We start from the raw sequence: 46197 nt of genomic DNA, 5'->3' as shown, positions 1-46197 counted from the left end.
GTGCAGCCGCGCCGAGATCGGCCGGCGCTTTCTCGCCGGCCAGGCGGTCAAGATGGACGAGCCACCGGAGGACTCGCTGTTCGACCGCATCATGAACGGCCTGCTCGGCAAGCTGCGCCTGTCGGGGCGCCCGGCGCTGTTCGCACAGTAGACGACCAACAAAAAAGGGGCCGAGGCTCGAATTCCTCGGACAGCATAAAGTCAGCAGGCCACCGCCAATTCGAGCCTGGCCCCTTTTTTCTCAAGCCGGTGTAGCATGTCGCATTCCGCCACAGGAGGACGGCATGACGCTTCGTTTTCGCAGCCTCACGCCCTGCATCGGCGCCGACGTCGAAGGCATCGACCTGCGCACGGCACTCACACAACAACAGGCCGAGGCGATCCACGAGGGCATGGACCGCCATGCCGTGCTCGTATTTCGCGGCCAGGCGCTCACCAACGAGCAACATCTCGCCTTCACCCGCTCGCTCGGCGACATGGAGGATGCGCGCGGCTCGAGCCTGCGCAACGCGGCCGATTTCCGCCTGCCGACCACGTTCGCCGACGTGTCGAACCTGGACGGCAATCATCAACCGTTCGGCGCGAATGACCGGCGGCGCCTGTTCGCGATCGGCAACCGGCTATGGCATTCCGATTCGTCGTTCAAGACGATTCCCGCCAAATACTCGCTGCTGCGCGCGCTGAGCATTCCGTCCAAGGGCGGCAACACCGAGTTCGCGCACATGGGCGCGGCTTATGAAGCGCTCGACGCCGAGATCAAGGTGCTGATCGAAGACCTTGTGTGCGAGCATTCGCAGCTCTACTCGCGCGAATCGATCGGCTTCACCGAATTCACGCCGGAAGAGCGCGAACGCTTCAAGCCGGTGCGGCAGCGCCTGGTGCGCACGCTGCCTCGAACCGGCCGCAAATCGATCTATCTCTCCTCGCATGCCGGCAAGATCGTCGGCTGGCAGCTGCCCGAAGCGCGCTTGCTGCTGCGCGATCTCACCGAGCATGCCACCCAGCGCGAGTTCGTCTACTCGCACCAATGGCAGGTGCACGACCTGGTGATGTGGGACAACCGCCAGACGATGCACCGCGCCCGGCCCTTTCCCGCCGATGAACCGCGCGACATGCGCCGCACGACGCTCAAGGCCGAGGCGCCCACCGTGGTGGAACCGGCGCTCGCCTGAGCCGTCCCTCAGGCGCGCAATCGCGGTGAAGGCGACGCACTTCGAGCGAACGCGGGCATGAGTCGAGGCGCGCCGATCGACGTTCGTCACGACGGCGGCATCGCGACGCTCACGCTCAACGGCGACAAGTCGGTCAACGTGATGGGGAGCGCGCTGGTGCGCACCTTGGTGCGCGAGCTGGAAGCGTTGCGCCAGGACGCGAGTCTGCGCCTGGTGGTGCTTTCCGGCCCGCACGGCGGCTCCTTCCAGGGCGGCGTCGACATCGCGGAGATGGCGCGCTTCGATGCCGATAGCGCGCGCGAGTTCATCACCTTGCTGCACCAGGCCTGTCACGGCTTGCGCACGTTGCCGGTGCCGTGCATCGCTCGCATCGAAGGCTACTGCCTCGGCGGCGGGATGGAGCTTGCTGCAGCCTGCGATCTGCGCATCGGCGCCGAAGACAGCCGCTACGGCATGCCCGAAGTGCAGGTCGGATTGCCGTCGGTGATCGAAGCGCGCCTGCTGCCGACGCTCATCGGCTGGGGCAAGACCCGCGAGCTGCTCTATCGCGGCCATCTCGTCGACGCGCAAGAAGCGTATCGCATCGGTTACCTGCAGGGGCTTGCACCGGCAAACGAGCTCGACGCGATGCTGCAACTCTGGGCCGAGGATATTCTGCGCGCCGATCCGGCCGCGATCCGCTCCCAGAAGCGACTGATCGAAACCTGGCTCGAAACGGCACCGGCCGTCGGCATCCAGGCGAGCATCGATGCCTTCAGCGCAACATTCCACGCGCGCGCTGCGAACGAACGGCTGGCCGCGTTCGTCGCGCGCCAGCGCAAACCCACTTCGACCGACCCGGACGCCTAGCTATTCAGGAACGACCGAGAAATGCCGGCCGCACCTACCACGAAAGCGCAAACCGCGGTGGAGACGGTAGGCCGACGCCGCACTGCGGCATTCCTGCAGGATCAACGTTTAATTCCCGCCTCTCGTATCACCTTCGTCCACTTGGCCACTTCGGCCGCATAGAGCTTCTTGCGATGAACTGGAAGAAGGGGAAGCCTCCGCGAGATTTCGTGGGCTTCGCCATCGAGTACAAAGAGCCGGGTGGCGACAAGTTCTACGCGCTGAAGAATCGCATCTGCTTTCCCGGCCGCGATCGCGAGGTGAATCCCAACAGATTGACGACACGGCTCTCTCCCATCCAGAAGTTCCGCTGGGTGCACTTCCCCAGGAACGCCGAGCTCGACCGGGACTTTATCTACCGGGTCACGCCGGTATTCATGGATGAAGAAGAGATCCTTAGTTATGGCGAGGCCCAGACGGTGCCCATCGAGCTCCGGCGAGAGACTTACCCCGGCAAGCTCAACGTGACCTTCACCCGAGGATTTGTCTCGTCGCAACCTTCGTCGACAAGTACGTGCGAAGGGGGCGGGGAATGAACACCTTGATCCCGGTATCGGCAAAGAAGGGATTGGACTTCTCTCCGTCGCACCCTAAAGCAGAGAGCGCCCTCGCATGGATGGGATTCGAGGCGCGCGACGCCATTCTCGAAGTGCTCGACGAGGCAATTGCGGACAAAAGCGCGGAAGTCGAGGTTGTTGCCTACGATCTGAGCGAACGCGAGGTATACACACGCCTGTCGAAGCTTGGCAGACGGCTGCGGATCATCATCGACGACAGCAAGGAACACGGCGACCCGGACTCTGGTGAGTCAGTCGCCGAGCGTCGTTTGAAGAAGGCAGGCGCTCAGGTGAAGCGCCACCACATGAGCAATCTCCAGCACAACAAGACCATCGTCGTAGATGGCAAGAAATGCAAAGCCGTGGTCTGCGGATCCACGAACTATACTTGGCGTGGCTTTTTCGTGCAAAACAACAACGCGGTCATCTTGCGTGGGCCAGGCCCGGTAAAGGTCTTTCGGGCGGCCTTCGAGAGTTATATGCAGCACGACCGCGCGCGCGATTTCGGGGTGACGACGAGCGCAAGTAAGTGGATCAGACTTGGGATCGCTGGCATCCGCGCTGAAGTGACGTTCTCGCCGCACGCCCATGACAATGCGGTTCTCGATGGCATCGCCGATGACGTTTCGAAAGGGACGAAATCCTCGCTTCTGTACTCCCTCGCCTTCATCGCTCAGACGAAGGGCTCGATCCGGGAGGCAGTCACCCAAATCGCAAAGAACAAGAAAATCTTCGTCTACGGTATGGCCGACCGCCGGGTTGGCGGCATCGAACTGCGGACCCCCGACGGCAATCTTCCTCCGGTTTTCCCCGCGGCGCTGAAGAAGGACCTGCCGGAGCCGTTCAAGAGCGAACCCGACGGCCTCTCAAACGGACGAGGCACTCGTATGCACCACAAATTCATCGGGCGGATCGCGGGAGGACTGCTTTACGGTCGCCTTGCTCGATGTGTGCACCCGGCCGAGGGCAGTCGCTGACTTGAAGCCCTGGTATCCGTGTTTGCGGGACCGATCCTCGATACCATTGAGCCGCCCGGAAATCGCAGGATTCGCAAATGCAGGCGGCTGCGACGAGCGATTCTGCGGCGCTCCACGTCTCCATTACTCTTCGAATAGTTCCCCGAAGAGCTCCTTGATCTTTCCCTGCAGTTCCTCCAGCGTGCGGCGCCCTTTGGCGGTGGCCGTGTAGTACTTGCGCACCTTGCCCGACACGACTTCGTGTTCGCACTTGAGCAGACCCGACTGCTCCATGCCGTGGAGAATCGGGTAGAGCGTGCCCGGACTGAGATCGTAGCCGTGTCGACGCAGTTCCTCGATCATCGCCAGGCCGTAGACCGCTTCCTTCGCCGCATGATGAAGGATGTGCACACGAACGAAGGACAGCATTACGTCGCGGATGATTGCGCTTTTCATTGATATCGGTTTACGATAATGCCCAACGATAACGGCACTCGGCGAGATGGCAGCATTTACTGGTCGACTTGTCGCGAAGCATCGGACGGCATAGTTAGGCCGTCCCTACGGGGGATTGTAAGTCGGTTGCTGGCTACGGTCACAAGGGAGGGCAATGAACGTGTCTGAAGCACCATCGCAATCGAGCTCGGGAACCGGATCAGCGTTCGAAGTGTTCAAGGTCTTTCTCATGCTAGGCTGCACGTCGTTCGGCGGCCCCATTGCGCATCTCGGTTACTTCCGCGAGGAGTTCGTCGCGCGCCGCAAGTGGCTAGAGGAACGCGTCTACGCAGACCTGGTGGCGCTGTGCCAGTTCACTCCTGGGCCCGCGAGCAGCAAGGTCGGCATCGGCATCGGGCTTTCACGCGCCGGGCTGCCCGGAGCACTGGCGGCGTGGATCGGTTTTACGCTTCCGTCCGCGCTTGCCTTGATCCTTTTCGCGTTCGGCGTCGAGTCCTTCGCGAAGGACTCCGATGCCGGCTGGCTGCACGGACTCAAAGTCGTCGCGGTCGCGATCGTGGCGCAGGCGGTATGGGGTATGGCGCGTAATCTCACACCGGATGCTCAGCGATTCACCCTCGCAGTGGGGGCCTCCATCATCGCAATGCTTTCTCCGACCACATGGGGGCAAGTCGGCGCCATTCTAGTCGGGGCGCTCGTCGGCGTTTTATGGCTGGGTGCCAAGGTGGACGACAGCCATGTCGCCATGCGCATATCGCTCGGTAAGACAGCTGGCGCCGTTAGTCTTGCCTTGTTCTTCGCACTGTTGATCGGGCTGCCGATATTCGCGGCCGTCTACCCGAGCCAGTCGCTCGCCTTGTTCGACAGCTTCTACCGATCGGGGTCGCTGGTGTTCGGCGGAGGCCACGTAGTCCTGCCGTTGCTGCAGTCGGAGGTCGTGCCGACGGGCTGGGTGTCAAACGACGCCTTCCTCGCTGGGTATGGTGCTGCCCAGGCCGTGCCGGGGCCGCTCTTTACGTTTGCGGCCTATCTTGGGGCGATCATGGGGCCCGAACCGAGTGGGTGGGCAGGGGCCGCACTGTGCACCGCCGCCATCTTCCTCCCAGCGCTTTTGCTGACTATCGGCGTGCTCCCCTTCTGGGACGATCTGCGTCGTTTCCGCACCGTGCGCTCAGCGCTGGTGGGCGTCAATGCGGCCGTCGTTGGGCTCCTGCTCGCCGCGTTGTATCACCCAGTGTGGACCAGTGCGATCCACTCGCCTCCCGATTTTGCTTTTGGGCTGGTGGCCTTCGCGCTGCTTGTCTTCTGGAAGACGCCGCCTTGGCTGGTTGTCATACTGAGCGCAGTCACCGGCTGGGGGCTTGAGCACGTACTGCAGTGACCGGCCACGCACCGCCACCATCGTTCTGATGTCGAAGGAGCTACGCAATGGTATTCGCCGTCGTGTGCGCAACCGCGCTGCTGGCTTCGATGCTGACCTTCTTCTCGGGCTTTGGGCTGGGCACGTTGCTGCTCCCTGCGTTCGTTCTCTTCTTTCCGGTCGAGAAGGCGATTGCGCTCACGGCGATCGTGCATTTTCTGAATGGGGGATTCAAGCTCGTACTCGTGCGGCGTCATATCGATTTTGGCATTGCGATTCGTTTCGGACTGCCTGCGATCGTAGCTGCCTATTTCGGTGCGCAGTTGCTGCTCGTGGCGGCCGAAGCCGCCCCATTGGCGAGCTATACGATGTTGGATCGAACATTCGTCGCGACGCCGTTGAAGTTTATCGTCGGCGCACTGCTTCTCGTCTTCTCCCTGCTCGAGGTCGCACCACGGCTTCGCGATTTGGCCTTCCCCGCGAACTTTCTACCCGTCGGCGGACTACTGAGCGGCTTCTTCGGTGGCTTGTCGGGCATGCAGGGCGCTTTGCGGTCTGCCCTTGATCAAAGCGGGCCTGACCAAGGAGGCCTACATCGCCACGGGGGCCGCCGTGGCATTTGTTATCGACATTGTCCGGCTGAGCGTCTACTGGCAGACGTTCGCGAGCACTCGGTCACGTTCGGAATATATCTTGCTTGCTTTAGCCGCATTCGCGGCATTCCTCGGAGCTTGGCTGGGCAGTCGACTGCTGAAGAAGGTGACGTTGGTAAGCATCCAGTACATTGTGTCGGCGCTGCTGGTCGTGGTGGCCTTGGGCATGATGTGCTGGACGAGCTCGAGGTGGGCATCGCGTGCATGGGAGTGATCGAGCGGTCGTTCGCACGTATCTCCGCTTCCATCGGCAGCGGCGTCGTGCAGCGCGGCTGGCTGAGTGCAGAAATCCTGATTCACTACAAACTGCACGCCGAGATCGACGAGCGCCATGCCGAAGAGTTCTTCGCGGTGATCGAGCCACGCTGGGACGATCCCGATCGCCGATACTACATCGAGCAAGGCCTGCAGCTCGGCGTTCATATCTTCGACAACCTGTATCGGAGCCTATTTCTCCGCTCGTCGGAGGTGCATGCGCAAGGCGCGTAGGTGGCATAATTTGCGTACTTGCGCCTCCGCGCCATTGAAGGCGAAGATGCGCGTCTTTACCAGCGATCGGGAATCCACATGAGCGACTCAGCCAAGGGGCAGCAAGGAACACTCGTGGTCATATGCACGATGTCGTGCAAAGAGGCCCTGATCGAGCTCGTGCCGGTGTTCGAGCGCGAGAACGGTTACACGGTCGACATCACCTATGGGGCAGGACCGGAGCTCGCCAAGAAGATCAGTGGTGGCATACCTGCGGACATTTTCGTCGGCCCCGAGGAATTTTCCGGACCGCTCATCGACGAAGGCCGTCTCGTCGGCAGCAGTCGCACCGCATTCGCGCATTCCAGCGCCGCAGTCGCGGTAAAGGAAGGTACAACCAAGCCGGACATCAGCTCGCCGCAGAAGCTGAAGGAAGCGCTGCTCGCGGCGAAGGCGGTCTGTTACAGCCGTGGCGCGAGCGGTATTCACTTCCTCCAGGCTTGCGAACGGCTCGGAATCGCTGACGCCGTCGCAGCGAAGCTCGTCAAACCGCGCCCCGGCGAGATGGTCGGTCCGGTGCTGGTGCGCGGTGAGGCCGATATCGGCGTGCAGCAGCCCGCCGAGCTGCTGCCGGTTGCGGGCATCACGATCATCGGTCCGCTGCCGGCCGAGCTTCGGCAGACCATCGTATATGGCGCGACCGTGTTCACCGGCTCGACGCAGCACGCAGGCAATCGGGCGTTCGTCGATTTCATGCGCTCGCATGCCGCTCGCGAAGTGTTGCACGAGACGGGACTTGATCCCGTGTAGCGTTCCTTTGTCGCCCATGCTTCGCTGCGGTCTCGCGATACTCCTGCTATGGACGGCGGCTGCGTGTGCCGACGAGCGCGCGGCCGGCGCCACTGCGCCCAGTCGCTGGGCAAACGCCATGCGCGATTTCGCGGCGATGGACCGGTTGAAGCCGCCGCGCCCGGGCGCTGTCATATTCGTCGGCAGTTCCTCGGTACGGTTATGGCAGGGCCTCGAAGGTCAATTCGGCAGTACCGTGGTGCTGAAGCGTGGCTTCGGCGGCGCCCGTCTATCCGATTGCATCGAGCACCTCGATCAATTGGTCGTCAAGTACCGGCCGCGCCTGGTATTGCTCTATGCGGGCGATAACGACCTTGCCGAAGGCACCTCGCCGCGCGAAGTGCTGCGGCGATTCGCGGCGTTCGCCGAGCGCATTCAGCAGCGCCTGCCCGCCGCCCGGCTGGCATTCATTTCGATCAAGCCGAGCCCTGCCCGGCAAGCGCTGCTGCAGCAGGCGCGCATCACGAACCGATTGATCGAATCCTACGTTCGTGGCCGGCCGCGACTGGCTTACGTGGACGTATTCGGTGCGATGCTGGGCAGCGACGGGCTACCGCGCGGAGAGCTTTTCGCCCCCGACGGCCTGCATCTGAACGCCAAGGGCTATGCCCTGTGGCGATCGGCCCTTGCGCCCGTTCTCCGACGCTACCCAGGCGACGAAACCGACGATGAACAGCGTGCCGCCTACCAGACCGAGCTCGGTCCAGATGGACAGCTGATCGGCGTTGTCGCCAATCACGCTGAGGGCTATTAGCACGACGACCAGGTGCGCACAGAACGCCGGCAGCGATTGCCTGCCCAGAAGTTGCAGGCCGGGCGCACGCGCCAGCGGAGCAAGCCGCGGGCCAAAGTGCATCAGCACGACCGCCAGCGCGAAGAAGTTCAGCATCCGCAGCGGGCCCAGGTGCCACTTGTCGAACAGGACGTCGAGCTGCGGCACGCCGGGGAAAGGCGCCTGCCCCACGGCGTGACGCCACAGCATGCACCCGAGGGCCACGAATAGCGCGACCGCCGCAATCCGGGCGGCGAAGCGCGCAGACACCCAAGGTGACCGGCCCGTCGCAAGCGCTCGTCTCGCACCGAGGCAGAGGCCCAACGTCCATACGAACTGCCAGGCCCACAGGTCGAAGGCGCCATTCTGGTCCAGAGGCACTCGATGGTGGATCGATTTCGCCACCGCAGCGTACGCGACGTCGTTCAATCCGAACTGGGCAGCAATCCACAGCGAGGCGCTCAACGCGATCACCACGGCCTTTCCACCGGGACGCATCGCCAGCGGAAGGACCAGCGGCGAGGCCGCCATGAAGAGCACGTACATGGGCAGGATGTCGAGCAACGGCGGCGTATAGATCAATGCAGCGCTGGTCCAGAGCGCGGTCCACGGCTCCTGCAGATAGAAGGAGATCAAGTTGGTGATCGCCTGGCGCTCGGACCGAATCCCGATCCAGGCGATGATGGTGAAGAGAAAGGCCAGCATGGCCACATGAGAGCGGTAGACCACTGCGGCACGCCGCCACAGCGCCTTGCGCATTTCGGCCTGCCCGAATCTCCGTGCGCGACCGGAATACACCACTCCGACGAGATAAGCGGACAGGAATACGAAGCCTTCGGCGGCGGAAACGAAGCCGAACGGCTGCCCGAGCCATTCGGCGAAGCGCGTCGGCAGATGGCTCACGCACATGAGCACCAGCATCAAGCCGCGCAATGCATCGATCTCGGGCTGCCGCGTCATCGGGAGACCTCCGGGAAGCGATAGGGGCGTCCGTCACAGCAACGCCTGCTGCGTGACGTTCTTTTTAACCCCCTTCGCTTACGCCTCGCTTACTTTGGACGCTGCTCTACCTGGCATTGGGGCTTACGTGTCAGCAGCCCGCGAGCAGCCAGCCGCACGAGCTCTCGACGGTGACCGGGGCTGAACGACCGACCCCGTTTCCGTACGGTCAGGATTAGAGGGCATGCACGTCCGGTACTCCGTATTTGCCCGCACTACCTGCTCCCAGTATTCTTCGGAACTCGACTACGGATGATGGATGAAGGAATGAAACTCAACGCATGCTCTTGGCGGCTCCGCGCGGCTGTTGCGTTCGCCGGCGCCGTTTTCTCCGCTTCGCCCGTGCTTGCGCAGGGCAAGAAGGATGTTTCCAACTATCCCACGCGGCCGGTGCGCTTCATCACCCCCGCGGCTCCAGGCGGCACGACCGACATCCTGGCGCGGCTCTTCAGTGACCGGCTCACGCGCAATCTGAAACAGCAGTTCATCGTCGACAATCGCGCCAGTGCTTCCGGCGTATTGGCTGCCGAGCTGACGACCAACGCGGCGCCCGACGGCCATACACTGTTCCTGCCTTACCACCAGCACATCATCAACGCAGCGCTGCTACCCAAGCTGCCGTACCACCCGATCGACGATTTCACGCCGATCACGCAGCTCACCGCGGCCGCACTGCTGCTGGTCGTGCATCCGGCCACGCCGGCGAAGGACTTCAAGGAGTTCCTGACCTGGGCCAAAAGCTATAAGGGCTCGCTCAACTTCGGATCGGCCGGCATCGGCAGCGGCGGTCATTTGTCCGGCGAGCTGTTCAAGCTGATGACCGGCGTGCAGGCGGTCCACATTCCCTACAAGGGCACCGGCCCGGCGCTGGCCGCGCTGCTGGGGCAGGAGTACCACTTCAACTTCATGGGCCTGGCGGCCGGGGCGCGCATGGCTGCCACCGGCAAGCTGCGTGCGCTCGGCATTACCTCGGCCAAGCGGGCGCCGGGCCTGCCCGATATCCCGACCATCGCCGAGCAGGGATTACCGGGCTTCGAGGTCGAAGGCTGGTACGGCGTGATGGGGCCCAAGAACATGCCGCCTGCATTGGTCCAACGCTTGCACGCCGAGCTGATCAAGATCATGCACACCCCCGAAATGCAGAAAACGCTCATCAACATGGGTTCGACCCCGATCGGCAGCACGCCACAGCAATTCAAGTCCTACCTCGTCGGCGACCTGGAGAAATGGAGCAAGGTCGTCAAGGCGAGCGGCGCGAAGGCCAACTAGGGCACTGTGCTCCGCGCCTTGCGGATACTCGAGCGACGGGGGTCTTCGGACCCCCGTTTCATTTGCCGCCGGCGATGCGCGCTGGACCACCCCGTCCGCGACCTCGTCGCGTCCAGCCCCTCCTCGACGAGGAGGGGAAGAACTGGATCTCCCCGCCTCTCACAAGGAGGGGTGGCGCGCAGCGCCACGGCGGTGTGGTTGACGCACTCGTACCGCCTACTTCTCGTTGCTCCTCGACGAGGAGGGGAGTGCGTTGGTTTCCCCTCCTCTCAGGAGGAGGGGTGGCGCGGAGCGCCGGGGTGGTGTGGTTGGCGCACGCGCGTGCCGCCTAGTCATTCCCGCGGCGGCGGGAATCCAGGCAGCACGTCGCTCTTCGGAATTTCCACCGCTGCGGCAGCAAGGCTGCCGGACGCGGGCAGCACTTGGTGGCGCGAGCGGCGCACGAGCCAGCGTGCGATCAGCATGCCAGGCACGAGCAACACCAGCGCCGCGGCCAGCATCTCGGTATGCCCGAAAGGCATGATGCCGCCACCCGGCGCCGCGAGGATGAGGCCGCCGATCATGAGCAGGGCGCGTAGCGGCATCTGCGCCCGTCCGGTCGCCTGCATGTTGCCCACGCCGAGCTGGTAACCCTGCAGTCCGCCGCAGATGAAGATCACGCCGATGCCTGCCGTGAGCGTGACCAGCAGCGATTCCCACCACGGCCCCTGCAGCACGAACGCGGGATTGAGCACGAAGAAAAATGGAATGAAGTAGATGATCGAGCCGATGCGCATCGACTCCCATCCGGTCTGCATCGGCGGCGAATTGGCGATGCCCGCGGCGGCGAACGACGCGATCGCCACCGGCGGGGTGATCGCGGAAAGCATCCCCCAGTAGAACACGAACATGTGCACGGCCATCTTGTTGAGTCCCGCCTGCTCCAGTGCCGGACCGATCAGGATGGCGAGGAAGATGTAGCACGCGGTCGTGGTCAGGCCGAGCCCGAGCACCAGGCTCGTCACCGCGGTCATCGCGAGCAGCAGCAATGCGTTGTTGCCAGCGATGGTCAACATGTCGTTGGCGAGACTGGAGATGACGCCGGTGAGCGAAAACGCGCCGATCAGAAGGCCGCACCCGGCCAGGATCCCGACCAGCTCGACGAAGGTCCTGCCGTTGACTTCGAGGAAGGCCACGAGCGCTCGCCACCCCCAACGTTCGCGATTGAACAGCTGATTCAACACCAGCAACAGCGCCGTGGCGTAGAACGGCGCGTGGCTCTCGCGCTTCATCACCAGCAGCATGAAAATCAGCAGCACGATCACGAAGGCGTAGTACCAGCCGTCCTTGATCGACGCCCACAGGCTCGGCAATTCCTCGCGCGGCAGCCCCTGCAAGCCGTGCCGCGCCGCATAGGCATCCACCTGCATGAAGAGCCCGAAGTAATAGAGCGCGGCCGGAATAGTCGCGGCGAGCGCCACCTGCGCGTAACTGATGTTGAGAAACTGCGCCATGACGAATGCGGTTGCGCCCATGACCGGGGGTGCGAGCACCGCACCGGTGGAGGCGCATGCTTCGATGGCGGCCGCGTAGCTCGAGCGGAATCCGGTGCGCTTCATGACCGGGATGGTCATCGTGCCCGCGGTGAGGACGTTGCTGACCACCGACCCCGACATCATGCCGAGCAGCGCGCTCGAGAAGATGCAGACCTTCGCCGCGCCGCCGCGAAACGTGCCGCACAATGCGAACGCGACGTTGATGAAGAAGCGCCCTGCCCCGGTCATCATCAGCGCCGTGCCGAACACAAGAAAGCCGATCACCGTTTCGGCGAACGCCTGGATGGGAATTCCGAGCAGGCTTTCCACCGACAGCATGTGGTAGGCGCTGGCCTGCTCGGGCGTCGATTGCGTGCCCTTGAGCGGCCCGAGCCAACCGGCGTCGGCGAACAGCGGATAGAACGTGAAGGGGGCGACCGACAGGAGCAGCCCCCAGCCTCCGGTGCGCCGCAGTCCCTCCAAGAGCAGCGCCCACAGGACGTAACCGGCCCAGATGACCGTCTCGGGCGCGCCGCCGAATTCCCAGCCCAGCTCGGCCGCCTTGCGGATGTTGAGCATGAGCAGCACGCTGACCGCGATCGTGAGCACGAACAGCACCGTGTCGTACCAGGGCACGCGCGTCAGCGATGCGCGCGGGCTGCCGGGGAAGACCACGAACACGAACGGCAGCATCACCAGCACGAGCGCGTAGTAGTACTCGGTATTGAGCGGGGTAAAGCCGACGAAGAAGCGCAGGACGAATTGCTGGTTGATGCAAAGGAAGATCGTGAACGCCGCAGCGCCGATCAGCAGCCAGCGCCACACGCCGCGAAGCGAACGGATGCGCCGCGTCTCGGCCTCGACCGGCGCGGCGTGGGGATCGTCGAACGCGGGCGCTGCGCCTGGACTGTCGGCCATCGGCAGCCTGCGTGGATCGCTATTCGAAGATCGCGTCCATGCCCGCTTTCTTCAGCGCCTGCGCCCGGGCAGCCATCCAGCCCTTGCGGAAGGCGTCGCGGTCCTCGGGCGGATTGGTCTTGAGATAGGCTGCCCATGCCGAGCCGAGAACGTCCTGGCGCTTGACCAGCATCTGCTGGTGCGACTCGTACTCGGCTTTCCACGCGCCCGCCTCCTTCACGGCGCGCACGGCCCCGGGATGCAGCGGCAGCACCCAGGCGAAGTTCTGGCGCGAGAGCTCGAAGCCGTCGGCGCCGGGCGCCCCGTCCTTGTAGGCGGCATAGTCGACGATCATCGCCTTGGTGAAGCCATGGACGAAGTCGGCCGACTGGTTCGCATACGCGACGAAGATCGGATACGGATAGTTCGGCAGCTCGATCGGCGATTGCGGGCTTGCGCCGACCCCGCAGGTTGCCTTGTGCGGCGCATAGTAGGGTCCGAACTTGTGCAGGCGGTCCCAGCCCGCCTTGTCCGCCGCGGGCGTGGGCGGGTAAACGAGGCCCCGAGGCGAGGCTTCGACTTCCTTGGCCTGGCCCGAGATGGTCGATGCGATCGCGGCATCGACCTCGTTGTTGACCATCCCCTTCCACGCCGCGCCGTAGCTCGAGAACTCCACCAGCTTCACGTCGTTGCGCGTGAGCCCGCCGAAGGCCAGCACGGCAAAGGCGTTCTGGTTGAGCGACGGTGCGCCCACCACCATGCCGACGCGCTTGCCCTTGAGATCCTTGATCTCCTTTACGCCCGTGTCCTTCGCCACGCCGAGCGAGATCGCGTTGCACGCGCTGGAGGCGAGCATCAGCCTGAGCGGCTGCGGCCCCCATTCCTTCACCGCGAACTCGAACACGCCTTCCTGGGCGAAGTAGGAGCCGATGCCCATGGCGGAGGCCTGCGCCCGCCCGCCCTTGAGCGGTTGCAGGCGCGCGACGTCGTTGCCGGCCGGCAGCACGCGCACGTCACTGCCTTGCTTGTCCTTGATGGCCTTGCCGATGGCAACCGCCATGTTGAAGCCGGACGAGCCGGTATCGTACGCGGTCAGGGTGATGGTCGGGGGAAGCTTGATGTCCGCTGCCTGCGTGGGAAATGCGGCGGGAAATGCCGCGGAAAGCACGAGCGCGGCGATGCGGGCGTGTCGTTTCACGGTTCTCCTCCTGTACCGTCGTACCGTCGAATGCTGCTTAGGCAACGTACTCTAGCACGCCCGGCTCGATCGACCCCATCCGCCACCCGGTTCAGCATCACCCGGACAGCTCCGTACGGCCTGGTGTATGATTTTCGCCCGCTGCAACACCAACAGGAGGTGGGCCATGTCAACCGCAAAGTCGCGTTCTTGCCTTGCTCTCGTCATACCGGTCGTTGCACTGTCGAGCCTGGGATTCGCGCTCGCCGCCTCGGCGCAGACACCGCCGAGCCAGAAAGAAGTCGATCGCCGCACATCGATGGGCGGCTACCATCCGGAACGGATGAAGAACCCGTCTCTCACCGGCCATCCCGGCAAGATGACGGTCACGCCCCCGGAGGAGATCCCGCTCAAGAGCATCCGGGTACCGCCCGGCTTCGAGGTCGAGGTGTGGGCGCACGGCAATCCGGGTGCACGCATGATGGCCCGGGGCGACAAGGGCACGGTATTCCAGGGCTCGCGCACGATCGGGCGCGTGTACGCCACCATGGACCAGGACGGCAAGCGCACGTCGCGCGTCATCGCGGAAAAACTCGTTCAGCCCAATGGCGTGCTGTTCCACAACGGCTCGCTCTATGTCGCGGCGATCAACAAGGTGATGCGCTACGACAAAATCGAGGAGGAATTGGCCAAGGGCAACGTACCGACCCCGGTGGATCTGACCGATGCCTTCAAGCTGCCGCCGGAGGTCCATCACAACTGGAAGTTTCTTGCCTTCGGTCCCGACAAGAAGATCTACATCCCGGTCGGCTCGCCGTGCAACTTGTGCGAGATCAATCCGGGCATCCACGGCCAGATTCGCCGCTACAACCTCGACGGTTCCGGCATGGAGATCGTGGCGCGCGGCGTGCGCAACAGCGTCGGCTTCGACTTCCATCCCAAGACCGGCGAGCTGTGGTTCACGGACAACGGTCGCGACTGGGCCGGCGAAGATGTCTTCGAGGAAGAGCTGAACCGCGTGCCGGCGAAGCTGGTCGGGGCGCATTTCGGCTTCCCGTATTGCCACGCCAATGGGCAGCCGGATCCGGACATCAAGGTGCCGAACGCCTGCAACAACGTCGTCTTGCCGGTCACGACCCTGGGCGCGCATGCGGCCGCGCTCGGCATGCGCTTCTACACCGGCGCCATGTTCCCGGCGGATTTTCGCGAATCCATCTTCGTCGCACGGCGCGGCTCGTGGAACCGCACCGAGAAGTTCGGTTACGACGTAGTCAACGTGCGCGTCGGCGCCGACGGGAAGAACGCCAAGGTGATGCCCTTCATGACCGGGTTCCTCGACAAGCAGAAGAACGAGTTCTGGGGCCGTCCGGTGGACGTACTGCAGATGCCCGACGGCTCGATCCTGGTCGCCGACGAGCAGGTGGGCGCCATTTATCGCGTCAGCTATTCGCGTTAACGAGCAAAGCCCCCCTCTCCGGTTGGGAGGTGTTTGGAGCTCGATCGAGCGTGTCAGGCATTTTTGGAAAGCTCGATAACTTGTTTCGCGTTCGAGCGTGGCGGACGAGCACTGCCCGCCACGCCTTATTCCTGCTCGGCATGGCGCTGGCGTGCGGCCCGTCGGCCGCGCAGAAGAGCGCCGATCCGGCGCGCGGAGCGGCTAAGGCCGCCGCTTGCCTCGCCTGTCATGGCTCGGCCGAAAAGCCCGCACAAGCCGGCGTGCCGCTGCTCGCCGGCCAGCATCACGAATTCCTCGTGCTGCAGATGTTCTATCTGCGCGAAGGGCTGCGCGACGTGCCGCAGATGGCGGGGATGCTCAAAGGCTATGCAGACCGCGATCTCGAAGACGTCGCCGCCTACTTTGCCCGGCAGAGTCTTCCGGGGCGGAAATCCTCGACCAACGGCGCGTTGCGGGCCCGCGGCGAAGACGTGGCGAAGTCGCGCGGATGCAACGGCTGTCACCTCGACGACTACAGCGGACAGAAGCATGTGCCCCGGATAGCCAGCCAGGGCGAAGACTACCTCGTGCTTGCTCTGCAGTCGTATCGCGACAACAAGCGCACCGGCACCGATACGAGCATGAACGAAGCGATGTACCAGGTATCCGACGCGGACATCGCGGCGCTCGCACATTTTCTCGCACACCGCTGAGACGTTCATTTGCGCGCAGCGCGGTATCCGTCTCCGCCGTCGTTCCCGTGAAAACGGGAATCCAGAGCGCCGTCGTTCCCGTGAAAACGAGAATTCGAAATCGATCACTTTTCCTGGATTCCCGCGTGCGCGGGAATGACGGATTGCTCACCCGCCGTCGCGGCTATACCGCGGCTCGTCGAACATCGAGGTGATCGATACGCGCCGGATGCCAGGGTCATCCGCGAGCACGTACAGCACGTCGGTCATGAGCGACTCGAAGATGCCGCGCAGGCTGCGCGCGCCTGCCTTGTACTCGAGCGCGAGATCGGCGATCTGCTCGAACACCACCGGATCGATGGCGAGATCCACACCGTCTTCTCGCAGGATGTCTCGGTACTGGTTGTAGATCGAATCGCGCGGCTCGAGCATGATCCGCACCAGCATGTCGCGGTTGAGATCCTGCAGGCGCGCGACGATCGGGAGCCGGCCGGCGAACTCGGGAATGAGACCATAGGCACGCAGGTCCGTCGGCTTGACCTGCATATTGAGCTTCGTCAGCACCGCCGGATTGTCCGTGCCCGAGAGCGAGATGAAGCCGTACGCCTGGGTGTCGCGCAGGATGTCGTCGAGCCCGACGAACGCGCCACCGCAGATGAACAGCACCTGCGTGGTATCGACGTAGCGACCCTCGCGCAGCCGCACCGGGGCGCCCTCCATGATCTTGAGCAGCGCGTGTTGCACGCTTTCGCCGGATGCCGCGCGCGCATGGCCCGGAACGCTCTTGAGCTTGTCGATCTCGTCGATGAAGACGACGCCGCGCCCGGCCTTCGACGCATCCCCGCTGGCCTTGTCGAGCAGACGCTGCAGAATCGCCTCGATCTCGTGGTTCACGTACTCGGACTGCGCCAGCGACCCGGCGTCGGCGGTCACGAACGGAACGTCCAGCACCCGCGACAGCGTTTCGCACAGCAGCGTCTTGCCGGTGCCGGTCGAGCCGATCAGCAGGACGTTACTCTTGATGAGGGCTGCCGACTGCAGCGCCGTGCGCGCGGACTTCCTGAAGTGCCAGTAGACGGCCACGGCGAGGATCTTCTTCGCCTCGGCCTGGCCGACGACGTGCTGATCGAGCTGGCGAACGATTTCGCTGGGCGTCATGCCGGTGCGTCCTGCAATCGCGAGAGCCGCCCCATCGCGCCTGACGAAGCCAGGCGAGCGTCCGAGGTGGTGGAGAGCCCCGCCTATCATAGCGTGTCGAGCACTTCGAGCAGCACGGCGTTGAAGCGTTCGACGTTCTCGATCTGCGGGATGTGGCACTTTTTCCCTGAGCTGCCTCCGCGGGAGCGACGTAGTCTTCGTCATTCCCGCGCAAGCGGGAATCCAGGGAGCACTTTCTCCTGGGCTTCCGCATCCGCGGGAGCGACGTCGGAGAAATGCAAGCGCTTCAGCGTCCGACGGCGATCTCCTCGACCTTCGGCGCGCGCGTGGTCAGCGCCTGCGCCAGATCGATCAGGCGCAGAAACTCGCCGCGATAGCCGAAGCGGTCCGGACCGACGTTCGCCGCCGCAAGCGCGCGCGCATCGGCCAGCGTCCAATGGCCGGTGTATTGGCCTCCACGCAGCACCTGGCCGAAGCCCGCCACCGCGGCGGCGAAACGCATTTCCGCGCTTGCTTGCGCAATCGGCCTGGCCTCGCCTGCCGCGACCGTCACGTCGATCAGCTCGCTCGTCTGAGCTTGCGGCGCCTTGTAGCGCACCTTCACGTGCGCGAGCTCGCTGCTCGTCTGGGCACTGGCCGCCGGCTGCGGCGCGTAGCGCAACGGGTCGATCAAGCCTTCGCCGCCGGCGAGCGTCAATTCGTACAGGGCGGTTACAGTATGACCCGCGCCGATGTCGCCCGCATCCACCTTGTCGTTGTTGAAGTCCTCGCGATCGAGCAAGCGGTTCTCGTAGCCGATCAGGCGATATTCCTTCACGGCCGCGGGATTGAACTCCACCTGGATCTTCACGTCGCGGGCGATGGTGGCGAGCGTGGAGGTCATTTCGTTCACCAGCACCTTGTGGCCTTCCATCAGATCGTCGATATACGAGTACGCGCCGTCGCCGGCGTCGGCCAGCTGCTCCATCAACTGCTCGTTGTAGTTGCCGGTGCCGAAGCCGAGCGTCGAGAGCGAGACGCCCGACTTGCGCCGCTCCTGAACCAGGCTCTTCAAGGCGCGGAAGTCGGTGATGCCGACGTTGAAGTCGCCGTCGGTCGCGAGCAGGATGCGGTTGATGCCGTTGGGGATGAAGCTTTGCTGCGCCATGCTGTAGGCGAGCTCGATGCCGCTCGCGCCCGCAGTGCTGCCGCCAGCATTGAGCCCCTCGATCGCGGCCAGGATGCGGCTCGTTTCGCTGCCCGAAGTCGGCTGCAGGATGACGGCGGTGCGGCCGGCATAGGTCACGAGCGTGATCCGGTCCTGCGCGCGCAGCTCGCGCACGAGAAGCTTGAGCGCGGACTTGAGCAGCGCCAGCTTGTCCGCCGAGGCCATCGATCCCGACACGTCGACCAGGAACACCAGGTTCGCCGGCGGCAGGCTTTGCTTCGCCACGTCCTGACCCTTGATGCCGATGCGAAGCAGCACGTTGTTCGGATTCCACGGTGCTGCGGCGAGCTCGGTATGCACCGCGAACGGCACGTTGCCGCTCGGCTCGCCGTAGTCGAACGGGAAGTAGTTGACCAGCTCCTCGACCCGCACGGCGTCCGCGGGCGGCAAACGCCCCTGGTTGAGGAAGCGGCGCATGTTGGCGTACGCCCCGGTGTCGACGTCGATGCTGAAGGTGGAAACCGGTGCCTCGGCCACCCGCTTGACCGGGTTGGCGTCGATCGCCTGGTAGCGCTCGCGATCGGCCGGGTAGGCATACGGGTGCGGCTGCACGCGCGCCATCGAGCCGACCGCAGGCGCCGCACTGAGCGCCGCCGGCGCGGAAGGCGCATGCTGACGCTCGAAGTCCATGCGCCGGCCTTCCTCCGCGCGCCGCTTCGGCAGCGGCATCGGCGCGGGCGCGGGCTGCGCAGGAGTGGACTTGGATTCCGGGGCAGGCCTGGATTCAGGGCCGGCCTGAGTCCGATTTTCGCCACCGGTCGCTGTCGGGCTCTGACCGCTCATGGCCGCCGCTGCCTGGTCTTGCGGCGGAACTGCCTTCGGTTGGGTGTCCGACTCCTTGCCGGCCGAGCTCTCTTCCAGCGGCTGGGCGCATCCGGCCAGCAGCGAGAGAACGACCCATACGGCGATCACGCGTTTCATGGCGACACGTCTCCTGTCATGGATGCCGAGCGCGTCGTGCGGATGCACGCGCGGACGGCAACGCCATAAACGCGGGTTGTTCGGAAACGGGTTAAGTGCGCCTCAACCCGCTCGTGAATCGATCACGATGCGCAGATACCCGTTGGGATTGCGCTCGTATTCCTCGAACGCCGCCGGTGCCTGGAGCAAGGGATAGGTGGCGCTGATGAAGCCGCTCACGTCGATCACACCTTGTGCGGCGATCGCGATCACCGCCTCGATGTCGACGGAGGTGAGCGCGCGCGAGCCGACGATGCTCACTTCCTTGTAGTAGAGCGGGAAGGCGCTCACGCCGCTCATCGGCTCGTGGCTCAACGAAAACGAGCAGAAGCGCCCGCCGGGGCGCAGCATGTCGATGCCGGCCTTGAGCGTCTGCGCTCCGCCCGCGGTGTCGATCACCACATCGGCGCCGAGCCCGTGGGTCAGTCGCGTCACTTCGGATGCGGCATCCTCGACGCTGGCCATGACGGCTTCATGCGCGCCCATCGCCATGGCGCGGTCGAGCTTCCAGCGCGAACGCGATACCGCGATCACCGGGCGGCAGCCCGTCAGCACCGCCAGGCGCGTATGCAAGAGACCTGTGGCGCCCTGCCCGAACACGATCACTGACTCGCCGGCCTGCAGATTCGCCCGCACCTGGGCGTGGCGGACGGTCGCGAGCGTCTCCAGCAGCGTCGCCTCGTCCAGTGGCATCGCTTCCGGCAAGGGATAGAGATAGCGCGTCGGGATGCGAACGTACTGGCTGAGCGAGCCCTCGACCTCACGCCCGAAAAGGCCCGCGTTGCGGCACAGATGTTCGTGCCCGCGCTGACAGCAATCGCAATGACCGCAGGTGATGACGGGGTTGATGATGACCGGCTGCCCCGGCCGCAGCCCCGGCGTCTCCGAGCCGAGCGCGGCTACGATGCCGGTCGATTCGTGCCCCAGGACGATGGGATAGCGCAGGTTCTTCGGACCGCCCGTGTACATGTCGAGGTCGGTGTGGCACACCGCGGTCGAGGCGATGCGCACCAGCGCTTCGCCCTCGCGCGGCTGCGGCAGCGGGCGGTCGATCACTTCGAACTTGCGCGGCGCGGCGAGCACCACGGTGGTGGACTGCTGCGACATCAGGAACCTCTGTCGAACCCTGGATTCCCGCCTGCGCGGGAATGACCGTGCTTCGCTGCATTCACGCCCGGAGCGGGAATGACTCGGTGCGTTGCTTCCATGAAGAGGGGAACCCAGGCGATTCGATGCGAGGGCCTGGATTTCCCGCCAGCCGCGAGAATGACGAGCTTCGATTGTACAAGCATGCGGTCCATCGGCTGCGGTGGAGCCGGGAGCCAGGATGCGATGCCTGGCTTCAATGCAGGCCAACAAGGTCGAGCTGTTGCCGCCCGGCTTGGGCCGGGAGCCAGGATGCGATGACTGGCTGCAATGGCATGGCGAGCGACGCCGATCTCCAATATGATCGATCCAGACTTTCAAGGCGCAGAGAGGTCGATCGCACCATGGAGAAGCTTCCTTTCACGCTCGCCACCAACACGCGGCTCGACCGCTGGGTGCGCATCCACGGCGACGGCACGGTGAGCGTGCTGACCGGCCGGGTCGAGATCGGCCAGGGCATCGTGTCGGCCATGGCGCAGATGGCTGCCGACGAGCTCGACGTGGCGCTGGAGCGCGTGCGCATGCCAGCCGTCGACACGACCCGAAGCCCGGACGAAGGCACGACTTCGGGCAGTCGTTCGGTGGAAGAAGGCGGCACGGCTTTGCGCTACGCGTGCGCCGAAGTGCGCGATCTGTTGCTGCAGACGGCCGCGCGCAAGCTCGGCACGACGCTGGAAAGCCTCACGGTCGAGGACGGCACCATCCGCGTGCGCGGACGCGACGATACCGTCACGTACTGGCAGCTCGCGCCGCACCTCGATCTCGCGCGCGACGCAATCGGGGATGTGCAGCCGAAAGCGGCCGGGGCCCTGAAGATCGTCGGACGCGAAGTCAAGCGCGTCGACATCCCGGACAAGCTCTTCGGCGCCGCCTACGTGCACGACCTGGAGCTTCCCGGCATGCTGCACGCGCGGGTGGTGCGCCCGCCCTCCTACCGCGCGCGCCTGCAGGCGGTCGATCTCGAAGCGGTCCGTGCGCTGGCGGGCGTGGCAGCGGTCGTGCGCGAAGGCAGTTTTCTCGGCGTGGTCGCCAGCCGCGAGGAGCAGGCGATCAAGGCCGCCCAGGCGCTGGCGAAGTCGGCGCGCTGGACCGAGCAGGCCGACCTGCCGGATGTCGATGCGCTGCCGGCTTTTCTTTCGAGCCAGCCGACCGACGATGAAGTATTGAGCGAGTCGTCGCTGCCGACCGGGTCGCCGGTGCGCGAGCTTGCTTCGGACTACAGCCGGCCGTATCTCGCGCATGCCTCGATCGGTCCTTCCTGCGCCGTCGCGCGCTGGAACGCGGACGGCACACTCGAGGTGTGGTCGCACTGTCAGGGACCGTATCCGCTGCGCGACGAGATCGGCAGAATCCTCGGCATCGATCGCGCGAGCATCGTCGTGCGGCACATGGAAGGCGCCGGCTGCTACGGTCACAACGGCGCCGACGATGCCGCTTTCGATGCAGTCATCATTGCGCGCGCACTGCCCGGCAGACCGGTGCGGCTGCAATGGACGCGCGAGGACGAGTTCGGCTGGGAGCCGTTCGGTCCCGCCATGTTCGTGCGCATGCGCGGCGGGGTCGACACGTCCGGCCGGATCGTCGGCTGGCAGCAGGATCACTACACCAACCGCCATGTCTGCCGCCCCGGGCGCCATCCCAACCCGGGGCTGCTCGCCGCCTGGCATTTCGACCAGGGCCACGAGCCGCCGCCGACCATCGATTTGCCGCTTTCTTCCGGCGGTGCCAGCCAGCGCAACGCGGTTCCGGGCTACGTCTTTGCGAACCACCGCGTCGTCAACCATACCTTGCGCACGATGCCGGTTCGCGTCTCGACGCTGCGTGCGCTCGGCGCTTACATCAACGTCTTCGCCATCGAATCGTTCATGGACGAGCTCGCTGCGGCGGCCGGCGTCGATGCGCTCGAGTTCCGCTTGCGCCATCTCGACGATGCGCGTGCGCGGGCCGTGCTGGAAGCAGTCGCCGAGCGCGCGGGCTGGCACACCCGTTCTCATGCCGATCGCGACCGGTCGACCGGGCTCGGCATCGGCTATGCCCGCTACAAGGGACTCGGCAACTATGTCGCCTGTATCGCCGAAGTCGTGGTCGAGCGCACGGTGCGCGTGGCGCGCGTGTGGACCGCGCTCGATTGCGGCCGCATCGTCAATCCCGACGGCATTCGCAACCAGGCCGAGGGCGGCATCGTGCAGGCGACCAGCTGGACGCTCAAGGAGCAAGTGCGATTCGACCGCACGCGCATCACCAGCCGTAACTGGGACGAGTATCCGATCCTCACCTTCGCCGAGGCGCCGCAGGTCGAGACCGTGCTCATCGACCGGCCGGAGGAAACTTCGCTCGGCGTGGGCGAAGGCATGGCGGGCCCGGCCGTGGCCGCGATCGGCAACGCGCTCGCCAACGCGCTCGGCGTGCGCGTGCGCGATCTGCCGTTCACGCCGGAGCGCATCGTTGCGACGATGGGAAGCGCCGGATAGCGCCGCTGAATTTCTCCGTCATTCCCGCGCAAGCGGGAATCCAGGACTGAGCCGTAGGCTCCCTGGGCTTCCGCTTGCGCGGGAACGACGCATGACCGGAGCAAGCAATGACAAACCAATCCACCTGGACCGAGCACTTCCCCGGCAACGTGCTCTGGTCGAACGCAGTGCTGATGACCAAGGCAATGGCGCCTTACGGCGGATCGGTGGCGCTGGGGGAGATCGACGAGGTCTGCCAGCGGCTGATGGACAAGCAGATCGATCACGAGGCGTGGCAGCAGGAATGGTGCGCGCTGGGCGCGCGCCTGGAGAAGGTCGCCGACCAGGCAGCCGCCGAAGGCCGCCAGCACACGGCCGGCAACTACTACCTGCGCGCGGGCATGTACTACTTCACCGGCGAACGCTTCGTGCCGCCCGGGCCGCTCAAGCGCGAGATCGGGCGCAAAGCGCTCGAGTTGCATCATGCGGGGCTCCTGCGCCGCTATCCCAACATGGAGAAGGTCGAAGTGCCGTTCGAGGGCAAGACGCTGCCCGCGCTGTTTCTGAAAGCGCCAGGGGTGTCTGGGCCGCGGCCGACAATCGTCGTGTTCGACGGCATGGACAACTGCAAGGAGATGAGCGTCCTCTTCAACGGGCTCGAATTCGCCGCGCGCGGCTGGAACACGCTCGCGATCGACGGCCCGGGCCAGGGCGAATCGCTGCGGCTGCGCGACATCTACGCGCGCCACGACTACGAGGTGGCCGGCACGGCTGCCTACGATTACGTCTCGAAGCGCGTTGAGGTGGATCCGGGCAAGGTGGTAGTCATGGGTTACAGCTTCGGCGGCTACTATGCCGGGCGGGTTGCCGCGTTCGAGCAGCGCTACCGCGCCGGCGTTGCTTTCGCCGCTTTGCACTGGGACTTGGCGGCGTGGCAGCGCGAAATCAAGCGCCGCCACGAGCAGGACCCGACCACCACCGCGCAGTCCAACTTCCATTTCCGCTGGATCATGGGCTGCGAGACCATGGACGAGGCGATCCGCAAGGCGGAGAAGTTCTCGCTCGCGCAGGTCGCATCACGCATCACGATGCCCTTCCTCATCGTGCACGCCGAGACCGACAAGACCGTGCCGGTCGATTCGGCTTACAAGCTATACGAGGCGATCGCCTCGCCGCAAAAGCACCTGAAAATTCTCAAACCCGAGGACGGCACGCGCTACCACGTGCAGGCCGACAATCGTCAAATTGCGGTCGACTACATCGCGGACTGGATCTCGGCCACGCTCGCCTGAGCGCGGATCAGTTCACCTGCGCGCCGCTTTCCTTGACGACCTGCGCCCATTTCTTCGCTTCCTGGCGCGAGAACTGGGTGGTATGGTTTTCCGAGGGGCCGGTCGCGACAAGATCGCCGGCGAATGGGTCTCATACGACCGAAACCACACCACCCCGCCCGCTGGCGCGGGCACCCCTCCTCGTGAGAGGAGGGGAAAACAAGACAAACGCCCCTCCTCGTCGAGGAGGGGCGGGACGCGACAACGTCGCGGACGGGGTGGTCCCGAGCCTACGACACCGGAAGCGGTCCGAAAGCGGGCGGCGGCACGCGCCGCCGCGAAGCCTGCTCATAGGTCGCGGCGATCCTGAGCACGCTATCTTCCTTGCCCGGCTCGGCACGAAACACCAGCGAGAACGGCAGACCCGGCTCCGCCAGCGCGGCGGGCTCCTCCGTTGCCACACCGACGTAGCGCGTCGCGTCGGCGCTCAATGCGAATACCGGGTCGTAGGCGACCTTCACGTATCCCGCCGGAACGAGCACCTCGGTAAGCCCGGCGTTGGGACCGTATTGCGATTCGTTGCGAAGCTGCCCGATCGGGCCGGGCACTTCCGGTCCGCCGATCTTCGCTGGCGGCAGCGGCGTATGCAGCCGCACCAGCACATCGAGACGATTCTCCAGGATGACCATCATGTCCGCGCGCCGCAGCAGCTCGCGCAACATGATGCGCTCGTTCACGCCCTGGCGGCCGCTCAATGGATTGCGCGGATCGGCGATCTCTTCCCAGTTACGGAACGCGGCGCGCCCGTCGTCGCCCCAGAATTTCGAGCGCGCATTGAGGTTCGGCCAGTCGACCAGTGTTTCGCTGTAGCCGAGCGCGCTCCAGTCGGCGGCGCGCCGCGAGAGGTATTGCTTGATGTGATAGCGGAACGTCGGTGCGAGCTCCTGCTGCTGCACGGTCGCGATGTCGAGATTCGCCGGCGGGTCGATGAGCCCGTCGGCGAGCGCGACGCAGTAGTCGATCGGCTGCATCGAACCGGTGCCGAACACTCGGCCCGGTGCGAACTCGGTCGGCACGATCGCTGCCGCAACCTCCGGAAACACCGGCTCGCCCGCGGCAGTCAGGCGAAACAGGATGTCGGGCATGAACACCGGCACCAGCCGTGCAAGCGCGCGCGTGAAGTCGACCGCCATCGGCTCGATATCCGGATCGGGCTGCCACAGCCGATGCGACGATTCCACCAGCGTCGCGCCCAGCTGAGCGCCGAGCACGTCCTTGATCTCGCGCGCCGCGGCGGTGATGATCGGCTCGGCTGCGTTCGTGCCGGGATTCAGCATGGACTCGCGCACGATGCCGACGCGCATGTCCTCGAGCGATGGCAGCGGCACGGCATGGGTCGCGTAGCCTTCCGCAAGCACCGACGAGCGCGGCACCGTGGTGTACGGATCGCGCGCATCGTAATAGCCGTCGACCGGGTCCTTCAGCGCGTCCAGCACCTTCGCGCAATCGGCCAGCGTGCGCGCAAGGATGCCGGTGCGGTCGCAGTAGATGTCGGCGCCGATCGCACCGCCGTCGAACCCCAGCATCGCCTTGTGCGGCAGGATCAATGCGCAGGCGCTGTGGTTGGCGGGACCCCGGCACGACGCGCGCGTTTCCTCGCCCAGGCTCACCATGACGAGATTGGCGCTGACCGACACACCCGAGCCCGAGCTCGACCCGAGCGAAGCCGCGCGTGAGGTGTCGTAGACGTTGGACGGATTGCCGCTCCAGCTGCTGCGCTGATAGCCGAGCACCGACGGCAATACCTTGCGCGGATGATGGCGTCCGCCCGGATTGCCGGCGCGTCCGTTGTACTCGGTGTTCACCGCCTTGGCATAGACGATCGCACCCTTCTTGCGCAGTTGCTCGACGAGCACGTGGTCGCGTGCGGGGAAGTCGATGTCGTAAGCCGCATCGCCGCCGCCGGTGGTGCGCATGTCGCGCGTATCGAACGGGTCCTTGAGCGACACCACGACGCCATAGAGCGGCATTTCGTCCAGCGGCGGATTGCGCCCGTAGGTTCGATCAAACTCGGCCGCCTGCTCGAGCGCATCGGGTTGGCGGCGGAATTGCTCGCACACGGGCGGCGCGCCCGGCGGCAACGGCCCCGAGTCGGGATGCCGGTCGTAATCGCCGCGGCAGGTCACCGAACGCTCGCCGCGAATGTTGAGCGTCGCCAGTGCATTCAGCTGCCCGGCGTTCGGCTTGCCGACGATCATGCCGTATTGCTGCGCGACCGACGGGTCGGACGCGGTAGGCTCCATGCGGCCGAATTCGAGCGGCGGGCCGCGATAACGATCGAGATCCGGCAACAGCGTGGAAGCCGTGACGGTGTCGCTCGGAAAGCGCACCGGCGCGCCCGCGCGCACGGCGCCCGGTGCGGGCTCGATCGGCTTGCCGTCCTCGGTGACCAGAACGCTGGCTACGCCGTTGAAGGCCCGCGCGCGCGCAAGATAGCGCTGCACGACCTCGACGCAGGTGATCTCACCGGCGCGAATGGCGCGCTGCAGATCCTCGATCGTCGCCTCTTCGAGTCGGAACGATGCTTGCGCCGCTGACGCTCGAGCCGGCACGGGTCACCCGGTCGCCAGGCCCTTGCGCGCGATGAACTCGGGGAAGGCCTCCTTCGCCTTCGCGCCTCGCAACACATGGGTGGTGTAGTCGACCTCCGCCTTGTGCTGGGCATCGAGTCCCATCGTCATCTGCTGCAGCATCAATTGCTTGATGCCCACGACCGCGCCGCGGTGGTTGGCGGCGATCGTCTTCGCCAGCGCCATCGTCTTTTCGCGCAGCTCGCTGCGCGGCACCAGGTGATTCAGCAGCCCGATGCGGTAGGCTTCCTCGGCTTCCACGATTCGAGCCGAGAACAGCAACTCCTTGGCTATCGGCCAGCCGACCTGGTTGGGCAGGGTCCAGGTGCTGTTGATCCGGCCATATGCGGCGGCGAGAAAACGAAACCGGGTGCCTTCGCAGCCCATGCGCATATCGAGCGAGGATGCGAGCACTGCGGCGCCGCCATAGGCGATGCCATTGATCATGCCGATCGTCGGCTTGGCGCAAGCGGAGATCTCGAAGCTGCGCTGCGAGTTGCGCATCGCGTCGCGCTCTTCGTCCGAATAGCGCGCATCGTCCTTCAATTGCTCGTGGATGTCGCCGCCGGCCGAGAATGCACGCTCACCAGCCCCCGTGATCACGATGCAACCGATCGCATCGTCGGCCTCGAACGCTTTCACCGCGTGGTGCAGCTCGTGGCTAAGCTTTCGGTTCATCGCATTCATCTTGTCGGGTCGATTCAGAGTCACGACCCCCACGCCGTCTTCCACTTCCGCCACAATGTGCTCGTACATGATCGTTCCTCGGTGAATTGGCTCGTTTTAGAAGTCGGCCTCATGGCGCACGTTCGGACTCCCGCAGCAGCGAACGGGTCGCCTGCAGCGCTTCACGTGCGACCTCGACCGGCGGACGCGCCCACTGCAGCGGGTTCGGCGCCTCGTAGCTCAAGTATCCCGCATAACCCTTCTCGGCCAGCAGGCGGAACACCTCCAGCCAGCGCACGCAGCCCTGTCCGGGCGGCAGGCGATCGGTGGGACGGCGCTCGTTTGCAGGCGCGCCGGCAGGCACGTCGCTGTACTGGAAAGCGAAGATCTCGCGCGGCGCCATTGCCGCGAAGCTGCCCCCACCGTCGCCGCAGCGCTCCATGTGGTAGGTGTCGAGCAGCAGGCCGCAGCTCGGATGCGCGGTCGCCGCGACCAGGTCGCGGCCCACCGCGAGACGATTGATGACCGGGTGCTGGGAGTTGAACTCGAGCGCCAGGCGCACGCCGTGGCGCTCGACCACCTCGCCCGCCGCCCGGAAATTCGCGACCGCGGTCTCGAGCGTGCCGCTGTTCTGGCCCGGCGCGATCATCACCAGCTCGCAACCCAGCGCGCGGGCGTTGCGGCACGTCAGATTGAGCATCTCCAGCAGCCGGTCGCGCTCGCCGCCTTCAGCGAACATGAGCCCGTACTCGGTGCCGATACAGGCGACCTCGAGCCCCGACGCTCGCACCAGCTCGAGCACCTGGGCATTGTCGAGGCCCGCTTCCTGGCAGCGAACGAAGTCGATGCGCCGCAACTCGACCCCGTTCCATCCGGCCTGCTTGCAGGCCGCAAGCGCTCCAGTAAGCGGCGTGGTATCCAGGGACCAGGTATGAAGCGCGAGCCTGTCTTCGAACATGCCTGCCTCAGGGTATCTGAATCTTGCCGCCACCCGGCACACCACCGCCGCCGAGACCACCCATGCCGCCCATCCCGCCCTGCGGCACGACGATCGACGAAGCCGCTTGCCGGCGCATCTCGTGCAGATCGTGCATGGTGCGCTCGATTGCATCCTTGGCTTCGGCGCCGAACTTGGCTGCGGCCTCGCCCAGATCCTTGGCCTCGATCTCGAACGAGATCGGCAACGCGCCGACCGAGGTCATGACCTGGGTTTCGCCGATATAGGACACGGCGCGGGTCGTATCGATAGCACCCTTGCCGTTCACCGGCGTGAGCCGCCGGATGGTGCCGACGCGCCGATCGGTAAAGACCTCTTCCAGGTGCAGGTCATCGGGGTCCATCTTCACTTCGGTCAAGCGGTCGTCGGGTCGGTTGGCCATGGTCGTAGCCTCTGGTTACACGAATTGGTTAGCGTAGCAGAAAGCGGCCCGATGCTCACTCGCGTCCGGGGAGCGCCTGAGCCTGCGCCGCGGCACCAGGGCGAATCTCCCGCGGTTCGACGTGGATGACCACCGATGCATTCGGCAGCGCGCCCTGGATCGCGTGCTCGATCCGGTCGCACAAGCCGTGCGCATCGCTTACCGCTGTGGCGCCGGGCACCAGCAGGTTGAACTCGATGAAGCGCCGAGCGCCCGCCTTGCGGGTGCGCATGGCCTGGTATTGCGCCTGCGGTGAAATATGCGCGTCAACGACCTGCTCGATGCGCTCGATTTCCTCGGCCGGCAAGGCGGTATCCATGAGACCGTTGGTCGAACGGCGCAGCAGATCGATGCCCGTTGCCACGATGCGCAGCGCGACCGCCACCGCCAGCAACGGATCGAGGATGTGCCAGGCGGGCATGAACCACACGAGCAGCAAGCCGGCAACGATGGCGGCAGTGGTCCAGACGTCGGTCATGAGATGCTGGGCGTCGGCCTCGATGGCGATGCTGTCGTGGCGGCGCGCGCCCTTCAGCATCAGGTGCGCGGCGGCGTAGTTCGCTGCCGCCGCGATCACTGCGATCGCCAGCCCGATGCCGAGATGCGCGAGGGGCTGGGGCGAGAACAGGCGCGGGACCGCCGCATACACGATGGAACCGGCGGCCAACAGGATCAGGACGCCCTCGACCCCGCTCGCGAAGTATTCCGCCTTGTCGTGTCCATACGAATGATCGGCATCGGCGGGACGCGCGGCGATGGTGAGCGCGCCGAACGCAATCATGCCCGCGGCCAGGTTGACGAACGCCTCCAGCGCATCCGACAGCAGGCTCACCGAGCCGGTCAGGAAATAGACGCCGAACTTGAGCGCGAGGGTGACGAGCGAGGTGGCGATGGACAGCAGCGCGAACCGCCGCGGCGATTGAAAATCGAGCGAGCTCATGGGAAGGCGCCTCACGCAACCGCGAATAGCCTAGGCTTTTCGCCCGGAGCCACTCCGCCGCCCGGGGCGACCATCGGACTTCCGCCCCGCAACGGTCGGACCGGCCAGCGAGCGCGTCAAGTCCTGCTTGGCGCTGAGCGCGTCGCGCCACCGATCCCCGCTACGCTGCAGCCGCTCGATCACATTGTCCATCCGAAAGTCCAGTGGGTGCGCGCGCTCCAGCTCCTCCCAGGTCAACGGCATCGATACCGGGGTGCCCGCAACGCCGCGCGGTGAGTAGGCGACGTTCAAAGTCTTCGCCCGGGCATTCATGTTGTGATCGAAAAAGATCTTGCCGGTGCGCTTGCGCGTGCTCCATTCCATGGTGATGGCGTCGGGATGCTGCTGCATGAGATGCCGGCCGATCGCTTCGCACACGGCCCGGGCCGCGTCGAAGTCGATGGTGCGCACGATCGGAAGGTAGACGTGCAGACCGGTCTTGCCGGAGGTCTTCACGATCGGCTCCAAAGCCATCGAGCGCATCAGCTCGCGCAGCCAGAAGGCAACCTCCTTGCCGCGCTCGAAGGCAACGTCGTTCAACTCCGGTTCCGCGCCCTTCTTCTCCTTGCCCGAATAGATGTACGGGTCGAGATCGAACACGACGTAGTCGGGATAGTTCAGCACCGAGGCTTCGAGCGCTTCGAGCGAGGAGGCATAGTCGAGCGCCGCCTCGGCGAGCTCGGGCGCCGGGTTCGCCCGCGAATGCCAAACGTGGAATTCGAGCGTGCCGATCTGTCCCAGCCACAACAGGGTGACGAGGTTGTTGCACAGGAGGTACTCGTGCTGCTCGCTCTTCGATTCGGAGAACACCTCGACGCGCTCGACGAAGCGCGGCAGCTTGTGCTCCCAGTGCTTCTGGAAGAAGCGCTCGCCGTGGATGCCATCCGGCATGCGGATCATGGTGAGCGGCCGATCGGCGAGATGCGGCAGCATGTAGGGCGACACGCGCGCGAGGTAGCCGATGAAATCCCGCTTGGTGTACGCGCGCTGGTCGAGCTCGCGGTCCTCGGGCCATAGCACCTTGTCGAGATTGGTGAGGGCGATCGTCTCGCCCTGCACTTCGAGCGACATCCTCGCCGCCTTGCCATCGAGCTGCGCGACGACGGCCGCGATGTCATCCGGCGCGTGCCCGGTTTGTTTTGCTTTCGGCTCGCGCGCCCGGCTCGATCGCTCGCTCGTGCGTATCGCACGCCGCCCGCTTTCGTCCGTCATGCGTCGTGCGCGGCCGCGGCTTTCGTCCGCCGACGCGCTCTCAACGGCCGCGCCGGTCGCCTCGACCGGCTTGTCGTCGCGCACGCGCACGAACACCGGCGCGCGTAATAGCCCCAGCGGCGTCACCTCGGCATAGCGCACTTCGACCACGGTCTCGGGTTTCACCCAGGTCGCGCCCTGCACCTCGTCCGGCCGCTCGAGGAACGGCATCGTAGCCGTCTTCAACGGCTCCAGGCGGCGCTTGAGCTCGGCGAGCCGCATGTCGTCGAAGCCCGAGCCGACGCGCCCCACGTACTCGAGCTTCTTCCGCCCGGCCGGCTCGCCGAGCAACAGGGAGCCGAATTGCGAGGCCCGCCAGCCCTTGCCGCGCGTGTAGCCGCCGACCACGAACTCCGACGTATCGACGCGCTTGACCTTCACCCACTGACGCGAGCGCCGGCCGGCTTCGTACTTGCTGTCCCGGCGCTTGGCCACCATGCCCTCGAAGCCCGCTTCGAGGGCGGCCGCATACAGCGCGAGGCCATCGTCTTCCACGTGCACGAGCTGCAGCTGCGCCGAGGGCAGCAGGCACTGTTCGAGGTAACGGCGCCGATCCTCGTAGGGGCGCTCGCGCAGATCGATGCCGGCGAAATACAGCAGGTCGAAGCAGAACAGCACGCACGTGGCCGCCGGGCTACCCGGATCGGCGTGGCGCCCGCCGGGTCTCGGCCCCGGCACCGTATTCTGCAGCGCGTGGAACGACGGCCGGCCTTGCGCGTCGAAGGCGACCAGCTCGCCGTCCAGGATCATCGATTCGATCGCCTGGGCGCGCAACGCCTCCAAAATGTCGGGAAAAGGCTTGTTGAGATCCAGCCCGCCGCGGCGCGAGTGCAGCCGCGCCTCGCCGTCCTTGATGACGGCCAACGCGCGATAGCCGTCGAGCTTCGGTTCGTAGCGCCACCCCGGCCGGTCGAACGGCTCGGATTCGGGCGTGGCCAGCATCGGGGCCATCCCCCGGGGCAAGGGGCTGCGCTTGCCGCTCGGCGTGAGGCGTCGTGCCTCGATTCGCGACACATCGCGACCGGGCCGTGTCAGGTCTTCCAGCGTCACATCCGTCAGCACCGAGTGCGTCGCATCGGTCACCGGCGGCTCGGCGCGCGAGAAGCGGTCGCCATGCTTGAGCAGCAGCCAGTTGTCCGCTTCTTTCTTGTCCGCTTCCTTCATGCGCACCAGCGCAAACGAACCTTTCAGCTTGTGGCCGCGCAGGAAGATGCTGAGCTTGCCGCGCGCGAGCCCTTGCGCGATGCGCCGCTCGGCCCCTTCGCGATCGTCGAATGCGTACTCGCCATGCTCGTCGGGCGAATACACGCCGGTGTCCCAGACGATCACCTCGCCCGCGCCGTACTGCCCCTTCGGGATGACGCCCTCGAACGAGGCGTAGTCGAACGGATGGTCCTCGGTGCGCACGGCCAAACGTTTCTCGCCGGTTACGAGCGAGGGACCGTTCGGCACCGCCCACGACAACAGCACGCCCCCCGCTTCGAGGCGAAAATCCCAGTGCAGGCGCCGCGCCGCGTGCTGTTGCACGACGAACAGGAGCGGGCCGTCGTGGCGCGGCGCCGTGCCGGGCGGCGGCTCGGGTGTGGCCTGGAACGAACGCTTGCGGGCGTAGGTCCGAAGCGGATCGGCGCCGCGTCCGTCACTGGCGCCGGACTGTCTCATCGCGGTGCCTTGCGCCCCGGCTCCGCACGGCTCATCGCGGCGCCTCGCGAACTAACCGTCGATAATCGTTGTAGGCGCGCACCGCGTCCTGCTCGCGCCCGAGCGCGGCATACAGCCGGGCGATGTTGTAGTGCGCGTCGGCCAGCTCGGGATCGGATTGCAGCGCGCTGCGATAGGCGTGAACGGCCTCGGTGGTGCGGCCCAGGTCCTCGCGCAGCACGCCGAGGTTGAACCACAGCACGCTCCTGTCCTCGCACGCCGCGAGCGCCTGCTCGTACACGGCCTCGGCCTCGTCCATGCGCTTCGATTCGTGCAGCAGGCAGCCGAGATTGATGTACGCGCTGAGGTGCGCGCGATCGCAGGCGATCGCTTGGCGGTAATGGGTGCAGGCGCGCTCCGGATCGTCGTCCTCGAGCCCGCAGGCGGTCTCGAAGTGGGCCTTGGCATCGCTCGGCTGGGCGGCGCGCCGCTCGATCACGCGCGGCGTTCCGGCATCGGTCCTGAGATCGAAATCGAGCAGCAGCTGGCCCGAATCGGCCTCCCACTTGAGGTCGCTGTCGTGCACGACCACATCGGCCCCCAACGCGCTCACTCGCAGCCCGCACATCGGCATGGCGGCCGGCAGCAGCGTGCGCAGCCGCCTGAGCGAGCGCACGATCCGGCGCGGAGAAATGTTGGCGGCATGGAGGCTGCGCGCGGTACGCAGCACGATGACATCCTGGAAGGAGAAGCGATATTCGCGATTGCGCGCCCGCTCCGGGGTCACGATCCCTTCCTGCACGAGCCGCCGCACGATGTGGCGGCTCAATCCGGCAAGCTGAACGACCTCGCGCAGAGAATACTCTGCCATGCGGGAGCCATTACTTGCGTGCGCTTTTGCGTGCCGGCGCCGGTGCGGATTCGATACCGGCTGCGCCGGCGCGCTTGGGCGGCTTGCGGCCGCGCGCTTCGGCTGCTGCGGCCGGCGCGCGCTCGGCCGCCGCAGCGGGCGCCCGCTCGGGTGCAGCCTTCTGCTTGCCAAGGCTTGCCCGCAGCGCCTCCATGAGATCGATCACCTGCGCGCCGCCGGTCTCGGACGGGGGCGCCGACACGGAGATCTCCTTGCCTTCGACCTTGCGCTCGATGGCCGCCTCGATGCGCTGCTTGACTGTATCCTCGTACGCCTCGGGGTGGAATTCGTCATTCGAGATCTGTTCGATCAACTGCGTGGCGAGCTTCAGCTCCGGCTCGCGCACTTCCGCCGGCGCGATTTCCAGATCGGCGGCGCGGCGCACCTCGTCGGCGTAGAGCAGCTGCTGCATGATCAGCGCGTCCTCGGTCGGACGCAGCAGAACGATGTATTGCTTGCCACGCGCGGCGTAGCGGCCGAGCGCGCAGCGCCCGGTGCGCCGCATCGCTTCGAGGAACAGCGAATAGGGCTTGGCGCCGCCCTTGTCGGGCGCGAGGTAATAGGCCTTGTCGTAATAGACCGGATCGATCGCGGTGATGGGAATGAACTCGCTCACCTCGACCGCGTGCGTGGCGGTCTCCTCGAGCTCCTTCAGCTCCTCGGGCGTGAACATCACGTACTCGTCCTTGGCGAACTCGTAGCCCTTGGTCATCTCGGCGCGCTCGACCACCACGTCTTCCTTGATGCACATGTACTGCTGGCGCAGGCGCGAGCCGCAGGTCTTGTGCAACAGGTTGAAATGAACCCCGCCGGAAGCCTGGGTCGCGGAATAGAGCTTGACCGGGATCGAGACGAGCCCGAAAGCAATGGTCAGCGAAGCGAGTGAGCGCGCAGCCACGGGGTGCCTCCTGTTGCCATGAATGGGGTTGGCTTGCGTGCCGCATCCAGCGCAAGTCGATTGAATTCTATGCCATTCCGCTAGACGTGGCGGCAGCCGCGGGGCGTTCCAGCGCCCGCCGCTGCCGGCCCTGTCGCGCGGTTGCAACTCCGAACCAGCGTAGGCCGCAGCCGACGTGCCCGGAATTTCGCGTCATACGATGATCACCGGCCGGTCGGGCAGTTCGTCCGGATTGTGCTCGCCCGGCGGGAAGTGCCGGTTCAGAAGCTGCGTCACCTCGCCGATCGCCTCCACGGTGCCGGCTTCGAACACTCCGCCGCGAAACGCGCTTTCCATGCGCCGGCAGATGGCGTCCCACTCGCTTTGCGCAACGAGCCGGCTGATGCCGCGATCGGCCACGATCTCGATGCGGTGATCGACCATTTGCAGGTAGATCAGGACCCCGCTGTTGTGCTCGGTGTCCCAGACTCTCAGTAGCGAAAAAAGCTCCAGTGCCCGGTCGCGTGCACTGCGCCCGCGCAGCACTTCCAGCGGGCTCATGTTGGCTTCCAGCACCAGGCGCAGTTCCCCGCCGTGCGAGCGTTCGGAGACGCCGATCGCGTGCTCGATCCGGTCCAGCGCCGCGCGCGGAAACGGGCGTAGCGCCATGCGATCCAGGATCAGCAGATGCTTCAGTGCGCGCGCAAGCTCCATCGCCGCCTCACCAGCTACCGGAGGCTCCGCCGCCTCCGCCCATGCCTCCCCCGCCGGACCATCCACCGCCACCGCCCCAGGAGCCGCCGCCGCCCCAGCCGCCGCCGTAGTAGCCGCCGCGACGCATGGAACGGCCCATTCCCGCCACACCGAAAACGGTGCTCAGCAGGAAGACGATCAGCGCGACCGCGCCGGCCGCAAGCAGCGAGCCGACGATGAACCAGGCGATGACGGCGCCGATGCCTCCGGTCAGCGCCGCGCCGCCGACGCGCCCGAACATTGCCCGCAGCACGCCTCCGACCACGAACACGAGCGCGAAGCCGATCATCAGCAGGCTCTCGAAGTTGCCGCCCCGGTTTCCGGAACGCCCGCCCTTCGCCTGCGGCGGCGGCAACGGTTCGCCCTCGACGACGCCGATCATGCGCTCGACACCCGCCGAAATGCCGCCGTAGAAATCCTTCTGCTTGAAGCGCGGCGTGATGATCTCGTCGATGATGCGGTTGGCGATGGCGTCGGGCATGACGCCTTCCAACCCGTATTGGGTCTCGATGCGAAGCTTGCGATCCTGCAGCGCGACCAGCAGCAGCGCGCCGTCGTCGATGTCTTTGCGGCCGAGCTTCCACTCGTCCAGCACCCGGCGCGCATACTGCTCGATGGTCTCCGGCTGCGTGGTCGGCACCAGCAGGACTGCGATCTGCGCGCCCTTGCGTGCTTCGAACTCCGCCAGCCGGGTTTCCAGCGCCTGGCGCTGCTCCGCGGTCAACGTGCCGGTGAGATCGGTGACGCGGGCGCTCAACTTCGGCACGGGGACCTGCGCCTGCACCGACGCCGCCGTGCACAGCAAAACGAGCAGCCACGCGACCAGGACCAAGCCGGCAGCCCGGCGGTCGGCCCGGAAGTGACCGGCGGGGTTTGCCAGTCGCAGCGCGATGCTCACTTCGAAAGCCGTTGCAGCCTCACTTCGCGGGTACTGGTGCGGGCGCGGGCGCCGGCGTCGGCGCCGGTGCACCTGCCGGCGGTTTGGCCGGCGCGCCGAAGTCCACCTTGGGCGGCTCGGCGATCGCCTTCTCGTCCTCCACGGTGAAGCTCGGCTTGGTCTTGTAGCCGAACATCATCGCGGTCAGGTTGCTCGGAAACGAGCGCACGGTCACGTTGTACTCCTGCACCGCCTTGATGTAGCGATTGCGCGCCACGGCGACGCGGTTTTCCGTGCCTTCGAGCTGCGCCTGCAGATCGCGAAAGTTCTGGTCCGCTTTCAGCTGCGGGTAGTTCTCGGCCACCACCAGTAACCGCGCCAAGGCCGACGACATCTCGCGTTGCGCAGCGAGAAACTTCTCGAACGCCTCCGGATCGTTGACCAGCTCGGGCGTGGCCTGGATCGAGCCCACTTTCGCACGCGCTGCGGTGACGCCCGTCAGCACCGCCTGCTCGTGCGCAGCATAGGCCTTGACGGTGTTGACGAGATTGGGAATGAGATCGGCGCGCCGCTTGTACTGGTTGAGCACTTCGGCCCACGACGCCTTGATCTGCTCGTCGGTGCTTTGCAACGTGTTGTAGCCGCAGCCGGTAAGGGTCAGGACTGCCATCAAGGCCAGCAGCACGAGACGCACACGCATGGATCGACTCCTCTTGGACGAAGCGCCTGTTAGATAGGGCCGATGGTAGCCCAAACAAGGCCGAGGCCGGATTTCGCGTCTGGATCGAGGCGGGGTGGTGTGTTTCCCCTCCTCTCATGAGGAGGGGTGCCGGCGAAGGAGGCGGGGTGGTGTGGTTTTCAATCGAGGACCACCCCGTCCGCGACACTGTCGCGTCCAGCCCCTCCTTGTCAGGCGGGGAGTGGTTTTCTCCATGCTGAAGCAGGTTGTTCGCAGTCGCCCCGTGCGCGGTCGCCCTCCTCCTTGACCCATCAGCCCTTATTGCCTAGTCTGCGGCGCGGGAATGAAGCGCGCTGCCTGGGGCCACCGTAGCACAGACGACGTGCGCAAATGGCAACCACGAAAACATACGTAAGCGAGGAGCCAGATGGCAAAGCGGTCCAAGCGCCCCGAGGCAATCCCGGTCGATCCAGCCGATCTGAACCCCGGGCATCGCTGGCACCGGCCGCTGCAGGCCCCCGGCGTGAGCCAGGTCGATTTCGAGGAGCGCGTCGATTTCCAGCGCCTGCACCGCTACCGGCTCGCCCGCACCCGCCAGGCGCTGGCCGCATCGGGTATGGGCGCGATACTGTGCTTCGATCAGCACAACATCCGCTACATATCGAGCACCGTGATCGGCGAGTGGGCGCGCGACAAGCTGATCCGCTACACGCTGCTCACCGGCAACGGCACGCCGTGGGTGTGGGATTTCGGCTCGGCCGCGCGGCATCACAAGCTCTACTGTCCCTGGCTCGCCGAGGACCATTGCCTCGCGGGCAACCCCGGCATGCGCGGCGCCATCGGGCCCAAGGTGGGGCTGTTCGAGGCGGCGGCGAAGGAGATCAAGGACATCCTGCTGCGCGAGGGCGTGGCCGACATGCCCTTGGGGCTGGACGTGTGCGAGCCCGGCATGCTGTTCGCATTGCAGAAGCAGGGGATCGAGGTGCGCGACGGGCAGCAGATGATGCTTGCCGCGCGCGAGGTGAAGAGCCACGACGAGATCACGCTGCTCAACACGGCCTCGGCCATGGTGGACGGGGTCTACCAGGACATCATGGAGGCGCTGAAGCCCGGAGTGAAGGAGAGCCAGATCGTCGCACTCGCGACCAAGAAGCTCTACGAGCTCGGTTCCGATTGCGTCGAGGCGATCAACGCGATCGCCGGCGAGCGCTGCAGCCCGCATCCGCACAACTTCACCGATCGACTCATCCGCCCAGGCGACCAGGCGTACTTCGACATCATCCAGTCCTTCATGGGCTATCGCACCTGCTACTACCGCACCTTCGCGGTCGGGAAAGCGAGCCCGGCGCAGATCGACGCCTACAAAAAGGCGCGCGAATGGATGGACGGGGCGATCGACATGCTGGAGCCCGGAATGTCGACGGACAAGGTGGCGCGGGCTTTCCCCAAGAGCACCGAGATCGGGTTCGAGACCGAAATGGCGGCGTTCGGGCTCAATTTCTGCCACGGGCTGGGGCTCGGGCTGCACGAGCGTCCCCTCATCTCGCGCCTGAATTCGTTCAAGGACCCGTACGAGCTCAAGGCCGGCATGGTGTTCGCAGTGGAAACGTTCTGCCCGGCGGCCGACGGGATCTCGGCCGCGCGCATCGAGGAGGAGGTGGTCCTCACGCCGGACGGGGCGAAAATCATCACGCTCTTCCCGGCGCAGGAACTGCCGGTTTCAAACAAGTATTAGCTGGGGTCAGGTCTTGCTTGTTGCATTCCGCACTGACTGCCTTGCAACAGGCAAGACCTGACCTCGCAAGGCTTGCGCATGCTTTAATTGCGAACGAAGCGCATTGTCTGGATTCCCGCCTGCGCGGGAATGACGAATCCCGGGACGCTGTTTCCAGCCATGACGTTCACGTCTGAACAAAATCGAGCCTGGCCCCTTTTTCGGGATGAGCTGGCAGTTCGCTTCGGCGAGCGCTTCACCACCGCGCAATCGATACGCGAGCGGCATGGGCAGGACGAATCGTGGCATGCGCCGGCGCCGCCGGACGCCGTCGTCTTCCCGCTAACCACCGACGAGGTGGCCGAGATCGTGCGCGCCTGCGCGCGCTACCGCGTGCCGATCGTTCCGTTCGGCGTCGGCACCTCGCTCGAAGGCCACGTCGCCGCCCTGCATGGCGGGATCTGCGTCGACATGAGCCGTATGAACCGGGTGCTCGCAGTCAATGCCGAAGACATGGATGCGCGCGTCGAAGCGGGCGTCACGCGCAAGCAATTGAACACCGAGCTCAAGGACACGGGGCTGTTCTTTTCCGTCGACCCGGGAGCAGACGCAACCCTCGGCGGCATGGCGGCCACGCGCGCATCCGGCACGACCAGCGTGCGCTACGGCACCATGCGCGAGAACGTGCTCGGGCTCACGGTGGTGCTCGCCGACGGCCGCGTCATCCGTACCGGCAGCCGCGCCCGCAAATCCTCGACCGGCTACGATCTCACGCGGCTTTTCGTCGGCTCCGAGGGCACGCTCGGCGTGATCACCGAAGTCGCGGTGCGCCTGCACGGCGTGCCGCCCGCCATGAGCGCCGCGGTGTGCGCCTTTCCCACGCTGCAGGCCGCGGTCGACACGGTGATCGAGACCATCCAGTCGGCGATCCCGGTCGCACGCATCGAGCTGCTGGACGAGATGCAGGTGCGCGGCGTCAACAACTATTCGAAGATGAACCACGCGGAAGCGCCGACGCTGTTCTTCGAGTTTCACGGTACCGAGGCCGGTGTGGCCGAGCAGGCCGAAATGGTGGGCGAGCTCGCGCGCGGCAACGGCGGCAGCGATTTCCGCTGGGCAACGCGTCCCGAGGAGCGCAATCGGCTGTGGCAGGCGCGGCACGATGCCTACTACGGCGGCCTGTCGCTGCGAGCCGGCGCGCGCGGTTATGTCACCGACGTGTGCGTACCGATCTCGCATCTGGCCGAGTGCGTGACGGCCACCAAGCAGGACATCGAGCGTTCCGGCCTGATCGCGCCGATCGTCGGCCATGTCGGCGACGGCAATTTCCATCTCGTCATCCTGGTCGACCCGGACAATGCCGAGGAAGTGGCGCGCGCAGCCGCGCTCAACGAGCAGGTCGTGCGCCGCGCGCTCGCGCACGGCGGCACCTGCAGCGGCGAACACGGGGTCGGCTACGGCAAGCTGCCCTTCATGGGTGCCGAGCACGGCGATGCGCTGGCGCTCATGCACACCATCAAGTTCGCGCTGGACCCGCACAATCTGATGAACCCCGGCAAGATCATCGCGGGCAGCGCGCCCGGCGCCGGAACCGCCTCATGAATCTGAGGGAACGACGCAAGCGCCGCGACTCGGCGCTCGGACCGGGCGCCCTGCACGGAGCCATGGAGAACGATCACATGACGGCACTCGATCAACCGCGGCCGGTCTCGGTGGCGGACGACGATATCGGCCGCGAGAAGCGGCTGCGGATGTTTCGCCTGCTGCTGGAGCTGCGGCTCACCGAGAAGCGCGCCTACGACCTCTTCCTGCAGAACCTGGTCAAGGGCACGAGCCATCTTTCGCTCGGCCAGGAAGCAGTCGCAGCCGGGTTCGCGCTCGGCATGCGGCGCGACGACTACACCTTCTGCACCTATCGCGGTCATGCCCACACCCTGGCGCGCGGGGTATCGATGACGGGCGTGCTGGGCGAATTGATGGGGCGAGAATGCGGCGTCACCGGCGGCAAGGGCGGCTCGATGCATTTGACCTCGGTCGAGCACGGCGCGATGGGCTCCTACGCCATCATCGGCGCGCATCTGCCGGTGGCATGCGGCGCTGCCTGGTCGGCGCAGTACCGAGGCACCGATCAGGTGACGGTCTGCTTCTTCGGCGACGGTACCACCAACATCGGCACATTCCACGAAGCGCTCAACTTCGCCGTGATCTGGAAGCTGCCGGTGGTGTTCGTGTGCGAGAACAACCTTTACATGGAATACACGCCGATCGGGACAGTGACCGCGGTCGAGCATCCGGCCGCCGATCGTGCCGCGGCTTACGGCTTGCCGCGAGTCATCGTCGACGGCAACGATGCCGACGCCGTGTTCCGAACCGCCTCGCAAGCGTTCGCCCGCGCCCGCGCCGGTGAAGGGCCCGCGCTGATCGAAGCGATGACCTATCGCCACAGCGGCCACTCGCGCGCCGATCCGGCGCAATACCGGCCCAAGGGCGAGCTCGAGCAGTGGTTGCAGCGCGACCCGATCAAGATCTATCGCGAGCGGTTGGTCTCGCTCGGATTCGCCGAGACGGATCTCGGCGCAATCGAAGCCGATACCGAGCGCCGCGTGAACGAAGCGACCGAGGCCGCCAAGGCTTCGCCCCCGCCGCCGCTGTCGCTCATCGAAAAGGACGTTTGGGCCGACGGAGGCGCGGCATGGCGGAACTGACCTACCGCGACGCGGTGGCGGCCGGCATCGCGCAGGAAATGGCGCGCGACGAGCGTGTGGTGTTCCTGGGCGAGGATATCGGCGCTGCGGGCGGCGTGTTCAAAGCCACGGTGGGCCTGTTCGAGCGCTTCGGCCCACGGCGCGTGCGCGATACGCCGATCTCCGAGCAGGCGATCATCGGTGCCGCGATGGGTGCGGCGATGACGGGGCTCAAGCCCATCGCCGAGATCATGTTCTCGGATTTCTTCGGCGTGTGCTGGGACATGATCGCGAACGAGATCGCGAAGACGCGCTACATGACCAACGGCCAGATCTCGTTGCCGCTCGTCATCCGCACCGCCAACGGCGCCGGGTCGCGCTTCGGCGCGCAGCATTCGCAAAGCGTCGAGAACTGGGCCATGGCGATCCCGGGGCTCAAGGTGGTCGCGCCTTCGACCCCCGCGGACGTGAAGGCGCTCATCGCCGCGGCGGTGCGCGATCCCGACCCGGTGATCGTGTTCGAGCACAAGTCGCTCTATCCGATCAAGGGCGAGGTTCCGGACGGCGAGACGGTCGATACGCTCGGCACCGCGAAGATCCTGCGCGCGGGCAAGGACTGCACGATCGCCGCGCTCGCGCTCATGGTGCCGCGGGCGCTGGAAGCGGCCGAACGGCTGCACGCCGAGGATGGCATCGCGTGCGAAGTCATCGACGTGCGCTCGCTCGTGCCGCTCGATACGCGCACGCTGCTTTCCTCGGTGGGCAAGACCGCGCGCCTGTACACCGTGGAAGAAAATCCGCGTCTTTGCGGCTGGGGCGCGGAGATCGCCTCGATCGTCGCGGAGGAAGGCTTCTGGAGCCTCGATGCGCCGATTGTGCGCATCACCACGCCGCATATTCCGCTGCCGGCCGCCGACGCGCTCGAAGACGCAACGATTCCATCGGTGGAGCGCATCGTCGAGACGGTTCGCCGCACCATGGGTTGAGAGACGGGAAGGCAGCCGCATGGACATCCTCATGCCGCAGCTCGGCGAAACAGTCGCCGAGGGAACGGTCACCAACTGGTACAAGAAGATCGGCGAAAGCGTGCGGGCCGACGAGGCGCTGTTCGACGTCGAAACCGACAAGGTGGCAACCGAGATTCCTTGCCCGGTGGCAGGCGTGCTGGCCGAGGTCCTCGTGCCTGCGGGAACGACAGTAAAGGTGGGTACGCGCCTCGCAGTGGTCCGGTCGGCCGGCGAGCAGGTCGCTGCGGCGGGGCCGACTCGAGAGAACACTGACGTCCGCCGGTCGGTCGCTGCCGCGCAAGCGGAAGCCCGGAGCCCGGCTTCGCTTCTGGATTCCCGCGTGCGCGGGAATGACAACGCCCAATACCCGGATGCTGGCACTGCTCCCTCGATAGCAGCAGAACGCGACTCGCAGCAAAAGCTCTCGCCGGTGGTGCGGCGGCTCCTCGCCGAGCACGGGCTCGATGCAGCGGCCATCCGTGGCAGCGGCCGGGACGGCCGCGTGACGCGCGACGATGTACAGGCATTCCTGGCGCACCGGGCGCCCGCCATGCAACCGGCATCGAGCGCCGAGGCGGCCGTGCCGTTCGTGGTCGCTCGCGGACCCGGCGCCGCGGCGGCGGAGCCCATGCCGATGCCAGCGCCCGTACCAGCGAGCCGGCTAGTTCCTGGCTCCCCTCTCCCTCCGGGAGAGCGGCCGGGGGTGAGGGAAATTGAGCCGGCGACGGCTGAGTACGCCGCCTCGCGTGTCGCGCAGGCCGGAGAAGTGATCGTCCCCCTCAACAACATCCGCCGCCGCTCCGCCGCGGCCATGACGCGCGCCTGGCAAGTGGTTCCACATGTGCTGCAGGCGGTCGAGGCGGACTACTCGCGCATCGAGCAGGCGCGCCGCGCCAGGCAGGCGGCGTGGCAGGCGCGCGAAGGCTTCGAGCTCACCTACCTGCCCTTCCTCGCCTGGGCCGTGTGCCAGGCCTTGCAGCGCTACGAACAGCTCAATGCACGCATCGACGGCGACAACCTGGTGGTTTCGCGCCGCGTGCAGCTCGGCATCGCGGTCGACCTGAACCACGAAGGCCTGGTGGTTCCGGTGATCCGGGATGCACAGGATCGAAACGTACCGGCGCTGGCGCGCGAAATCCGTCGGCTCGCGCTCGCGGCCCGAGGCAATAAGCTCAAGCCCGACGACTTGTCGCAGCCGACGTACACGATCTCGAATTCGGGCGTGTTCGGCACGCTCATCACCGCGCCCATCGTCAACCCGCCGCAGGTCGCAATTCTTTCCACCGACGGGGTGAGCAAGCGTCCGGTCGTGGTGGAAGCGCCGGAAGGCGACAGCATCGCGGTGCGTCCGGTCGGGGTGCTGGCGCAGTCGTTCGACCATCGGGCCGTCGACGGCGCCTACTCGGCGGCTTTCCTCAAGGAGTTGAAGCGGATCGTCGAGACACGCATGTGGATCGACGATGTGGTGTAGCTCGTAGCTGTGTAGACCGTAATCGTCGTCATTCCCGTGAAACGGGAATCCAGGCAGAGGATGGTTCAGCGAGACGCACGCCATCCTGGATTCCCGCGTGCGCGGGAATGACGGCACGGTCGGTTCACGAAACACTCTTACGCACGGGAAACGGGACAATGAACCAGCACAAGCTCGGATGGATCGGCATCGGCCGCATGGGCTACGCCATGGCGCAACTGCTCGCCAAGGCGGGCTGCGATCTCTCGGTATGGAACCGCACTCGCGCCAAAGCCGAGCCGCTGAAGGAGTACGGCGCCAAGGTGGTCGACAAGCTCACGGATCTTGGCGCGTGCGACATCGTGTTCACGATGGTGTCGACCGGCAAGGACGTAAAGGAGGTGCTGTACGGGCCCAACGGGGTCATGTCGGGCGGGAAGGCGCCGAAGATCGTGGTCGATTCGACCTCGATCTCGATCCCGGAGTCGGCCGAGATTCGCGCCGAATTGACCAAGCGGGGCGTAAAGCTGCTGGCCGCGCCGGTCTCCGGCAATGCCAAGGTCATCAAGGCCGGCAAGCTCACCTTCGTCGCGTCCGGCCCGCAGGATGCCTACGACACCGTGCTGCCCTACCTGAGCGCGGTCGGCTCGGGCGTCACCTACGTCGGCGACGGCGAGCTCTCGCGCATCGCCAAGATCTGCCACAACGTCATGCTGGGCGTCGTGATCCAGAATTTGTGCGAGATCACACTGCTCGCGCAGAAGGCCGGCATGCAGCGCCACGCCTTCCTCGACTTCCTTAACAAGAGCGTGATGGGCTCGATGTTCACGCGCTACAAGACGCCGGCGCTCGTGAATCTCGATTTTGCCGTCACCTTCACGCCCGAGCTGCTGCGCAAGGACATCGAACTCGGCCTTTCGGCGGCGAAGGAGCTCGGTGTGCAGATGCCGCTTGCATCGATCACCCGCGACATGGTGCAGACGCTCATCGACAACGGCTACACCGACCAGGACTTCGCGACGCTGATCATGCTGGGCGCGAAGGCTTCGGGCATGGAGCTGAAGGCCGAGAACGTCGAGGTGGGCGACGGGTTGTCGTAGGAAACTCATTCCCCTCCTGACGAGGGGCGGGACTACTCATTCCCTTCCTGACAAGGAGGGGCTGGACGCGACAATGTCGCGGACGGGGTGGTTTGCAGCAAAACCACACCACCCCGGCGCTTCGCGCCACCCCTCCTCGTGAGAGGAGGGGAAGGCACTAGAGATTTCCCCTCCTTACCAAGGAGGGGCTGGACGCGACAGTGTCGCGGACGGGGTGGTCCGCGATCGAAAACCACACCACCCCGGCGCTTCGCGCCACCCCTCCTCGTGAGCAGTATTAGCCCGCAGGCGGGCAGGCGCGGTTAAGAAACCTGAAGTGGTAAGGTGAACGACCGCGCGCTATGACCGACACCTCACTGGTGCCTTGTGCCCGGTCGTGAGCATGGTCGGGGTTTCGTCGGCGACACTGGTGAGCGCTGTAGAGGCGCATCCCGCTTGAGAGATTGAGTCGATACGACGAGCCCATTGGCGCGGCCGTTCAAGCCCATTATGGAGCAAACGATGGCGATGCGCAGTTCATGGGAAGTGGCCTACCCGAATGCGGCAGGGATTGATGTCGGGGGTTCGATGCACTTTGTGGCAATACCGCCGGATCGGGGCGCTGAGGTGGTGCGCAATTTCGGGGTGAGTACGGCTGAATTGCACCGAATGGCGCAGTGGTTGATCGACTCGGGCGTCGATACGGTGGCGATGGAGTCCACGGGGGTGTATTGGATCCCGGTCTTTGAGGTGCTGGAGCGGCGAGGCTTGCGTGTGGGTGCTGGTCAACGCTCGGCACGTGCACAATGTGCCCGGGCGCAAGTCCGACGTTCTGGACTGCCAATGGCTGCAGCAGTTGATGAGTTTCGGACTGCTGCAAGGCGCTTTCCGCCCTGAGGATCGGGTGTGTGCGCTTCGAGCGCTAAGCCGTCATCGCGACACGCTGATTACGGAGCAAGCTCGCCAGGTTCAGCGCATGCAGAAGGCGCTGGTGCAGATGAACGTGCAACTCGGTGACGTGCTCTCCGATGTGGTGGGCGCCAGTGGCCAGGCGATTGTGCGCGCCATCGTAGCCGGGGAGCGCTCCCCGGCTCGGCTGGCCGGGCTATGCCGGCGCGGAATCAAAGCCCGGCCCGAACAGCTCGAACAGGCGCTCCAGGGCAATTGGCGCGAGGAGCACCTGTTCGTGCTGACGCAGGCGCTGGCAATGTACGACAGCGTGGCGCAACGTGTGGTCGAGTGCGACAGCAAGATCGAGGCGCTTCTCGCCCCGTTG

General features: G+C 65.6%; 38 protein-coding genes and 1 pseudogene. 21 read left to right on the top strand and 18 right to left on the bottom strand.

Annotated elements, in window-relative coordinates; all coding sequences use genetic code 11:
• Window positions 1-284: 284 nt before the first annotated feature.
• The 4 genes from GEV05_14875 to GEV05_14860 all read left to right on the top strand — a co-directional run bounded on the left by GEV05_14875 (window position 285) and on the right by GEV05_14860 (window position 3594).
• Entirely contained in the window at window positions 285-1172 is an 888-nt protein-coding gene (locus GEV05_14875; GenBank protein MPZ44654.1) for a TauD/TfdA family dioxygenase, read from the top strand.
• Between the two features lie 57 nt (window positions 1173-1229).
• Window positions 1230-2021: an enoyl-CoA hydratase gene (locus GEV05_14870; GenBank protein MPZ44653.1), complete on the top strand. Its 792-nt coding sequence runs from the start codon at window positions 1230-1232 to the stop codon at window positions 2019-2021.
• A 209-nt stretch (window positions 2022-2230) separates the two neighbouring features.
• Window positions 2231-2596: a hypothetical protein gene (locus tag GEV05_14865; protein MPZ44652.1), complete on the top strand. Its 366-nt coding sequence runs from the start codon at window positions 2231-2233 to the stop codon at window positions 2594-2596.
• Entirely contained in the window at window positions 2593-3594 is a 1002-nt protein-coding gene (locus GEV05_14860; protein MPZ44651.1) for a hypothetical protein, read from the top strand. The genes GEV05_14865 and GEV05_14860 overlap by 4 nt, the downstream gene beginning before the upstream one ends.
• A gap of 123 nt (window positions 3595-3717) precedes the next feature.
• Here the strand turns inward: GEV05_14860 and GEV05_14855 are convergent, their stop codons facing one another.
• Window positions 3718-4029 (bottom strand): PadR family transcriptional regulator, encoded by a 312-nt coding sequence (locus GEV05_14855; GenBank protein MPZ44650.1) that lies wholly within the window; start codon window positions 4027-4029, stop codon window positions 3718-3720.
• Between the two features lie 154 nt (window positions 4030-4183).
• Between GEV05_14855 and chrA the strand changes: the two genes are divergently transcribed.
• The 5 genes and pseudogenes from chrA to GEV05_14830 all read left to right on the top strand — a co-directional run bounded on the left by chrA (window position 4184) and on the right by GEV05_14830 (window position 8113).
• The gene (chrA, locus tag GEV05_14850; GenBank protein MPZ44649.1) at window positions 4184-5410 is read left to right on the top strand and encodes a chromate efflux transporter; all 1227 of its coding nucleotides are present in this window, start codon (window positions 4184-4186) and stop codon (window positions 5408-5410) included.
• Between the two features lie 47 nt (window positions 5411-5457).
• A pseudogene (locus GEV05_14845) lies at window positions 5458-6256 on the top strand (TSUP family transporter).
• Window positions 6232-6531: a hypothetical protein gene (locus GEV05_14840; protein MPZ44648.1), complete on the top strand. Its 300-nt coding sequence runs from the start codon at window positions 6232-6234 to the stop codon at window positions 6529-6531. Before GEV05_14845 ends, GEV05_14840 begins: the two are co-directional and overlap by 25 nt.
• 78 nt (window positions 6532-6609) lie before the next feature.
• The gene (gene modA / locus GEV05_14835; protein MPZ44647.1) at window positions 6610-7320 is read left to right on the top strand and encodes a molybdate ABC transporter substrate-binding protein; all 711 of its coding nucleotides are present in this window, start codon (window positions 6610-6612) and stop codon (window positions 7318-7320) included.
• Window positions 7202-8113, top strand: a complete 912-nt coding sequence (locus GEV05_14830) for a GDSL family lipase (GenBank protein ID MPZ44646.1) — start codon at window positions 7202-7204, stop codon at window positions 8111-8113. Before modA ends, GEV05_14830 begins: the two co-directional genes overlap by 119 nt.
• On the opposite strand, the gene GEV05_14825 is transcribed toward GEV05_14830, so the two are convergent.
• Window positions 7910-9091, bottom strand: a complete 1182-nt coding sequence (locus tag GEV05_14825; protein MPZ44645.1) for an OpgC domain-containing protein — start codon at window positions 9089-9091, stop codon at window positions 7910-7912. The two genes, GEV05_14830 and GEV05_14825, sit on opposite strands and share 204 nt — an antisense overlap.
• A 291-nt stretch (window positions 9092-9382) precedes the next feature.
• Between GEV05_14825 and GEV05_14820 the strand changes: the two genes are divergently transcribed.
• The gene (locus GEV05_14820; protein MPZ44644.1) at window positions 9383-10399 is read left to right on the top strand and encodes a tripartite tricarboxylate transporter substrate binding protein; all 1017 of its coding nucleotides are present in this window, start codon (window positions 9383-9385) and stop codon (window positions 10397-10399) included.
• Window positions 10400-10731: 332 nt separating this feature from the next.
• Here the strand turns inward: GEV05_14820 and GEV05_14815 are convergent, their stop codons facing one another.
• Entirely contained in the window at window positions 10732-12831 is a 2100-nt protein-coding gene (locus GEV05_14815; protein MPZ44643.1) for a TRAP transporter fused permease subunit, read from the bottom strand.
• Between the two features lie 19 nt (window positions 12832-12850).
• The gene (locus GEV05_14810) at window positions 12851-14008 is read right to left on the bottom strand and encodes a TAXI family TRAP transporter solute-binding subunit (protein MPZ44642.1); all 1158 of its coding nucleotides are present in this window, start codon (window positions 14006-14008) and stop codon (window positions 12851-12853) included.
• Between the two features lie 298 nt (window positions 14009-14306).
• Between GEV05_14810 and GEV05_14805 the strand changes: the two genes are divergently transcribed.
• Window positions 14307-15443 carry a sorbosone dehydrogenase family protein gene (locus GEV05_14805; protein MPZ44641.1) on the top strand — a complete coding sequence of 379 codons (1137 nt, stop codon included), beginning with the start codon at window positions 14307-14309 and terminating at the stop codon, window positions 15441-15443.
• A gap of 80 nt (window positions 15444-15523) precedes the next feature.
• The gene (locus GEV05_14800) at window positions 15524-16135 is read left to right on the top strand and encodes a c-type cytochrome (protein MPZ44640.1); all 612 of its coding nucleotides are present in this window, start codon (window positions 15524-15526) and stop codon (window positions 16133-16135) included.
• Window positions 16136-16282: 147 nt separating this feature from the next.
• Here GEV05_14800 and GEV05_14795 read toward each other — a convergent pair whose 3' ends face one another.
• The 3 genes from GEV05_14795 to GEV05_14785 form a co-directional block, all read right to left on the bottom strand.
• Window positions 16283-17362 carry an AAA domain-containing protein gene (locus tag GEV05_14795; GenBank protein ID MPZ44639.1) on the bottom strand — a complete coding sequence of 360 codons (1080 nt, stop codon included), beginning with the start codon at window positions 17360-17362 and terminating at the stop codon, window positions 16283-16285.
• Window positions 17363-17558: 196 nt separating this feature from the next.
• Window positions 17559-19400, bottom strand: coding sequence for a DUF3520 domain-containing protein (locus GEV05_14790; GenBank protein ID MPZ44638.1), 1842 nt, complete (start codon window positions 19398-19400; stop codon window positions 17559-17561).
• 102 nt (window positions 19401-19502) lie between these two features.
• Window positions 19503-20546, bottom strand: a complete 1044-nt coding sequence (locus GEV05_14785) for an alcohol dehydrogenase catalytic domain-containing protein (protein ID MPZ44637.1) — start codon at window positions 20544-20546, stop codon at window positions 19503-19505.
• A 41-nt stretch (window positions 20547-20587) separates the two neighbouring features.
• Between GEV05_14785 and GEV05_14780 the strand changes: the two genes are divergently transcribed.
• The gene (locus GEV05_14780) at window positions 20588-23056 is read left to right on the top strand and encodes a molybdopterin-dependent oxidoreductase (protein MPZ44636.1); all 2469 of its coding nucleotides are present in this window, start codon (window positions 20588-20590) and stop codon (window positions 23054-23056) included.
• A gap of 107 nt (window positions 23057-23163) precedes the next feature.
• Entirely contained in the window at window positions 23164-24327 is a 1164-nt protein-coding gene (locus GEV05_14775; protein MPZ44635.1) for an alpha/beta fold hydrolase, read from the top strand.
• 269 nt (window positions 24328-24596) lie between these two features.
• Here GEV05_14775 and GEV05_14770 read toward each other — a convergent pair whose 3' ends face one another.
• The 11 genes from GEV05_14770 to GEV05_14720 all read right to left on the bottom strand — a co-directional run bounded on the left by GEV05_14770 (window position 24597) and on the right by GEV05_14720 (window position 37008).
• Window positions 24597-26918, bottom strand: coding sequence for an amidase (locus GEV05_14770; protein ID MPZ44634.1), 2322 nt, complete (start codon window positions 26916-26918; stop codon window positions 24597-24599).
• Window positions 26919-26921: 3 nt separating this feature from the next.
• Complete coding sequence (locus GEV05_14765; protein ID MPZ44633.1) at window positions 26922-27692, bottom strand: hypothetical protein; 771 nt, start codon at window positions 27690-27692, stop codon at window positions 26922-26924.
• 40 nt (window positions 27693-27732) lie between these two features.
• On the bottom strand, window positions 27733-28560 hold the full coding sequence (locus GEV05_14760; protein MPZ44632.1) for a TIM barrel protein: 828 nt from the start codon (window positions 28558-28560) through the stop codon (window positions 27733-27735).
• Window positions 28561-28567: 7 nt separating this feature from the next.
• Entirely contained in the window at window positions 28568-28981 is a 414-nt protein-coding gene (locus GEV05_14755; protein ID MPZ44631.1) for a hypothetical protein, read from the bottom strand.
• Between the two features lie 55 nt (window positions 28982-29036).
• Window positions 29037-29960, bottom strand: a complete 924-nt coding sequence (locus GEV05_14750; GenBank protein MPZ44630.1) for a cation diffusion facilitator family transporter — start codon at window positions 29958-29960, stop codon at window positions 29037-29039.
• A 30-nt stretch (window positions 29961-29990) separates the two neighbouring features.
• The gene (locus tag GEV05_14745) at window positions 29991-32912 is read right to left on the bottom strand and encodes an ATP-dependent DNA ligase (protein ID MPZ44629.1); all 2922 of its coding nucleotides are present in this window, start codon (window positions 32910-32912) and stop codon (window positions 29991-29993) included.
• 31 nt (window positions 32913-32943) lie between these two features.
• Window positions 32944-33762 (bottom strand): tetratricopeptide repeat protein, encoded by an 819-nt coding sequence (locus GEV05_14740; GenBank protein MPZ44628.1) that lies wholly within the window; start codon window positions 33760-33762, stop codon window positions 32944-32946.
• Window positions 33763-33772: 10 nt separating this feature from the next.
• Window positions 33773-34699, bottom strand: coding sequence for a Ku protein (locus GEV05_14735; protein ID MPZ44627.1), 927 nt, complete (start codon window positions 34697-34699; stop codon window positions 33773-33775).
• Window positions 34700-34891: 192 nt separating this feature from the next.
• Complete coding sequence (locus GEV05_14730; GenBank protein MPZ44626.1) at window positions 34892-35392, bottom strand: hypothetical protein; 501 nt, start codon at window positions 35390-35392, stop codon at window positions 34892-34894.
• A gap of 7 nt (window positions 35393-35399) precedes the next feature.
• On the bottom strand, window positions 35400-36188 hold the full coding sequence (locus GEV05_14725; protein MPZ44625.1) for a YgcG family protein: 789 nt from the start codon (window positions 36186-36188) through the stop codon (window positions 35400-35402).
• A 160-nt stretch (window positions 36189-36348) separates the two neighbouring features.
• A complete protein-coding gene (locus tag GEV05_14720; GenBank protein MPZ44624.1) occupies window positions 36349-37008 on the bottom strand; it encodes a LemA family protein in 660 nt (219 codons plus the stop codon).
• A gap of 406 nt (window positions 37009-37414) precedes the next feature.
• On the opposite strand from GEV05_14720, the gene GEV05_14715 reads away from it, so the two are divergent.
• The 7 genes from GEV05_14715 to GEV05_14685 form a co-directional block, all read left to right on the top strand.
• Window positions 37415-38722 carry a M24 family metallopeptidase gene (locus GEV05_14715; GenBank protein ID MPZ44623.1) on the top strand — a complete coding sequence of 436 codons (1308 nt, stop codon included), beginning with the start codon at window positions 37415-37417 and terminating at the stop codon, window positions 38720-38722.
• A 159-nt stretch (window positions 38723-38881) separates the two neighbouring features.
• Complete coding sequence (locus GEV05_14710) at window positions 38882-40303, top strand: FAD-binding protein (protein MPZ44622.1); 1422 nt, start codon at window positions 38882-38884, stop codon at window positions 40301-40303.
• Window positions 40304-40380: 77 nt separating this feature from the next.
• Window positions 40381-41406: a pyruvate dehydrogenase (acetyl-transferring) E1 component subunit alpha gene (locus tag GEV05_14705; protein ID MPZ44621.1), complete on the top strand. Its 1026-nt coding sequence runs from the start codon at window positions 40381-40383 to the stop codon at window positions 41404-41406.
• Window positions 41394-42371, top strand: coding sequence for an alpha-ketoacid dehydrogenase subunit beta (locus GEV05_14700; GenBank protein ID MPZ44620.1), 978 nt, complete (start codon window positions 41394-41396; stop codon window positions 42369-42371). The genes GEV05_14705 and GEV05_14700 overlap by 13 nt, the downstream gene beginning before the upstream one ends.
• Window positions 42372-42390: 19 nt before the next feature.
• Window positions 42391-43863: a dihydrolipoyllysine-residue succinyltransferase gene (locus tag GEV05_14695; GenBank protein ID MPZ44619.1), complete on the top strand. Its 1473-nt coding sequence runs from the start codon at window positions 42391-42393 to the stop codon at window positions 43861-43863.
• Between the two features lie 158 nt (window positions 43864-44021).
• Window positions 44022-44942, top strand: coding sequence for an NAD-binding protein (locus GEV05_14690; GenBank protein ID MPZ44618.1), 921 nt, complete (start codon window positions 44022-44024; stop codon window positions 44940-44942).
• A gap of 751 nt (window positions 44943-45693) precedes the next feature.
• Window positions 45694-46197: transposase (locus tag GEV05_14685; protein MPZ44617.1), on the top strand; the 504-nt coding region annotated here is incomplete at its 3' end.

Source organism: Betaproteobacteria bacterium, from assembly GCA_009377585.1.
Classification (GTDB): domain Bacteria; phylum Pseudomonadota; class Gammaproteobacteria; order Burkholderiales; family WYBJ01; genus WYBJ01.
The sequence above is the reverse complement of the archived record's forward strand: the minus strand, read 5'-3'. Positions and strand labels throughout refer to the sequence as shown.

What these genes read in the sequence shown, in the direction of transcription:
- GEV05_14820 (MPZ44644.1), top strand. Translation starts at nt 9,383, where the DNA reads ATGATGGATGAAGGAATGAAACTCAACGCATGCTCTTGGCGGCTCCGC.
- GEV05_14780 (MPZ44636.1), top strand. Translation starts at nt 20,588, where the DNA reads ATGACCGTGCTTCGCTGCATTCACGCCCGGAGCGGGAATGACTCGGTG.
- GEV05_14805 (MPZ44641.1), top strand. Translation starts at nt 14,307, where the DNA reads ATGGGCGGCTACCATCCGGAACGGATGAAGAACCCGTCTCTCACCGGC.
- GEV05_14775 (MPZ44635.1), top strand. Translation starts at nt 23,164, where the DNA reads ATGACAAACCAATCCACCTGGACCGAGCACTTCCCCGGCAACGTGCTC.
- GEV05_14785 (MPZ44637.1), bottom strand. Translation starts at nt 20,546, where the DNA reads ATGTCGCAGCAGTCCACCACCGTGGTGCTCGCCGCGCCGCGCAAGTTC.
- GEV05_14795 (MPZ44639.1), bottom strand. Translation starts at nt 17,362, where the DNA reads ATGATAGGCGGGGCTCTCCACCACCTCGGACGCTCGCCTGGCTTCGTC.
- GEV05_14825 (MPZ44645.1), bottom strand. Translation starts at nt 9,091, where the DNA reads ATGACGCGGCAGCCCGAGATCGATGCATTGCGCGGCTTGATGCTGGTG.
- GEV05_14815 (MPZ44643.1), bottom strand. Translation starts at nt 12,831, where the DNA reads ATGGCCGACAGTCCAGGCGCAGCGCCCGCGTTCGACGATCCCCACGCC.
- GEV05_14745 (MPZ44629.1), bottom strand. Translation starts at nt 32,912, where the DNA reads ATGAGACAGTCCGGCGCCAGTGACGGACGCGGCGCCGATCCGCTTCGG.
- GEV05_14750 (MPZ44630.1), bottom strand. Translation starts at nt 29,960, where the DNA reads ATGAGCTCGCTCGATTTTCAATCGCCGCGGCGGTTCGCGCTGCTGTCC.
- GEV05_14765 (MPZ44633.1), bottom strand. Translation starts at nt 27,692, where the DNA reads ATGTACGAGCACATTGTGGCGGAAGTGGAAGACGGCGTGGGGGTCGTG.
- GEV05_14700 (MPZ44620.1), top strand. Translation starts at nt 41,394, where the DNA reads ATGGCGGAACTGACCTACCGCGACGCGGTGGCGGCCGGCATCGCGCAG.
- GEV05_14710 (MPZ44622.1), top strand. Translation starts at nt 38,882, where the DNA reads ATGACGTTCACGTCTGAACAAAATCGAGCCTGGCCCCTTTTTCGGGAT.
- GEV05_14860 (MPZ44651.1), top strand. Translation starts at nt 2,593, where the DNA reads ATGAACACCTTGATCCCGGTATCGGCAAAGAAGGGATTGGACTTCTCT.
- GEV05_14695 (MPZ44619.1), top strand. Translation starts at nt 42,391, where the DNA reads ATGGACATCCTCATGCCGCAGCTCGGCGAAACAGTCGCCGAGGGAACG.
- GEV05_14755 (MPZ44631.1), bottom strand. Translation starts at nt 28,981, where the DNA reads ATGGCCAACCGACCCGACGACCGCTTGACCGAAGTGAAGATGGACCCC.
- GEV05_14720 (MPZ44624.1), bottom strand. Translation starts at nt 37,008, where the DNA reads ATGCGTGTGCGTCTCGTGCTGCTGGCCTTGATGGCAGTCCTGACCCTT.
- GEV05_14830 (MPZ44646.1), top strand. Translation starts at nt 7,202, where the DNA reads ATGGCGCGACCGTGTTCACCGGCTCGACGCAGCACGCAGGCAATCGGG.
- GEV05_14715 (MPZ44623.1), top strand. Translation starts at nt 37,415, where the DNA reads ATGGCAAAGCGGTCCAAGCGCCCCGAGGCAATCCCGGTCGATCCAGCC.
- chrA (MPZ44649.1), top strand. Translation starts at nt 4,184, where the DNA reads ATGAACGTGTCTGAAGCACCATCGCAATCGAGCTCGGGAACCGGATCA.
- GEV05_14705 (MPZ44621.1), top strand. Translation starts at nt 40,381, where the DNA reads ATGACGGCACTCGATCAACCGCGGCCGGTCTCGGTGGCGGACGACGAT.
- GEV05_14690 (MPZ44618.1), top strand. Translation starts at nt 44,022, where the DNA reads ATGAACCAGCACAAGCTCGGATGGATCGGCATCGGCCGCATGGGCTAC.
- GEV05_14730 (MPZ44626.1), bottom strand. Translation starts at nt 35,392, where the DNA reads ATGGAGCTTGCGCGCGCACTGAAGCATCTGCTGATCCTGGATCGCATG.
- modA (MPZ44647.1), top strand. Translation starts at nt 6,610, where the DNA reads ATGAGCGACTCAGCCAAGGGGCAGCAAGGAACACTCGTGGTCATATGC.
- GEV05_14875 (MPZ44654.1), top strand. Translation starts at nt 285, where the DNA reads ATGACGCTTCGTTTTCGCAGCCTCACGCCCTGCATCGGCGCCGACGTC.
- GEV05_14760 (MPZ44632.1), bottom strand. Translation starts at nt 28,560, where the DNA reads ATGTTCGAAGACAGGCTCGCGCTTCATACCTGGTCCCTGGATACCACG.
- GEV05_14855 (MPZ44650.1), bottom strand. Translation starts at nt 4,029, where the DNA reads ATGAAAAGCGCAATCATCCGCGACGTAATGCTGTCCTTCGTTCGTGTG.
- GEV05_14740 (MPZ44628.1), bottom strand. Translation starts at nt 33,762, where the DNA reads ATGGCAGAGTATTCTCTGCGCGAGGTCGTTCAGCTTGCCGGATTGAGC.
- GEV05_14870 (MPZ44653.1), top strand. Translation starts at nt 1,230, where the DNA reads ATGAGTCGAGGCGCGCCGATCGACGTTCGTCACGACGGCGGCATCGCG.
- GEV05_14790 (MPZ44638.1), bottom strand. Translation starts at nt 19,400, where the DNA reads ATGAAACGCGTGATCGCCGTATGGGTCGTTCTCTCGCTGCTGGCCGGA.